The following is a 57,671-nucleotide window of genomic DNA, read 5'->3' on the forward strand; positions in this document are numbered from 1 at the left end:
AATATTAAAAATGAGGAAAGTTTATATTCTAAGTTAAGAGCTCCATTTATTTTATATAAAGAAAAAATTAATTATGAAAGAATAGGTAAAAGTACATATAACAAAAAAGTTTATAAAATCAAAAATGCATTACAAAAACAACTGGACGATAGCTACGAAGTTTATGTTGGATTTCTTAAGGATAAATATTATATTGAGGAGTCAATATTTAAAATTGTTAACGATGGGTACAATAAAATTATAATAGTTCCTATTGTTTTATCGGAGAATCTTGATTTTTATAATTTGCAAAAGAGAGTTGAAGGTTTGAAGCTTTTTAATCTTAATATTCAAATAAAATATTCAGAACCACTATGGAATAGTGAAAAGATAGTGGAAAGCTATAAAACTAAGATAAGAAAACAGATAGATTTAGACAATTTAGTTGATACAGGGGTAATTTTGATTGGAGAAGGTTTAGAAAGTAGTGAAGACTTACGAATTGTAAATGCAATAAAACAAGACCTTATGTTTAGAAAAAAAATTAAGAACTACCTTACAAAAGAAGTTGGTTTAGATGACAGTAAAGTGCGGCTGTGTTGGTATGATAATATGGAGCCAGATTATTTAGAAGAAATTAAGAGTTTACTAGAGTATGGAGTGGGAAATATTATATGTGTGTATACTAATCCAGGTGCAACAGATATTAGCAATAATGTTATTGCTGTGAATATAAAGAATAGAATTGAGTTACCAGAAAAAGTGAAAATTAAAGTTATAGATGGATTTGTTTATGATACTAATTTAATTTACGAGTTAAAGAAAAAGATAGAATTTATTAACTTACAAAAGTGGGACTAGCGTTTTTGTATAAAAAAATTAAATGTTAGGATAATAAAACTAAAAACACACAGGAGGTTATTATAGTGAGCATATCTAGTATGTTAGAAAAGCTTGAGGAGGGTTTATACTTAAATGTTATACATACTAATAAATTTAAAACTAATTTAGTAAATGTATATATTTTAAGACCCCTTAATAGAGAAGAAGTTACAAAAAATGCTTTAATTCCGCTAATCTTGAGAAGAGGTACTAAAGAGTATAAAACATCATTAGACATTCAAAAGAGATTAGAAGAATTATATGGTTCAAATTTAAGTATAAACGTAAATAAAAAAGGCGAAAGGCAAATTATTAGATTTACTATTGAAGGGCCAGATAGTGACATTGTAGCTTCAGATAATCTACTAAAAGACCAATTAAAGATGTTATATAACATTATTACTAATCCTTTATTAGAAAAAGAGCTATTTTCAGTGAAGTATGTTGAACAAGAAAAGAAAAATTTAAAGAAAAAAATTGAGGGTAGGGTTAATAATAAAAAACAATATGCGTTAGATAGATGTATTGAAGAAATGTGTAAAAATGAAAATTATAGATTATATAAATATGGATATACTGAAGACATTGAAAAAATTACTAATAGTGATTTATATAAACATTATAAAGAAATTTTAAAGACTAGTCCAATTTTTATAAGTGTTGTAGGAAATGTAATGAAAGAAGATATCGTTGAGCAAATAAAAAATATTTTTAAATTTAGAAGAGATAATATAATAGAAATACCTAGAGAAGATGTAATAAAAGCAGTAGTTGAAGTTAATAAAGTATTTGATGAGATGGATGTAAATCAAGGAAAGTTAACTTTGGGATACAGGACAAATGTACCATACGAAGATGAGCTTTATGAATCTCTTTTATTAGCTAGTAATATACTTGGCGGTGGTCCTAATTCAAAATTATTTGAAAATGTAAGAGAAAAAGAAAGTTTAGCATATTATGTTTATTCTAAATCATATAAATTTAAGTCTATAATGCTTATAGCCTCGGGAATTGAGTTTCAAAATTATGATAAAGCTTTAGACATAATTAGAAAGCAAGTCGAAGATATGAAAAAAGGTAAATTTGAGCAAGGACATATAGAAAACTCTAAAAGTTCTTTAATTACTGCAATAAAATCTATGACTGATAACAATTTCTCTTTAGCAGAATTCTATTTAAGTCAGTTTATAACTAATGACAATAGAAGTATTAACCAAATAATAAATAATTTAAAGGTAATAAGTAAAGATAATGTTGTTGAAGCGGCTAAGAAACTGAGCTTAGATACTATTTATTTTCTAAAGAAAAAGTAAAGGATACAAGGAGGAGTTTAATTGAAATATGATATCATAAGAAACGAAAAACTTAATGAAGAAGTATATTTTAAAGAGTTAAATAACGGATTAAAGGTTTTTTTTATTCCTAAAAAAGAATATGTAAAAAAGTATGCTATTTTTACAACTAAATATGGCTCAAATGATAATAAATTTATCCCTATTGGAGAAAATCAAGTGATTGAAGTACCTGAGGGTATTGCACATTTTCTAGAGCATAAATTATTTGAAGAACCAGAAGGCAATATATTTAGTGAGTTTTCAAAATTAGGTTCATATGTAAATGCTTTTACTAATTTTAATCAAACTTCTTATCTTTTTCATTGTACTGACAAATTTTATAAAAACTTAGAGTTACTTGTAAAGTTTGTTCAAACGCCATATTTTACCAATGAAAATGTTGAAAAAGAAAAGGGGATAATTGAGCAGGAAATCAGAATGTATGATGACTCACCTCAATGGAAAGTTTTTTCAAATTGTTTGAGAGGGATGTATAACACTCATCCAGTTAGAATAGATATAGCTGGAACTGTAGATTCTATCAACAGAATAGATAAAGATACTTTGTATAAATGTTACAATACTTTTTATCATCCTAGTAATATGATTTTAGTTATGGTAGGTAATATTGATTATGAAAAGTCATTAGGAATCATTAGTGATGCTTTAAGAAGGGATTTAAAAGAATTTAGTGGAGAAATTAAGAGGGTTTATACAAAAGAAGAAGTAAGTATTAATCAAAGGATAGTAGAAGAAAAATTAACTGTATCAACACCACTTTTTAATCTAGGGTTTAAAGATATTGATGTTGGTTATTATGGAGATAAGCTATTAAAGAAAGAAATTGTAACAAATATTTTACTAGAAATGTTATTTGGTAATAGCTCAGAGTTTTATCAAAGTTTATATGAAGAGGGATTAATTAATAGTTCCTTTGGCACTCAATATGTTGGATATAAAGACTATGGACATTCAATATTAGGAGGTGAATCTGAAGAACCCAATAAAGTAATGGAAAGGGTATTGGAATATATTAAGAGATTAGATAAACAAGGATTAAATAACAATGATTTTAATAGAATAAAGAAAAAAATGATTGGTTACCATATGATAGATTTAAACTCTATAGAATATATAGCTAATAAATTTACCTCATACTATTTAGTTAATACATTTTTAACCAAATACATGGACATTCTAGAAGGCATAAAGTATGATGATATTATCGAAAGATTTAATGACCATTTTACAGAAAGTAATTATACACTTTCAATAGTTAAATCTAAGTAAATTTATTGACTTAATTATGTAGAAAAAATATAATGTTTTTGTATGGTATAGCTACTAGTTTTTAGTAGCTTAATTTTTTAAAAGGAGGATTACTATGAATCCAGTTGCTTTCGAAATATTTGGAATATCTATAAGATGGTATGGAATTCTTATATCTACTGGACTATTATTAGGAACAATACTAGCCTTAAGGGAATCACGTAGAATAGGATTTAATGAAGATGATTTAATAGATATGTTGCTATTTGCTGTTCCGGCAGCTATAATAGGGGCTAGAGCCTACTATGTTATATTTAACTGGGAATATTATAAAGGTGATATAGGTAAAATTATAAACATTAGAGGTGGAGGACTTGCTATACATGGGGGGATAATTGCTGCTGTAATAGTTGCAGTTGTATTTTGTCGTGTTAAGAATTTAAGTTTTTGGCAAGTGGCAGATATAGCAGCACCAAGTATAATTTTAGGGCAAGCCATTGGAAGGTGGGGAAATTTTATTAATCAAGAAGCTTATGGAACTCCTACTGATTTACCATGGGCAATTATAGTTAATGGACAGAAAGTACATCCAACATTTTTATACGAATCTCTTTGGAATTTGGGTGTATTTATATTTCTTGTTTGGTACAGGAAGAATAGGGCTAAGGTTAAAGGAGAAGTATTCTTATTGTATTTAGCATTATATTCATTTGCTAGATTCTTCATTGAAGGTTTAAGGATAGATAGTTTAATGCTAGGCCCAATAAGGGTAGCACAATTAGTTAGTATAATTTTAATAATTATCTCTATGTCTATTTTTTTCATACGTCGAAAGAAGCATATTTAAGAGATTTATAGCATATTAATACAAAATACATAGTAAATAAAAGAATTTTGGAGAAAAAACTTTGATAATATATTATAATTGACACTAGGTCTAAAAAATGGATAATATTAGCGTTGACATTATGGTAAAACATGTAATAAAATGTAATCACTCTCAAAAAAATGGAGTTGATGCAATATGGCTGTAAAGGAAAAAACAGTAGTTTTAGATGAAAAAATTGTCTTATTAAAGGACAAGCTCAATAAAAGTATAGAGAATCAAAGTAATTATGATAAAATTTATAAGCTGAGTACAGAATTAGATGAATTAATAGTATCATATTATCGACAAAAGTATCCGGTGAATGAAAAAACATCATAAAAGTGTAATAAAAGTATAGAAAAAATAGAGCAACCAGATTTGGTTGCTCTATTATATTTTTTGTTAAAAACATAAACATAACTACAATATTAAACATATTTCATAGGTCTTACGAACTAACTAAAAAAATATTTTATTTTTTTATCATATATAGAAGGAATTAAATAATTAGTATAGAAGTAAATAGTGTGGTTAAAAGTGGAGGGAAGTGGGGGATATACCCCTGAAAGTGGAGTGGAGTATATGTTTATTGGAGAATACCAGCATTCAATAGATAAAAAGGGAAGAGTAATTATTCCATCAAAATTCAGAGAAGATTTAGGAGAAACTTTTATTATAACAAAAGGTCTGGATAATTGTCTTTTTGTTTATCCCTTAGAGGAATGGAAGATACTCGAAGAAAAGTTAAAATCTCTTCCTTTAACAAGAAGAGATGCAAGGGCTTTTGTTAGATTTTTCTTTGCTGGTGCTACAGAAGGTTCTTTAGATAAGCAGGGGAGAGTTTTAATACCTGGCAATTTAAGAGAGCATAGCAGATTGAAAAGTGAAGCAGTGATTATAGGAGTTTCTAATAGAGTTGAGATATGGAGTAAAGACGAATGGAATAAATATAATAAAAATGATGACTTAAGTTATGAAAGTATAGCTGAGAAAATGGCTGAGTTAGGGATATAAAATTAATAATAATATATATAGATTTTAAGTAAATAGCAAACATTATAGTATATACATAGCAAAAGATATATAAAGGTTGAGGTGAGAAATATGAAGTTTGAGCATGTTTCAGTATTGTTAAATGAAGCTATAAAAGGACTTAATATAAAAGAAGATGGTACATATGTGGACGGAACTCTTGGAGGTGCTGGACACTCTAAGGAAATTGTAAAAAGATTAACCACAGGAAGGTTAATTGGGGTCGACCAGGATATTAATGCTATAAAAAAAGCAAAGGAAGAATTAAAAGATTATAAAGAAAAAGTAACCATAGTGCATAATAATTTTAGAAATATAAAAGATGTATTAAATGAAGTTGGAATAGATAAAGTGGATGGAGTGCTTTTGGACTTAGGTGTATCATCACATCAGTTAGATGTTGCTGAGAGAGGTTTTTCATATAAACACGATGCACCACTGGATATGCGAATGGATACAACACAAAGCTTAAAAGCATGGAATATAGTTAACGAGTATGATGAAGAACAGCTATATAGAATAATAAAGGAGTATGGAGAAGAGAAATGGGCAAGTAGAATAGCTAAATTTATCATTGAAGAAAGAAAAATCAATCAAATAAATACAACAGGTGAGCTAGTAGAAGTGATAAAGAAAGCAATTCCTAAAGGAGCTAGAAAAGGTGGTTCACACCCTGCAAAACGGACTTTTCAAGCTATTAGGATAGAGGTGAATAAAGAACTAGATATACTAGAAGATACCATCAAAGATATATGCGATGTATTAAATCCAAATGGAAGAGTTTGTATAATAACATTTCATTCATTAGAAGATAGAATTGTCAAGAGGACATTTAAAGAACTAAATAAGGATTGTATATGTCCACCAGATTTACCAGTTTGTCAATGTAACAAAAAAAGAGAACTTAAAATTATTACTAGAAAGCCGATTATTCCAAGTGAAGAAGAGATTGAAAAAAATCCGAGGTCGAGAAGTGCAAAATTAAGAGTTGGAGAGAAAGTTTAAAGTTCTAAAATATAAAAGGGGTGAATAAATTTGTTAGTAGCGAAAAAAGAAGTTAAGGAAGTAACATATTTAAAACATAGAAGAGAAAATACGAAGATAAGGAAGAAAAAAAGTGTGAGATTAAAATTAATCGCTACTGCATTATTAGTAATGTGTTTAGCTCTTACTGTACTTTATAGATATGCTAAAATTACACATGCTGAAATAGAAATTAGACAGTTAGATAAACAAATTACTGACTTAAAAAAAGAAAAACAAGCTTTAGCGTTAGAACTTGAAAAGATAAAAGAGTCAGAGTGGATAGAAAAACAAGCCAAAGAAAGATTAGGGATGGTATATCCGAGTAGAGAACAAACTGTGTTTGTAAGTGTAAAAAATAGTAGTGAAAATAAAGTAGTAGCAAGCAATGAAAAAGATAGCAAACACTTATTTTTCTTAAATGCATTTGGTAATATATTTGATAAAATGATTAGATTTATTGAATAATAATTAGGGGGATTAGAAATGGCATCACCTACTATCAAGACTAAAAAAAGATTGATAGTGATGTTGTTTGCGGTTTCTTTTGCAATATTTGCGTTGATAGCTCGACTGGGTTATATTCAGATAGTTCAAGGTGAAGAATTAAAGAAAGAAGCATTAGAACAGTGGGCGAGAGATATTACTATTAACGCAAAAAGAGGAATCATTTATGACAGAAAAGGTAAAAAACTCGCAGTTAGTGTTAACACTGATACTGTAGTTTGTACACCAGCAGATGTGAAAGAGCCGAAAAGAACAGCAAATATACTGTCAGAAATATTAGATATGGATAAAGATGAAGTTTATAAAAAGATAACTAAGAGAGTTAACTACATCATTTTGAAAAGATGGATAGATAAAGATAAATCGGAAAAATTAAGAGAAGCGGACTTAAACGGTATAAAAATAATAGATGATACAAAAAGATATTATCCTTTTGGAAACTTTGCATCATATATTTTAGGATTTACCGATGTAGACCAGGTAGGATTATATGGAGTAGAAAGAACCTATAATAAATATTTGACAGGTGTTCCTGGAAGATTAGTTATGACTACAGATGCTGTAGGAAGACAGCTACCTTACGGATATGAAAAATTTTATGAACCTGAAGATGGAGTTAGTTTAGTATTAACTTTAGATGAAACTATTCAACATTTTGCAGAAAAGGCAGCTTTAGAAGCTCTAGTAAAAAACAAAGCTAAAAAAGTGTCGATTATAATAATGGAGCCAAATACTGGGGAAATATTAGCTATGGCTCAAAAACCTGATTTTGACCCTAACGAGCCTAGAGTGCCGTTAGACGGAGAAAAAAAAGAAGAATGGAATAACTTACCTATAACTGAAAAGCAGAAGAAATGGTATGATATGTGGAGAAATTTTGCGGTTAATGATAGTTATGAGCCAGGGTCAACGTTTAAAATTATCACTGCTGCAGCAGGACTTGAAGAAAATATTGTAACACCAGAAAGTGAATTCTATTGTAACGGTTATATTACAGATATACCAGGGGCTAAGTTAAAGTGCTGGAGATACTATAATCCTCATGGCCACGAAACATTTGTGGAAGGTGTTCAGAACTCTTGTAACGTGGTCTTCGTTACGGTAGGCAGAAGATTAGGCGCTGAAACAATGTACAGATATATAAAGGCTTTTGGCTTTGGAGAGAAGACAGGAATAGATTTAACGGGTGAACAATCAGGTTTAGTTCGTAGACCTGATAACATGAAGGAAGTAGAGTTAGCAACAATATCATATGGTCAAGGTATTTCCGTTACACCTATACAATTAGTTACTGCGATTTCAGCAGTGGCTAATGGTGGTAAGCTTATGCAACCTATGATTGTAAAGAAATTAGTAGATGTAGAAGGAAAAGTTGTACATAAATTTGAGCCGGAAGTAAAGAAGAGAGTTATATCAGAAGAAACTTCAGAAACACTACTAAAAATACTTGAAACTGTTGTTTCGGAAGGAACAGGTAAAAATGCTTATGTACCTGGATATCGAGTTGGGGGAAAAACTGGTACTGCCCAAAAGGTAATTGATGGTAGATATGCAAGTGGGAAATATATTGCTTCATTTGTAGCAATTGCACCAGTAAATGACCCTAAAATTACAGCTTTGGTTGTAATTGATGAACCTAGTAATGGAGCTTATTATGGTGGTGTAATTGCTGCTCCGGTAGCAGGTCAGGTAATTGAAGAAACTCTTAAGTATTTAGATGTAGAGCGACAATTTACAGAAAAAGAAATATCAGAGTCAAAAGAAATTATGGTTACAGTACCTGACGTTACAAATAAAACTATAAGTGAAGCAAGTAGAACGTTAATATCAGCAGGTCTTGACCATAACACTGAAATACCTAATGTAAGTAGAAAAGCTATTGTTATAGACCAGTTTCCATTACCTAATACAAAAGTTAAAAAAGGTTCTATGATAACATTATACGTTCAGTCAAAACGGAAAGAAAACAATAAAGTTGTAGTTCCTAGTTTAACAGGTAAATCTATGGATGAAGTTACAAAATTATTAAATGAATTGAATTTAGATTATAAATTCAAAGGAAATGGAAAGGTTATTAATCAAAATCCAAAACCGGGAGCAGAAGTTGATTATAATTCGGTTATAGAAGTAGAATTTGGTAGTCGAAAGCAGTAAAAATGGGCAACTTCAAGCAAATCATCCATTGTTTGGAAGTTGCCTTTTAAATACACTACTAAAGATTATAAAAATATGTTATTATCTAATAGGTACTTTGGTAACTATAGAATAGATTTGAGAGGAGTAGCTTATATGGTATTAAAAGACCTAATTAGAAAATTAGAACTAATAGATGTTATAGGAGACTTAACTAAAGATATAACTGATATTACTTATGATTCAAGGGAAGTAGTGAATGGAAGTCTATTTGTAGCGATAGTTGGATTTAAAACTGATGGGCACAAATACATAAATGATGCAATTGAAAAAGGTGCTAAGGCTGTAATAGTTGAAAGGGATGTTCAATTAGATAAAAATATAACTGTGATTAAAGTAAATAACAGCAGAAAAGCTCTAGCGAAAGTTTCATCTACTTTTTACGACAGACCCTCTTCGAAAATCAATGTTATAGGGGTAACTGGTACAAACGGAAAAACAAGTGTTACTTATTTAATTAAATCTATATTTGATGCTTGTAAAAGAAAAACAGGAATTATAGGTACTATAGGAAGTGTTATTGAAAATAAAGTGACTAGCACTAATAATACTACACCTGAATCATTAGATTTACAAAGTATTCTAAACGATATGGTGAATACTGGGCTAGATACTTGCATTATGGAAGTTTCTTCGCATTCACTAGAATTAGATAGAGTAGCCTTTTGTGATTTTAATGTTGGTATATTTACTAATTTATCTGTGGACCATTTAGATTTTCATAAAAGTATAGAAAACTACTTAAATGCTAAAGCTAAATTATTCTATAAAACTAAGAATTTTAATATTATAAATATAGATGATAAATATGGTAAAAAAATATCTAGTAAAATTAGAAAGTTAGATGTACCATTATTAACTTATGGAACTGATAGTAATGCTGATATAATTGCTGATAATATAGTATATTCAGCTGAAGGGGTAAGTTTTGAATTAATTACTCCTAAGGGAGAGATAGATATAAAAATGAATATACCTGGTTTATTTAGTGTATATAATGGGTTAGCAGCTGCTGCATGTGGTTATGCTTATAATATAGAGTTAGAAAATATTAAAGAAGGTTTAGAATCAGTTAAAGGAGTGAAGGGTAGGTTTGAGGTAGTACCAACAGATAAAGACTTTACTGTAATTATAGACTATGCACATACACCGGATGGGTTAGAAAAAGTTATGGAAACTATATCTCAGTTTGCAAAAGGAAGAAAAATAATAGTATTTGGAGCAGGTGGAGATAGACCAAGAACAAGAAGACCGCTAATGGGAGAGGTAGCTGCTAAATACAGTGATTTAAGTATTGTTACATCTGATAATCCTAGAACAGAAGAACCTAATAAGATTATAGAAGATATTATTGAGGGTATTGAACGATTAGATGGCAAATATGTAGCTATTACAGATAGAAAAGAAGCAATTAGATATGCTTTAAAAAATAGTCAACCGAATGATGTTATTTTATTAGCTGGAAAAGGACATGAAATGTATCAAATAATAGGAAATAAAAGGATACCATTTAATGAAAAAGAAATAGTATTAGAAATATTAAAAGAAATAAATTAATAAAGTTTACTAAAGAACAAAATAGAAAAAGGAGAGAAAAAAGATATGATAGACTATAAAGACATAATACGTGTGATTTTTATTTCACTTACAATTACATTAATACTAGGTCCTATCATTATACCAATGTTGAAAAGACTTAAAGTTGGACAAAGTGTAAGAGAAGAAGGTCCTAAGACTCATCTTAAGAAAAGTGGTACTCCTACTATGGGAGGTATTATGATAATAGCAGCTTTATTAATTACTTCTTTAACATCGGGTATTGTAAATGAAAAAATGTATGTATTACTTTTAGCCACTTTAGGCTTTGGTCTTATCGGGTTTATAGATGATTTCATTAAGGTTGTTCTTAAAAGGTCATTAGGTTTAAGAGCATACCAAAAGTTAATAGGACAAATATTATTAGCTGTGATTTTAGCTATATATCATTCTAATACTTCACCTATAGGAACAAAAGTCATTGTACCATTTTTAAAGACTACAATAGATTTAGGTCCGTTATATGTACCGTTTATAGCTTTTGTAGTAGTTGGTACTGTAAATAGTGTTAATCTGACAGATGGTGTCGATGGATTAGCTGCAGGTGTTACTTTAATAGTATTAGCATTTTTTAGTTTGATAGCAATAAATCAGGGACTATATAACGAAGAATTATATAGTATTGCTATTTTTTGTGCTGCATTAGCAGGAGCATGTTTAGGTTTCTTGAGACATAATGCCCATCCGGCTAAAGTATTTATGGGCGATACTGGTTCATTAGCTTTAGGAGGAGCAGTATCAGCAGTTGCTATTTTACTTAATCTACCATTAATTATTCCGATTGTTGGAGGTATATATTTCGCTGAAGCTTTGTCTGTGATTATACAAGTAACATCATATAAACTTACTGGAAAAAGAGTATTTAGAATGAGTCCATTACACCATCACTTTGAAGTTGGTGGATGGAAGGAAACAAAAGTTGTTGCAGTATTTTGGTTAGTGACAGTTATTTTGTGTTTGATTGGTTTATATAGTTTGAAGTAGGAAAATTGTAAAGTAGGTGATTAATATGGAATTAGAAAATAAAAATGTTTTAGTTCTAGGACTAGGAGTAAGTGGAGTATCTACAACTAAAGCATTAGTTAAACTAGGAGCAAATGTCATTGTAAATGATTCCAAAACAGAAGAAGACTTAAAAAGCAATTTAAAGGAATTAGAAGGTTTAGATGTTGTTTATAAACTAGGGAATAATGACATAAAGTTAGGTAACATAGATTTGATTGTAAAAAGTCCAGGGGTGCCTTTGACAGTGCCATTATTACATAAGGCTAACGAATTAGGAATAGAAGTAATAACAGATATAGAATTAGCTTATAGAATAGCTAAAAACCCTTTTGTAGCTATAACAGGAACAAATGGTAAAACTACCACTACAACTTTGATAGGTGAGCTTTTTAAAAACTGTGGAAAGAATTGTAAAGTAGCAGGCAATATCGGAGTTGGATTACTTTGGGAAGTTGTTAATTGTGAAGATAAAGATATATTTGTTATTGAAACAAGTAGCTTTCAGTTAGAAAGCACTAAATATTTCAAACCTAAAGTTAGTGTGATTATAAATATTACTCCTGACCATCTAAAATGGCATAAATCCTTTGAAAACTATATTAATGCTAAGAAAAAAATATTCAAAAAACAAGGGAATGCAGATTTTACTGTATTAAATTATGACGATGGAATACTTAGAAATTTAGAAAAAGAAATAAAGTCTAACGTAATATATTTCAGTCAGAAAAAAAAGCTAGATAAAGGTGTGTATATTGATGGAGACTATATAGTAATCGATGATGGGGAAGTAAGTAAAAAGGTTATAAAATATAAAGATATAAAAATTCCAGGAAAACATAATGTAGAAAATTCACTTGCTGCAGTATGTGTTGGTTGGTTAATGGGTGTTCCGATTGAATGTATAAAAGAAACACTTTATACATTTGAAGGAGTAGAGCACAGACTAGAGTTTGTTGAAGAAATAGATGGCATAAAATTTTATAACGATTCTAAAGGAACTAATCCAGATGCTTCAATTAGAGCAATAGAGGCAATTAACAAGCCAATTATATTAATTGCAGGAGGTTTAGATAAAGGTAGTGAGTTTGATGAGTTTATTAAAAGCTTCAATGGTAAAGTTAAAGCGTTGATTTTATTAGGTGAAACAGCCGAAAAAATAAAAGGAACTGCAATAAGACATGGGTTCAATAATATATATATAGTAGATAATATGAGAAAAGCTGTAAATAAGGCGTTTGATATAAGTGAAAAAGGAGATAATGTAGTTTTATCCCCCGCATGTGCTAGTTGGGATATGTATAATAGCTATGAAGAAAGGGGGAAAGACTTCAAAAGCGAAGTCGAAAAATTGAGGGGGCATTAGAATGTCTAAAAGGAGAGCCAGTGATTTTTCTTTAATGATAGCCACAATTTTACTTGTTTTTATAGGTATTATTATGGTATTTAGTTCTAGTTATCCAGAAGCGTATTATAAAATGAATGATGGATATTATTTTTTAAAGAAACAGTTATTGTTTGGGATTATTGGTTTAATTACAATGTTTTTTTTCATGAATTTTAGTTATTGGAGATTTAAAAAATTGTCTAAGATTATCTTTTTAGCTTGCATTGCACTGTCATTTTTAATTTTTACTCCTTTAGGAGTAGAAATAAATGGAGCTAAAAGATGGATTAATTTAGGCTTTACTACTTTTCAGCCTTCTGAAGCTATGAAACTAGGTTCTATTATTTATTTAACTTCTTTTTTAGCTCGAAAAAAAGAAAAAATAAAAAGTTTTAAAAAAGGTTTATTACCTTCACTTGTTATAATAGGGATTTCTTGTGGTGCTATTGTTATACAGAAGGACTTAAGTACAAGTGCTACATTAGGACTAAGTTTAATGGCTATTTTGTTTATAGCAGGGATGAGAAAACTACATATAGCTATTATGGGTATACTAGGTACAGCAGGTGTAGCATTTGCAATTTATTTAGAGCCATTTAGGCTTAAGCGAATTATAGCTTTTTTAGACCCGTTTAAATACATAGATACGATAGGTTGGCAAGTGGTACAATCATTGTATGCATTAGGTTCAGGTGGAGTTTTTGGATTAGGACTGGGGAAAAGTCGACAAAAGTTTTTCTATATTCCTGAACCGTATAATGACTTTATTTTCGCTATTATAGGAGAGGAATTAGGGTTTATTGGATGTGTTACAGTTATAATTCTATTTTTGATAGTTATATGGAGAGGTATTAGAATAGCAATAAATATAGATGATTTGTTCGGTTGTTTGTTAGCGGCAGGTATAGTATCCCTTATTACAGTTCAAGCAATTATACATATTGCAGTTGTTACATCTTCTATGCCTCCAACGGGGATTCCATTACCTTTTGTAAGTTATGGAGGTACTTCTTTATTAGTGTTTATGTCTGCGGTTGGAATCTTACTAAATATATCAAGACATACTGATTTGGATAGGAGTTGAGAATAATGAGATTTTTAATATCAGGAGGAGGAACTGGAGGTCATATATATCCAGCTCTTGCTATTGCAAAAAAGATAAAACAGAAGTACAAAAATGCTGAAATATTATATGTAGGTACTGAAAAAGGACTAGAAAGGGAATTAGTTCCAAAGGAAGGATTTAAATTTAAAACAATAAGAGTGAAAGGTTTTAGAAGAAAACTTTCAGTTGATACCCTTAAATCAACTAAAGAATTATTTTTAGGTCTTAATGATGCACGGAAAATTATAAAAGATTTTTCTCCTGATATAGTAATAGGTACGGGGGGCTATGTATGTGGTCCTGTGGTTTTGATTGCATCACTTAAGAATATACCAACTTTAATACATGAACAAAATGCTTTTCCAGGTGTAACTAACAGAATACTATCTAGATTTGTTAATAAAATTGCAGGTAGCTTTGAAGAATCAAAAAAATATTTTAAGTATCCAGATAAAGTAATAATAACTGGTAATCCAGTAAGAGATGATGTGATAACAACAACTAAAGAAGACGCCTATAAATCATTAAGTATAGATAAAAGTAAACCTTTCATTTACTCAGTAGGTGGAAGTGGCGGACAAAAAAAATTAAATGAAGCAATGCTAGATGTAATAGAAAAGAATATGGATAGTAAAGATGTTCAAATATTACATGTAACAGGAAAAAGGTTTTATGAAAACTTTATGAAAGAGTTAAAAAATAGAGGGATTGATTTATCTGATAGCAATATAAGAGTTGTATCTTACTTCTTTGAAGCACCTAAGGCACTTGCTGCTGCAGATTTAGTAATAACTAGTTCTGGAGCAATTTCTATAGCAGAAGTTACAGCAGTTGGTGTTCCAACAATATTGATACCAAAAAGTTATACAGCGGAAAATCATCAGGAATATAATGCTAGAGCTCTTGAAAATAAAGGTGCTAGTGTAGTTATACTAGAAAGAGAACTGAATGGACATAAGTTAAATGAAACTATAAACAACTTAATAAGAGATAAAAATAAATTATCACACATGGCTGTAAGAAGTAAAGAATTAGGAGTAACTGATTCTACTGATAGGATATTACAGATAATAAAAGAGTTAATAGTTGTTAAGAAATAGAATTAATATGATTAAATTATTTTTTTAGTAATTAGACTCAGAAAACTGAAAGTAACACCTCTTGAGAATATGCATAAAATAATTATATATTCAAATTATCACAACGTTTATGAGCATATTCTGGAGGTGTAGAAATGAGTAAATATATAATAAAGGGTGGCAATAGATTAGTTGGTGAAGTTTTTGTAGATGGAGCTAAAAATGCAGTGCTACCTATTTTAGCAAGTACAGTTATATTAGATAATGTATCTACAATGTTTAATGTTCCAAATTTAAGAGATGTTGAAATGATGATAAAGATATTAAGGTCTATTGGCTGTAAGGCTAAAAGGATAGATAATATGGTTACTGTTGATTCTAGAGCACTAAATAAAATCGATGTTCCTGAAGATTTAGTTAGACAAATGCGTTCATCGATAATACTTATGGGTGCTATGTTATCAAGATGTGGAGAAGTGACAATTAGTTATCCAGGTGGTTGTGAGATTGGTCCTAGGCCTATTGATTTACATTTAAAAGCCTTAAAAGAAATGGGAGTAAGCATAGAAGAAGCACATGGCTTTATACACTGTAAAGCAGAGGAACTTAAAGGTTGCGAGATACAGTTAGATTACCCAAGCGTAGGAGCAACTGAGAACATAATATTAGCAGCAGTGAGAGCTAAAGGTACAACAATAATTAGAAATGCTGCTAGGGAGCCAGAGTTACAGGACCTACAGAAGTTTTTGAATGCTGCAGGGTGCAAAGTATATGGAGCAGGAACTAGTGTAGTTAGAGTAGAGGGAATTGAAAATACTAAAAGTTTATCTACTGTTGAACATACTGTAATACCAGACAGAATAGTAGCAGGTACTTATATGGTAGCTTCAGCTATTACTGGAGGCGAAGTAATTTTAAAGAATATAGAAGTGGAGCATATTCAATCTATTATTGCGATATTAAGAGAAGCGGGATGTATGGTTTATAGTAACTGTACAACTTTAAAGATTATTGGACCGAAAAACATACTTCCACTAGAATCAGTAAGAACATTGCCTTATCCAGGTTTTCCAACAGATATGCAAGCACAGGTTATGGCTATGCTTACTTTAGCAAAAGGGACTAGTGTAATATGTGAAACAATTTTTGAAAATAGATTTAAGCATGTTGAAGAGTTAGTTAGAATGGGAGCCAATATAAAAACAATAGGGAAAGTTGCTGTCGTAAAAGGAGTTAAAGAACTTACTGGTGCAAACGTTAGTGCAAAGGATTTAAGAGGTGGAGCAAGCTTAGTTCTTGCAGGACTAGCAGCTAAAGGTGTTACTAAAGTAAATAATATATACCATATAGAAAGAGGATATGATGATTTTCACAAAAAACTAGCAAGCTTAGGAGCTGACATAAAGAAAGAATAAGCAGCTTTTAGCTGCTATTATTAAATGGACAAGCACTAATGGAGGTAAGATATAATGAAAAGAAATAGGGGTATAGATAGAAAGATTAGAAAAAAGAAGAATGGTTTAATGTTTATAATGATGATTTTAACTATTTCAATTTTTTTGATATTATTTACTAAAACAGTTTTTTTTCAAGTGTCTAAAATTGAAGTTATAGGCAATAATGTATTAAATAAAGAAAAAGTAATTTTAGCTTCAGGAATAATGGAAAATGAAAATATATTTAAAATTAATGTTAAACAAGCTGAGAAAAATTTATTATTGCATCCATATATTAAGAAAGTTGATATTTATAGAAAAATACCAAATAGAATTTTAATAAATATAGAAGAAAGGAAAGAAATAATTACAATTCCGTGTGTCAGCTCATATATATATTTAGATGAAGAAGGTATCGTTTTAGACATATTAGCTGAGAAGAAAGATACCACATTAGTAAAAGTTAGAGGATTAAAGGTAAAGAATATAACTAAAGGAGAAAAAATTATTTTAGAAGAAAACCAAAATATAAATGGTATAATAGAACTTGTAAAAAAGTGTGAAGATGTAGACATGATAGAAATGATTGATTACGTAACAATGAATGATGAGTCTATATTAGTAATTGCTTTAAAAACGGGTACGAAAGTTGCGCTTAATGCTCAAGATAATGTAAAATATAAATTAGAATTTACCAAAGAAATATTAAAAAAGAGAGAAGAAGAAAACTTAGAACTAAAAGGTATGATAGATTTTACTAAGGGCGATAATCCTATATTTAGACAAGATACCATGTAGGGGGATTAAAATGGATAATTTGAAAAGTAAAGTATCAATTATGTTTATATGTATAATTTTAGGAATAGTACTTGCTGTGCAATTTAAAACAATAAATAAAGCAACAGATAATGTTATTCCTAGCCAGAGAGCACAACAGTTGGCCATTGAACTAAAGGCCCATAAAGATGAAAAAGATAAATTACTGAAAGAACTACAGAGTCTAGAAGCAAGATTAAAAGAATATGAAAAAAATGCATCAGAAGAAAGTGTATATGTTAAAAGATTATCTCAGGATATAATGAAGTATAAAATATTAGCTGGATATGAAGATGTTCACGGTCCAGGTGTAGTAATAATAATTGATGATCCTCCTATGGATGTTCAATATGGAGATACAACTAGCAACCTAGTATATAGATATGATATGTTATTAGAAATTGTAAGTAGTTTAAATGCAGCTGGAGCAGAAGCTATCTCTATAAACGACCAACGATATACAAACTTCACTGAAATAATTCCAGTAGGTAATCATATAAACATTAATGGTGTTCCCTTTGTGCCACCTTTTGTGATTAAAGCAATTGGACATATGCAAACATTAGAATCAGCACTTAATTTTCCAGGTGGTATAATATGGAGAATGAAAAAGCTAGACTTCGATGTTCAAATAAAGACAGAGAAGGACATAGAAATACCAAGATATACAAAAAATAAAGAATTTAAATATGCAAAACCATTTAAAGGTTTATCTAATTAGCCCTTAGGAGGGTTAGTATGCAAAAAAAAATTATGAACCAAATGATAATATTTTTTTTGTCTGGAATTCTTGGCTATTTTTTAATAACTAATATGTTACATAATACTCAGCAATATTCGTTGGTATCGATTAATTCTATACAAATGATGAAAAATTCAATACAAAATAATCGACAAGAGATACAGGATTTAAGAGAAATGATAGAACAAAAGAAAAAAGAATTAGATAATTATAAAAATGCCGTTAAAGAAAAAGGAAGTATTAGTACCGTTTTAGAACAAGAATTAGAACAGCTAAAAATGCTTTCAGGAACAACAGATGTTCATGGTCCTGGAATTATGATTAGATTAGATGATAATCATGATGGCTACAAAGAAGGTGAAGACCTTAATTTATATATTGTACATGATTTAGATGTGGTTTTAATTGTGAATGATTTAATAGCTGCGGGTGCAGAAGCAATAAGTATTAATGGTAAAAGACTAACTGCTGATTCAGGAATAATATGTGGAGGTAACGTAATAAAAATAAATGATGAAGAAATAGGAGCACCCTTTATAATAAAAGCAATTGGTGACCCGAAGCTTTTATCAGCTGCAGTTAATGCACCTAATACTTATGGATGGGAATTAAAAGAGTTTTTTGGTATTAAGCTCGAGACAATACAGAGTGATGATATTCCCATACCTAGGTATTTTAAGAAACCAGAATTTGAGTATGTAAAACCAATAAATAAAGAAGGTGAATAAATGCTAGTAGCAATCATAGGACTGTTAATAGGTGGTATCATTGGATTCATTTTACCGATAACATATAATCCAAGTTATTCCTTATATATATCAGTAGGTATCTTAGCTTGTTTGGATTCAGTTTTTGGTGGTATCAGAGCTAATTTAGAGAATAAGTTTAATGCTAAGATTTTTATATCAGGTTTTTTTGGAAATGCTATATTAGCAGCTTTTTTGGCTTATGTAGGTGACCGTTTAGGGGTACCACTTTACTATGCTGCTATTTTTGCGTTTGGTAGCAGATTATTCCAAAATTTTGCTATTATTAGAAGGTTTTATTTTAATAAATAGCATAAGTGAAAGAGTAATATATTTATAAGCTCGTATATTAATTTGTATGTTCTGGTTTAATTAAAGGGGGGGGAATATGACAGACTTTTTTACTTCTATAGATTTAGGAACATCTAAAGTCTGTGCAATCATTGCTGGAAAGGATAAAAATGGACAAGTCCAAATAATAGGAATGGGAAAGAGTGACTGTAATGGTATAAAAAAAGGTGTAGTTGTTGATATAGAATCTACTACTAAAGGGGTAATTAATGCAGTTGAACAAGCTGAAAATATGGCTGATGTAACGGTAACAGAAGCCTATATAAATATCCCAGGAGGCTATTCTAGAATTGTTAGTAATAAAGGAATGATAGCTGTTTCTGGTGATGATAATGAAATATCCCTTGAGGATATTGAAAGAGTTATAACTTCAGCTACAATCATATCAGTCCCCCAAGACCAGAGAATAATAGATGTGATACCAAATCAATATATAGTAGATGGTTATGATGAAATTAAAGACCCAACAGGTATGGTTGGAACAAGATTAGAAGTGGAAGCAGATATCGTTACTGCTTCGGTTACTACTACACAAAATCTTATTAAAAGCATTAATAAAGCAGGTATAGACGTAGTAGGTATATTTATGGAGCCTTTAGCTACAGCTAATTCTGTTTTGACGGATGATGAGAAAGAATTAGGTGTATTATTAATAGATATTGGTGCAGGAACTAGCGATATATCTATATTTAAAAAAAATCGTTTGATATATTCAAATATACTTTTAGTAGGAGGAAATCATATCACTAACGATTTATCAATTGGGCTTAGAATACCATTTAAACAAAGTGAAGAGATAAAGAGGAGGTATGGAGCAGTAGAGTATACAGAAGATAATAATGATAATGTAATAGAAATTAATCCAATTGGACTAAACAAAGAGATAAAGGTTTCTAAATATCAATTATCAGAAATAATAGAAGCACGAGTAGGTGAAGTTTTTGAGCTTATTGACAAAGAATTACATAAAAATAAATTAAAAAAGCAACTGTTAGCAGGTGCAGTTATTACTGGAGGTGGAGTTAGTTATTTAAAGGGTATCGAGAAATTGGCTGGTTTAAGATTAGGATTACCAGTAAGAATTGGTAAGCCAAATGAATTAGTGGCTAATGAACCAATTTATTCTACTGCAGTTGGTATTATTAATTATGTTTATAAGAGGAAATTTAAATATTATATAGAATATAGTAATACTGAAGCTATAAAATCAAATTATAGGTCAAAAACAAAAAACAACAACAAACTTACATCTTTAGTAAAAAAAGTCTGGAAAGAATACTTTTAATAAACGTAATACATAAGGGGGTAATAACGTGTTTGAATTTGATGTAGATGTAGAACAATTTGCAAGAATAAAAGTTATAGGTGTTGGTGGCGGCGGAAATAACGCTGTTAATAGAATGATAGAAGCTGATGTTAAAGGAATTGAATATATTGCTATTAATACTGATAAACAGGCTTTAGCATATTCAAAAGCAGAATATAAGATACAAATAGGAGAAAAATTGACAAAAGGATTAGGTGCGGGAGCTAATCCTGAAATAGGAAAAAAAGCTGCAGAAGAAAGTAGAAATGATATTCTTGAAATTTTAAAAGGTGCTGATATGGTATTCATAACAGCTGGTATGGGTGGAGGCACAGGTACAGGTGCAGCTCCAGTTGTGGCTGAAATAGCTAAAGAGATGGGAATATTAACTGTAGGTGTTGTAACTAAACCATTTATGTTTGAAGGAAGAAGAAGGATGATTCATGCTGAAAAAGGAGTACAAGATTTAAAAAGTAGAGTTGATACTCTAGTTACAATACCTAATGATAGATTATTACAGGTGGTTGAAAAGAAAACTTCAATCATGGATGCATTTAAAGTTGCTGACGATGTTTTAAGACAAGGTATACAAGGTATATCTGATCTTATAGCTGTACCAGCTTTAATAAATCTAGACTTTGCCGATGTAAAAACTATAATGACAGAAAAAGGACTCGCTCACATGGGAATAGGTAGAGCAAGTGGAGAAAGTAGAGCTACTGAAGCAGCTAAACAAGCTATACAAAGTCCTTTATTAGAAACATCTATAGAAGGTGCTAAAGGAGTATTATTAAATATTACAGGAGGTCCAAACTTAGGATTATTTGAAGTTAATGAGGCAGCTGACCTTATTAGAGAATCAGTTGACCCAGATGCAAATATAATTTTTGGAGCTGGAATTGATGAAAATCTTAAAGATGATATAAAAATTACCGTAATTGCTACAGGATTTAGTGAAAATAATGTTAAGGAAGAAAAGAAAGTAGATGGCAAAGAGAATAGAAAGCAAAATCTAAATACAGATAAAAAGGATAATGATGAATTTGAGATTGATGACGATTTAGATATACCAACATTTTTAAGACAAAGAAACAGATAAAAATCCCTTTTTCCTCTTTTGAGGAAAAGGGATTTTTTTCGACTTCAGCTTATGACATTTTTTTAATACAACTTATTATATAATAGACATAAAAATAAGGACAACTGAATATGAGTTAAGTAGGGGGAAATGTATAATAAGGAGAGTTACGAAGTGTATGTCTATGCTGAATATCTCATATTAGAGAACTTAGTCATAAATTATATAATACTATATTTAACGAAGTACTTTACTAAAACAGAGACCAGCAAGTTAAAACTTTTTATTGCTTCATTGATAGGTGCATTATATACACTGGTAGTTTTTTATCCTTCGTTAATGTTTATGACTAGATTTACAATTAAAGCTTCTGTTTCAGTATTGATAATTATAATTGCCTTTACACCTTATAAGCTGAGAAAATTTATTAAACTAATTGCAACTTTTTATGTTGTTTCTTTTGTATTTGCTGGTGCCGCATTGGCATTATTTTATTTAACTAAAGGAGATGTAGTAACAGGGAGAGGGATATTCTATATTAAAGAATTTCCTATTAGGCTATTGACTATAGCTATTGTTATGTCATGGATATTATTTAAAACAACATGGGGGTATATACAAGGTACATTTAGTAAAGATAAAGTATTTGTTCCTATAACAATAAAGTTAAACGATAAAAAAGTAGCATTAACTGCTTTAATTGATACAGGTAATTCATTAAAAGACCCAATTACTGAAGTTCCAGTTATTATAGTACAGTTTTCAGCTATAAAGAGTTTATTACCTAAAGAGATACAGAATGTTTTTACAACATATAAGGAAAATAGTTTAGAAACAATTTCAGCAGTTATGTTACAGACAAAGGCAGAAGTAAACTTCAGACTTATACCATTTAAGTCAATAGGAAAGGATAATGGGATGTTAGTAGGATTTAAGCCAGATAATGTTGTAATAGATGATGAAAATGAGCAAAAAGTAATCTCAGATATAATAGTTGGAATATATAACAATAAACTATCTACTGATGAAAAATATATGGCACTTTTACATCCAGAAATTCTGAATTAATTAGGAGGTGGTAATTTGGGATATATATATACTAAACTAAAATTTAAATTTAGACTATGGCTTATTAAAATATTCAGTAAATTTAATATATTAGAAGATAAGGACATTTATTATATCGGTGGAAGTGAAATATTACCCCCTCCCTTAACTCCTGAGGAAGAAGCTTATTTAGTTTCAAAGTTAAAAGAAGAAGATAATGAACATGTTAAATCAAAACTTATTGAAAGAAATTTAAGACTAGTAGTATATATAGCTAGAAAATTTGAAAATACAGGTGTAGGGGTTGAAGATTTAATTTCTATTGGTACTATAGGGCTAATAAAAGCTGTGAATACTTTTAAACCGGATAAAAAAATAAAGTTAGCAACATATGCGTCTAAATGTATAGAAAACGAAATTTTGATGTATTTAAGGCGTAATAGTAAAACTAAATCTGAGATTTCCTTTGATGAGCCTTTAAATATTGACTGGGATGGTAATGAATTATTATTATCCGACATATTAGGAACTGAAGGAGACATTATATTTAAATACTTAGAAGAAGAGGTAGATAGAGAATTGTTAAACCAATCAATTCAGAAGCTTTCAAATAGAGAGAAAAAGATAATGGAACTAAGGTTTGGTCTAAGGCAGGGAGAAGAAGGAAAAACTCAAAAAGAAGTTGCGGACTTATTAGGAATATCACAGTCTTATATATCAAGACTGGAAAAAAGGATTATAAAACGATTAAAAAAAGATATAAGTAGAATGATTTAAAGGGCACCTTTGTGTGTCCTTTTTTATGTAATAAATTACCAAATGAAAACTTAAAGAATTACTTTAAGTTGTGAATAAAAATGTATAAAAAGGCAATAATTTTAGTTGAAAAGGGGCAAAACATCAAGAAAGGAATGAAGATAATAAATGCATATAAACAAAGTTGAAATTTGTGGAGTAAATACATCTGAATTACCTGTATTGACAAATAAAGAAATGAAAAAGCTATTCAAACGTATACATGCAGGTGATTTATCAGCTAGAGAAGAGTTTATAAGAGGCAACTTAAGATTAGTTCTTAGTGTTATTCAAAGGTTTAACAAAAGAGGAGAACCTGTTGATGATTTGTTCCAAGTTGGATGTATTGGTTTAATTAAAGCTATTGATAATTTTGATTTATCTCAGAATGTAAAGTTTTCTACTTATGCTGTACCTATGATTATAGGTGAAATAAGAAGATATTTACGAGATAACAATTCTATAAGGGTAAGTAGATCTCTAAGAGATATTGCATATAAAGCATTACAAGTAAGGGACCAATTAATTAATAAAAATTCAAAAGAACCAACAATATCAGAAATTGCAAAAGAGTTAAATTTACCTAAAGAAGAAGTAGTTTTTGCACTGGATGCTATACAGGACCCAATATCTTTATTTGAGCCTATTTATCATGATAGTGGTGATGCTATATATGTAATGGACCAAGTAAGTGATGAGAAAAGCGAAGATGAAACTTGGCTTGAAGGAATAGCATTAAGAGAAGGGTTAAGAAAATTAAGTAGTAGAGAAAAACTCATTTTAAATCTAAGATTCTATGAAGGAAAGACACAAATGGAAGTAGCTGATGAAATAGGAATTTCACAGGCTCAGGTATCAAGACTAGAGAAAGCAGCTTTAAGGCATATGAAAAAACTTATTTAAAATAAAATTAAAGGGGGACATTTCCATTATGCTCACTAAAAGGTAAATAAAATGAATTAGTAGTAATAAAATAAGACAAGTGCATATACAATTATAATAGATAAAATTATTATAAGAAGGTGAGATAATGGTTAGTACATCTGATTTAGTAAAAACATCGGACTTAAAAGAAAAAGAGGTTATAAATATTAAGGATGGTACTAGATTAGGTATGATAGTGGATATAGATGTGGATCTTAATGAAGGAAAAATAAATGCAATAATTTTACCTAGTCTTGAGAAAGGATTTAGAATATTTAATAAAAATGATGATATAGTAATAAAATGGGATAATATAATTAAAATTGGTTCAGATGTAATATTGGTAGATTTGAATTTACAAGGTTATAATCCACCTAATAAAACAGAAGACGATTAATTAGTAAAATTTTTTTATTGGACAACGTTAAAAAAATATAATATAATGAACCTGAACTTATAAATTTAGTAATGAAGGTGATAGTAGATGAAATGTCCTTTTTGTGACTATTATGAAACAAAAGTTGTTGATTCGAGACCTACAGATGAAGGACAGGCTATTAGAAGGAGAAGGGAATGTATAAGCTGTAAGAAGCGTTTTACAACTTATGAGAAAATTGAAGAAATCCCACTTGTTGTTGTTAAAAAAGATGGCACAAGACAGCCTTATAATAGAAGCAAATTATTAAATGGGATTATAAGAGCTTGTGAAAAGAGACCAGTGTCTATTAATACAATGGAAAAAGTAGTTAATGATATAGAAAAAGTATTGTACAATTTAATGGAAAAAGAAGTGACAACAAAAGACATTGGAGAAATGGTTATGAATAAGCTTAAGAATATTGATGAAGTAGCTTATGTTAGATTTGCGTCAGTTTATAGACAGTTTAAGGATATAAACACTTTTATGGACGAATTAAAGAAATTACTGGATGAAAAGTAAATATATAATGTTCTTACATTAAACAGTAAGACTCACTATAAATCCTCAATATAAACAAGGTATTATAATTTTTATTATTTGAATTAGTATTAATTTATTGATAGAGGATTTGGTTGAGTCCTTTTTTATTGTATAGGAAGGAATGAGATTTTATGAATACCGATAAAGGATTCGTATTAAAAGAAGTAAATGGAATCAAATATTACTCAATACCAAGGTTTGAAAAAACAGGTCTAGTTAAACATATGTTTACAACTCGATTTGGGGGAGTTAGTCCAGGTCCATACGAAAGTTTAAATTTAGGTATAAATACAGGAGATGATAATGAAAATATAACAGAGAATTTTAATAGGATTATAAAATTAATGGATAGTACTATAGATGATATAGTAGTATCTAATCAGCTACACACTACTAATATAGAAATTATTGAAGGTAATGAAGAATATAATGGAATAGATAATAGAAAATTAATGAAACAAGGTATTGATGGATTAATAACAAATAAAAGAGATATCACACTTTTTACTTTTTATGCTGACTGCGTACCATTATTCTATCTAGATATTAAGAAAAAAGTTATAGGATTAGCTCATGCTGGATGGAGAGGGACTGTAAATAAGATTGCTAGTAAGATGGTTGATTTAATGACCAAGAAATATAATTGTGCTCCTAAAGATATACTTGTGGGGATTGGACCTTCAATAGGCCCTTGCTGTTATGTAGTAGGAGACGATGTGTATAAAAAATTTAACAAAAACTTTACAAACCTTAATAATTTGATGAAACCAAGCGGTGAAGGTAAATGGTATCTTAATCTATGGGAAGCAAATAAACAAGCTTTGCAGGAGATAGGTATTTTAGATAGAAATATAATTGTAAGTGAAATATGCACTAGCTGCCATACAGAATTACTGTTTTCCTTTAGAAAAGAATTAGGAGAGACGGGAAGGATGGCTGCAATAATAAAGCTTAACTAAAATAAGGAGGTTCTTTAAATGAAATACGCAAAAATACTTGTTGTAGACGACGAAGAGCATATTGTTGAGCTTATTAATTTTAATCTAGAGAAGCATGGTTATAAAGTAGTAACTGCTTTTAATGGTAAAGATGCATTTAAAAAAGTAAAAGAAGAAAGTCCTGATTTGATTGTTTTAGATTTAATGTTACCAGAGATAGATGGTATAGATGTATGTAAAATGCTTAAGAAAGATTCCGATACAGAAAAAATACCAATAATTATGCTGACAGCGAGAAGCGAAGAAACTGATAAAGTATTAGGACTTGAGCTTGGGGCAGATGATTATGTTACAAAACCGTTTAGCGTTAAGGAGCTAATTGCTAGAATAAAAGCTGTATTAAGAAGAAGTAGCGATGCAAATAAAAAAGAACAACCAGTTATAAAAATTGGTGATATAGTTATCGATACAGAAAAGCATGAGGTAACTAAAAAAGACCAAGTGTTAGAATTAACTCTTAAGGAGTTTGAAGTATTAAAGTTATTAGCTAGTAATAGAGGAAAAGTTTTATCAAGAGACTTTTTACTTGATGAGGTTTGGGGATATGATTATTATGGAGAAACTAGAACAGTTGATGTTCATATACGACATTTAAGAAGAAAAATTGAAGACAATGACAAAGATCCAAAATATATAGAAACTATAAGAGGTGTAGGATATAAAATGAGGTAGAGGGGTATATATGAGAAAGAAAATTTTGATAAGTTTTGTAATATTAATATTAATAGCAATCTTTACAACAGGTATATTAACACTAAGTTTACTAAAATCTAATTATCTGCATAATGTAGAGGATAAGTTAATTACAAATGCTAAACTTATAACCAATTTTCTGGAACAACAGCATAATATTAACAATGCACAGTTGAGTAGTATAGTAAATGAGTTTTCTAATGAGATTAACACGAGGATTACACTAATAGATAAAGATGGAAATGTGATTTTTGATTCTGATGCTGATGAAGAAACATTAGATAACCATGGAAATAGACCTGAGATAAAGGAAGCGTTTAAAGGATATATTGGTACTAGTAAAAGATATAGTAAAACTCTTGGGCATGATATGCTATATGTAGCGCTTCCATTCAGTAAATCTGAAAATAAAATAAAGGTTATACGTTTATCAGTGGAGCTAAAAGATATCAATGACTTTAATAGTTCATTGGTAAAATATTTTTCAATATCTGCTATACTTGGAATTTTGGTTGCTTTCTTTTTAGGAATTAAATATATGAAGAGTATAACAGACCCAATAATTGAGCTTACTGAAGCTACAAAAAAGATTTCACAAGGCGAATATGGAAAAAAGGTATACTTCACCAATGATGATGAGATTGGAATATTATATAATAATTTTAACATAATGAGTCAAAAGCTAGAGGAAACTATAAACGAGCTACAAGATAATAATACAAAGATGGAATCAATCTTAACAAGTATGGTAAATGGAGTAATTGCATTAGATAACAGTAAAAACATTATGTTTATTAATCCACGCGCAGAGAAATTATTTGGTGTCAAAGAAGAGGATGTTAAAGGTAAACATATTTTAGAGGTTGTAAGGATTAATGAGCTAGATAATTTAATTCATAACTTACTAAAAGAGAATATAGTATCTAAAAGTGAGATAGAAATATTTGAACCAAAGCATAGGATATTAAATATTTATTCAAATCCTATTACATTAGAAAATGACCCAACTAGAGTAATAGGGGTTGTTATAATAATTCAGGATATAACTGAGATGAGAAAATTAGAAAGAATGAGGAAAGATTTTGTGGCGAATGTTTCCCATGAATTAAAGACTCCATTAACGTCTATTAAAGGATTTGTTGAAACATTAAAAGACGGTGCTGGAGAAGATAGAGAGATAAGAGAGAAATTTTTAGATATAATCGAGATAGAGGTAGGAAGATTGAGTTCACTTATTCAAGATATATTATTATTATCAGAAATAGAAAATAAGAAAAATATACAAGTTAAAGAGTTAATTAATGTAAATAAATCTATAGATGAAGTAATTCAAGTGATGAATGAAATAGCTAAGAAAAAAGATATAGAAATTATAAACAAAGTAGAGAATAAATTACCACATATATATGGTAATAATGGTTGGTTTAAGCAGATGCTGATAAATCTAATAGATAATGGAATTAAGTATACACCAAAACAAGGTAAAGTTATTGTTGAAGTATATAATAATATACAAAATTTAGTAGTGAAGATTAAAGATACAGGCATAGGTATTGAAGAAAAACATTTGGACAGGCTATTTGAAAGATTTTATAGAGTAGATAAAGCAAGGTCTAGGCAGGTAGGTGGAACTGGTCTGGGACTAGCAATAGTAAAACATATAGTATTATCTTTTAATGGGACTATAGAAGTAAAGAGTGAAATAAATAAAGGTACAGAATTTATAATTAAAATCCCAATAGAAGATATAGAGCATGAAGGATAAAATGTTAAAAAATATTTACTATTCTTTAACTTTATTTTAATCATTTATTAACAGGTATTAGTTACAATATACTTGAATAGAAGCTGAGTTCCTACACAAATTAATAAATCTTCCCATTTCTTATTATTAGGAATCTGGTACAAACAGGTTCCTTTTTTGTTTGTTTTTTGTGCATCTACTTCATTTCAACTATTCAACTATAGATTGTATAATCAAGTAAAATATTAGCGTTTTATGTCATTTAGCTTCAAATTTTTCATTTCATTGTTTATATCATTTATAGTCGTTTAATTTTATATTTCCAATTTTTAAAACAGTAGCAAACATCTAATACCAATAGCCAGCTTTTTAGTGGCATTTTAATATACGAATAAGTTTCTACAATAAGGGCATTATAATTATTGTACAATAATAGAGTTTTATTAAATATGTTTCATTGAAAAGAAAAAATGAATTCATGATATTAGCTTGCTTATACTAGCAGAGATAAGGTAGGTGACAACTGTGTTTGATTATGGGTATATAATTATTCCATCTATAGCTCTTGGGGTGTTATCAAGACTTTCGATGTTGAGGGTTGACTATAAACAATATCCAAGTTATCCTCAAGGAGTTTTTTCACATATTACATTAGGTATTATAGCAGCAAGTTTAGGGTCAGTAGCTATTCCAGCTTTAGCAGAAAAAGAATTTGCAGCAGTAACTTTTTTATCTTTAGCTGCTCAACAATTCAGAGAGGTTAGAAATTTAGAAAGACAAAGTTTAGATAATATAGAACCTACGGAACTTGTTTCTAGAGGTACAGCTTATATTGAAGATATAGCTAAAGCTTTTGAAGCAAGGAATTATGTAACAATGTTAACTTCTTTAGTCGTTAGCTTAGTGATTTTTGGATTAGACAAATTTGGAATACCTACTACATATTCAGTTTCAACAGGTATAATTGCAGGTTTGACTTCAATCGTATATTTAAATAAACAGATATCAAGACAAAAGGTTGGAAACATAGCAGATGTTAAACCAGCTAAAATTAGTTTTCAGGGGCCTTTATTAACAGTAAATGACGTTATTATAATGAATGTGGGACTTAAAGCTTCTAGAGAAATATATTTAAAAAATGGCATTGCAGTAGAAATAATCCCTAAAGATGAAAATGCAATAGCCACTCTTTCTAATTTAGGGCAAAGGCAAGCTATACAGCATAATGCTGCTGTTTTATTAGGAATTAGAAAAGATATAGATGAACCTGATTTTACACCATTAGCACGTAGAGACCCACATACAGGAAATATTGTAATGGCTATAGTAACCATGGAACCCGACGTAGAATGTTTAGTAGATGCTGTTAAAAGAACTATAGTTTTAGAAAGTGCAAAAAGAAAGCCTTTAGAATCTCAAGCTGGAGAAAAAGCTGCTGATTAAGGAGTGATACTGTGGATATAGGAATAAAGGAATCCATTATAGCAATAGTTACTATTGATAGAAATGTAGTTTCTTCAGATGGAGCACCTGTTTTTTATGCTAAAGATGTGGAAGAGCAAGAACGAATAGCCTTATTGCTTTCAAAAATAACACTTGGCATGATACATGATCTAGAGAACGGGTGCTATGTTATTATAAGACACTAATAAGTTAAAACTTTTTCTAAAAGCAGCTAGGCTGCTTTTTTTCATTTAACAGTTAACAGATAATTAAGTCTTGATTTATTTATATGTAAATGGTAGTATTACTAAAGTATGATGTAAAATATGATTTATTATGATATAATATTATAACCAGATACTAACATCACATTATAGTAAAGGGCGGTAATATGGAACTTAGAAATATAAACCAAGGAAATAATATTATTAAAGAAGTATTACAAAATAGTATTGCAGAAGAGTTAGGAATAGAAAAAGGGGATATATTATTAGCAATCAATGGTCAAGAAATAAAGGATATAATTGATTATAAATTCTTAATATCTGATGAATATGTAGAGGTCACTATTGAAAAGCAAAATGGTGAAGTATGGGATTTAGAGATTGAGAAAGGGTTTGATGAAGAACTAGGTATAGTTTTTACTAATCCATTAATAGATAAAGCAAAAAGTTGTAGAAATAAATGCATATTTTGCTTTATTGACCAACTACCTGAAGGGATGAGAAAAACATTATATTTTAAAGATGATGATTCAAGATTATCTTTTTTACAAGGTAATTTTATTACTCTTACTAATATGAGTGATGATGAAATTGATAGAATAATAAAGTATAGATTAAGTCCTATAAACATATCTGTTCATACTACAGACCCTGAACTAAGAATAAAAATGCTTAACAATAAAAATGCAGGTAAAATATTTGATATTTTACAAAGATTTAATGATGCATCTATTGAAATGAATTGTCAGATTGTATTAGTCCCTGGAATTAATGATGGTGAAAATTTAGATAGAACTCTTAAAGATTTATCTAAGTTATATCCAAATGTTGCAAGTGTTGCGGTAGTCCCTGTTGGTGTTACACAATATAGAGATGGGTTATTTGAATTAGATACTTATAATAAACAATCATCCAAATTATTATTAGAAAAAATCAAAGATTATCAGCAATATTATATTAAGAAATTTGGATCAAGATTTGTATATGCAGCAGATGAGTTCTATGTATTGGCTGATGAAGATATACCGGCTTATGAAAATTATGAAGGTTTTCCACAATTGGAAAATGGAGTTGGACTTATGAGATTATTTTGGAATCAAATAGAACAAGCAATTGATTCTATTGACGATAAAATAAGTGTTAATAAAGAATATGTAATAGCAACTGGGACTTTAGCTTATGATTTTATGGTAAGTGTTTCTCAGGCTTTAATTAGTAAATTTGAAGGACTAAAGTTAAAAGTGGTGCCTATTAAGAATAAATTTTTTGGTGAAAAAATTACTGTATCAGGGCTTGTTACTGGTAGAGATTTGTTAAATCAGTTAAAAGGAATAGAAATTAAAGACGGGGTCATAATACCTAAATGTATGTTAAAAAGTGATGAGGATATCTTCTTGGATGATGTAACTGTAAAGGAATTAGAAAAGAAATTAAATACAAAAATAATAATATCTGAAGTTGATGGAAAGTCGTTTGTTGATATTTTCAAGTAAAGGGTGAGGTGAATCATATGGGAAGACCTGTAGTAGCAATAGTTGGAAGACCGAATGTTGGTAAATCCACATTATTTAATAGAATAGCAGGAAAAAGGATAGCTATTGTAGAAGATAAACCAGGAGTGACAAGGGATAGAATTTATGCTGAAGGTGAATGGCTAAATAAATATTTTACACTTATAGATACAGGTGGTATAGAACCGGAAAGTAAAGATATAATACTATCACAAATGAGAAGACAGGCTGAAATAGCCATAGAAACAGCTGACGTGATACTATTTTTGGTTGATGGTATTCAAGGATTAACTCCTACAGATAGAGAAGTAGCGGAAATGCTGAGAAAATCTAAAAATGAAGTTGTTTTAGTATGCAACAAAATAGATTATAATGCATTAAATGAGTCTATATATGAATTTTATGAGCTAGGGCTAGGAGAACCTATACCTATATCAGCATCTCAAGGATTAGGTATAGGGGATTTGTTAGATGTGGTTGTTGAGAAGTTTCCAAGTGAAAAAGATACAGAATACGATGATGATGTAATTAAGGTCGCAGTAATAGGAAAACCAAATGCAGGAAAGTCATCTCTTGTAAATAGGATTTTAGGCGAAGATAGGGTTATAGTAAGTGATATACCAGGAACTACTAGAGATGCTATAGATACTAGATTTGAGGTGAATGGAGATAAATTTGTTTTTATAGACACAGCAGGTTTAAGAAAGAAAAAGAAAATATATGAAAATGTAGAAAGATATAGTGCAATCAGGACATTAACCGCAATAGAAAGAGCAGATGTGTGTTTAATTATGATTGATGCTACAGAAGGGGTAACAGAACAGGATAAAAAGATAGCTGGATTTGCACATAATAATGGAAAAGCTTCTATAATTATAATAAATAAATGGGATTTAATAGATAAAGATGATAGAACATATTTAAAATTTAAAAATGAAGTAAAAACTAAGTTAGCATTTATGGACTATGCACCGATATTATACATTTCAGCATTAACAGGTCAAAGAGTTAATAGAGCACTAGATTTAATTAAGCAAGCGTCAATGAACCATAGTATGAGAATAAGAACTGGCACATTAAATGATATAATAGGAGAAGCAGTACTAATGAATCAGCCACCTTCAGATAAGGGAAGAAGATTAAAAATCTATTATGCAACTCAAGTAGGCGTAAAGCCACCGAAGTTTGTAATCTTTGTAAATGATGAAGAATTAATGCATTTTTCGTATGCGAGATATCTAGAGAACCAAATTAGAAATACTTTTGAGTTTAAGGGTACGCCAATACAGTTTGAATTTAGGCAAAAGGGGGACTAATGGTGTTAGATGTTGTTTTAGTAGTTGTTATAGGCTATTTACTGGGAAATATAGCTACATCATATTTTTTAGGAAAAATATTTGAAAACAAAGATATTAGAAATTATGGTAGTGGGAATGCTGGAGCTACTAATGCCTTAAGAGTATTCGGTGTTAAGATTGCTGCTACTACTTTTATATGCGATGCTTTAAAAGGGGTATTAGCTGTATTAATTGGAAGATGGATTCTAGGAGACAACGGAGAGTTAATAGCAGGCTTATTTGTAATCATAGGACATAACTGGCCAATATTTCTAAAATTTAAAGGTGGTAAAGGAATAGCTTCTACTATTGGAGTAATGTTAACAGTAAATTATATTGTTGCATTAATAACCATACTTATAGGACTTATTATAGTAATTAAAACTAAATATGTTTCTTTAGGATCTGTAACAGCTATGGCACTATTGCCTATTATAGGAGTTTTAGTTGTTAGACCTTTTGAGTTAAAGTTGTTTTTATTTACGTTAGTATTGTCTATTATGGCTATATATAGACACAAATCTAACATAAAAAGGCTTCTTAATGGTACAGAAAATAAAATTGGACAAAAAGCTTAAAAGTATAGGAGGGTAATATGAGTTATAAAATAAGTATTCTTGGTGGTGGAAGCTGGGGAACAGCATTGGCTATCTTACTAGGAAAGAAAGGCTATAATATTGATTTATGGACTAGGGATAAAGAGCAGTGTGAACACATGAATACTGCTAGGGAAAATACAAAATATTTACCAGGGATTGTTATTCCAAACAATGTTAATATAGTAAACGATATAGAGAAGGCTATTTATAAAAACGATATAATTGTTCTAGCAATACCATCTCATGCTGTAAGGTCTGCTGTAGAATTAATAAAAAACAATGTAAATGAAGGACAAGTCATTGTAAATGTAGCTAAAGGCATTGAAACAGATAGTCTACATAGAATATCGGAAATTGTAAGTGAAGTAATACCTAATAGCAAATACGCAGTATTATCTGGCCCATCCCATGCTGAAGAAGTTGCGAGGGATATGCCTACTACTATAGTAGCAGCTTCTAATGATATAGAAACGGCTAAATATGTACAAGACATTTTTATGACTCCTAAGTTTAGGGTATATACTAATCCTGATGTGATAGGTGTTGAATTAGGTGGTTCTTTAAAGAATGTAATAGCTTTAGGTGCGGGTATATCTGATGGTTTAGGATATGGAGATAATACTAAGGCTGCACTTATGAATAGAGGTATTATTGAGATAGCAAGACTTGGAGAAAAAATGGGGGCTAATAAAATGACCTTTGCTGGTTTGTCAGGAATAGGAGACTTGATAGTTACTTGTACTAGTAAACATAGTAGAAATAGAAGAGCAGGGATTTTAATAGGCAAAGGTATGAAGGTAGAAGAAGCGATTGATTCTGTAGGAATGGTTGTAGAAGGTATCAAAACAACAGAAGCAGCTTATAAACTATCTAAAAAATATGATGTAAAAATGCCTATTACAGAAGAGCTATATGGAGTACTATATGACGGAAAAGATGTAAAAAAATCAGTTATTAACCTTATGCTTAGAGATAAGAAACATGAAATGGAAGATATAATTAATAGTGGTGATGATATACAATAGTTAGATGATAAAACTCCGAGCACAGTAAATGTGCTTGGAGTTTTCTTTTAAGGCAAAAAGTATAATTCATAATTTACTTAAATACCTTGTACTCAAAATGCAGTAAATCTGTATTTTTTTTTATTGCATGTCATAATATTGAGAAATCCTCATATATATATACTGTTAAGAGTATGTGTTGATAAAATGTATGCAACATTATCCATAATTATATAAAGGAGGATAGATGTATGGATAAATTTAATATATATAAAGATATAGCAGAAAGAACCGATGGCGATATATACGTAGGAGTAGTAGGTCCTGTTAGGACTGGAAAATCAACTTTTATTAAAAGATTTATGGAATTACTAGTGCTGCCTAATATCGATAATACTTTTAGAAAAGAAAGAACTAATGATGAATTACCACAAAGTGGTGCAGGAAAGACCATAATGACAACTGAACCTAAATTTGTACCGGGTGAAGCAGTAGAACTTACTTTGGATGAAAATATAAAGTTTAAAGTAAAAATGGTAGATTGCGTAGGATATTTAGTTAAAGGTGCTTTAGGACATGAAGAAGGAAATATGCCAAGAATGGTAACTACTCCATGGTATGAGAAAGAAATACCTTTTGAAGAAGCAGCAGAAATAGGAACAAGAAAGGTAATAACAGAGCATTCTACTATAGGAGTTGTAATTACTACTGATGGTTCAATTACAGACATTGACAGACCAAACTATATTAAGGCAGAAGAGAGAGTAGTAAATGAGTTAAAAGAAATAGAAAAGCCATTTGTAATATTACTTAATTCTAAACATCCAAACTTAGATAGTACTATAGCACTGAGAGAGAGTTTAGAAGAAAAATACAACGTTCCAGTTATAGCAGTTGACTGCTTAAATATGACTATAGAAGATGTTAATAGAGTTATGGAAAAAGTATTGCTAGAATTCCCAATCAAAGAAATAAACATAAACCTTCCAGGTTGGGTAGAAGGATTAAATAAAAAGCATTGGATAAGAGAGAACATACTAAATTCAGTTAAAGATATTATTAGTAGTTTACAAAGACTTAGTGAAGTTAAAAGTAATGTAAATAGATTTAATGAATTAGATATTGTTGAAGATGTTGAACTGTCTGAGATAGAATTAGGAGAAGGCGTTGCTAATATTTCTATGAATATTGACTACAGCTTATTTTATAAAGCAATAAGTGAAGTTACAGGATATGAAATAAATGGGGAGCATCAGATATTGGGATTAGTAAATAAATTGGCTGATGCAAAAAGGGAATATGATAAGATTGAAAAAGCATTAGTAGCAGCTAAAGAACAAGGATATGGTTTAGTAGCACCAAGTATAGAAGAACTAGAATTGTTAGAGCCAGAAATATTCAAACAAGGTAATAGATTTGGAGTTAAGCTTAAAGCTAATGCCCCTTCACTACACTTAATTAAAGCAAATTTAACAACAGAGGTTTCTCCAATAATAGGAACTGAAAAGCAAAGTGAAGAATTAGTAAAATATTTATTAGATGAATTTGAAAATGACCCTTCAAAAATATGGGAATCCAATATGTTTGGAAAATCATTACATGACCTTGTAAAAGAACAATTCCAAAGCAAACTAAATATGATGCCAGAAGATGCAAGAGCTAAATTACAAAGAACATTAGAAAGAATCATTAATGAAGGTAGTGGGGGGTTAATCTGTATAATTATTTAGAAAGGTAACTCAATAAATAAAGGCCACCGTAAAAACGGTGGCCTTTATTATGGTCGGGATGACTGGATTTGAACCAGCGACACCAAGTCCCCCAGACTTGTGCGCTACCAAACTGCGCCACATCCCGATAGCATTATAATTATACAAGAAATTCAACTGTATGTAAAGAAGTTATTACTTATTCTAAATAAAAGTAAATGTAACAAAAAGTGTTATATTATTATATTTTATTATGAAAAAAGTTATGAAAGAAAATTATCTATAAAACAAAAAATTTAAACTTATTAAAATCAAATTTAAATTGTACATCAAATCATACTTATGTTATATTAAATAAGTTAAAAACAGTTTCTACTATGTATGTTTATAATATGATTTCAAATAGTTCTATTTTGTTTTGTATTTTCTACAATTAATAATTATGTTATACTTGTTTTAAAGTTTTAATTAGAAAGAGTGATAGAATGTTTTTATTATATATTCAAGCGTTTGTAATTATGTTGTTTTTGGTAAGTGTTTTTGGTTATGTGTTAGTAGTGTTAAAAGAAAAATTATATCTAAAGAGAAATATTATATTAATAGATAAAAAATCAGTTAAGAAAGAATATATAGATGAAGTAGATTTAAAAGAGTTTATTGTTGGAGGGATACATGTAAGGGCTGGAGATGAAGTTAAAGTAATATTATCAAGTAACGAGAGTATGGAAGGAATAATTATTGGAGCTAATAAAAAAGATGACCTAATTCTTATGGTTACCCATAAAGATGAAATTAGAAAATTTAGAGTTAGTAGAATAAAAAAATTTAAGATAATAAGTAAGTACGGTAAATTTTTCAAATAATTAAGAAGCTTCGAATTTAATTCGGAGTTTCATATATTTTAAGAATAAATTGTACAGTTAACGTTAAAATTTATAAAATAAAAATAAGAAAAGTGAACTAATTAGCATAAGTATGAAGGAAATTAAAAAGATTTGAAGAAATATATAATAGTTCTTATGATTATTTGGTGGTGATAGCTTGCCGACTGAAAAGAGAAAAATAAAGAGAAAACGTAAAAGAGTAATGAGGTTGTTATTGGTATTTTCTGTAGTTATGTATATTCTTCTAAGAATGACAACCTCCATTATTGGCTCTAACATTGAGACAGTTATAGTAGAAAATGGCGTAATTAGTGTAACTGAAAAAACTAAAGGTATTATTATAAAAGATGAAAAAGTCTACAGAGCATTGGGATACGGTAATGTTAACTACTTTAAAGAAGCAGGTGATAAAGTAGCTGTAGGTACCAAAATTGCGGAAATATCAACTACTAACAGATATAATGAATTAAAGGAAGAATTAAGAAACATAGATGAAAGATTAAAAATATATCAAAGTGAAAATAAAATAGAAGAAATATTCAAGGATGATATAGGGAAAGTTGATTATTACATTAAACAACTAGAAAATGAAATTAGTGAGTGTATAATAAATGGAGAGTATAGTAGAGTTCAAGAACTAAAAAATAAGTTGAATTTCAGAATAGAAATGAAAAAAAGTATAACTGAGCCAAAGGGGGTAGTTGGTGAGAGTATAGAAAGATTAAAAAAGAAGAAAAAAAATATTGTTAAAGAATTAGAAAATTTAAAAAATACCTATTATGCTGACTCTTCAGGTGTTTTAAGTTTATCAATAGATGGATTGGAAGAAATCTATTCATCAAATAAAATTTCTAAACTAACCCCAGATGACTTTAGAATATTAGAAAGAAAGATTATAAATTTGAATAACGGTCAAAAGGTTAATCACGGACATCCAATATTTAAAATATCGAACAACTATAAATGGTATATTATTGCAAAAATGAATAAAGAAAGTTTAGATTCTTTAGAAGAAGGTAAAACTGTATATATAAAGGTGGATGATGAAGAAAAAGCTTATGAAGCTAAAGTTTACAAGATTAATACTGTTGATAAAGAAAGTTTGATTATATTTAAATTTGAAAATTATTTTTACAAGTTTATTGATAAGAGATATGTTGATATTGAAATTATAAAAACAAAACATGAGGGTCTAAAAATACCAAAGACATCAATTGTAGACAAAAACGGGATTAAAGGAGTTTATATTAAGGATATCAGTAATATAGTAAAATTTAGGCCAATACAAATAATAGGAACTGATGATAAATACGCTATCGTTAGTGAAGGAGAAAAAATTAACTTAGGTGGAAGAGGAAAAATAGAGATTAAAGTTAATGGAGTTAAAGAAAAGAAATATACGATATATTTATTTGATAAAATTATAGTAAATGGTTCGCGTGTTAAAGAAGGACAAATTATTAATTAAGGGAGGGGTGAAATTTGAGCATTAAAGAAAATATAGAAAATATAAAAAAACGTATAAAGGAAGCAGCAGAAAGGTCAGGTAGAAATGAAGAGGATATAGTGTTGATAGGAGTAACTAAGACAGTTGATACAGATATAATGAAAGAAGCTATTAAGTTTGGTATAGATAATATTGGCGAAAATAGAGTACAGGAAATGAAAAAAAAGTATGAAGATATTAGTGAAAACTTAAATTGGCATATGATAGGTCATCTTCAGTCAAATAAGGTGAAATATATAATTGATAAAGTTAGTTTAATTCATTCACTAGATAGAATGTCATTAGCGAAGGAATTAGAAAAAAGGGCTGAGCAGCATAACATAACAGTTAATTCTTTGATTCAAGTAAATATAGCAGAAGAAGAAAGTAAATTTGGCTTAAAAGGTGAAGAGGTAATTCCTTTCATAGAAAACATTTTAAAATTTGAAAGAATTAACATAAAAGGTTTAATGACTATAGCACCATTTGATGAGAATCCTGAAAATGTTAGATATGTTTTCAGACAGCTAAAAGGGTTGGCAAAAGACATAGAAGCAAAGGGATATTCTAAAATAGAAATGAAGTATCTATCTATGGGTATGACGAATGATTTTGAAGTAGCTATAGAAGAAGGTTCTAATATGGTAAGGATAGGTACTGGTATTTTTGGTAAAAGAACTTATTAGGAGGAGATAATATGACAAATAAAATTATAGATAAAGTTAAAAACTTTATGGGACTTGATGAATTTGATGAGGAACCGATTGATGAAATGGATGAAATGAATTATATTGAGGAATATGATAGATTAGAATTACCACCTGCTAAGAAATTATATAAAGGAAATAAAATAGTTAATATACATACAAATTCACAAATGAAACTTATGGTGTTTGAACCAAGAAGATATGAAGATGCTCCTAGGATAGTTGATGAATTAAAAAATAGAAAACCTGTTGTTATTAATTTAGAATATTTAAATGGAGAGTCAAGAAGACAAGTTTTTGAGTTTTTAAGTGGTGCTGTGTATACTTTAGAGGGGAATATGAAAAAAGTATCTAGAGATATTTTTATACTAGCGCCTAGTAATATAGATATAGATGGAGAGTTAAAGGAAGAAATAAGGACAAAAGGATTTTTTTCCTGGCAGAAATAACATAAGAGGTGAGTTTAATGACATTATTTAAAATAGCTTTTGATAAATTTATCGATGTAATAGAAATATTAATAATCATTAGAATTTTTGCAGACTTAATCATTAGGGACTATTCTAACCCTATAGTAAATCTTCTTCATCAAGTTACTGAACCAATCTTAGAACCAATAAGAGAGTTAATTAGAAAAACGGGTCTAAATACAGGTATGATAGATTTCTCTCCATTATTTGCATTCTTATTACTTAATCTAGTAAGAAGAATAGTATTTTACCTGTAATAATTAGTTGGTGATTTAATTATGTTACTTGATAAAGAAAAGTACTTAGAACACATAAAAGATAATGAACAAATCTTTGAGATGAGAAAAGTATTAGACAAAGTGGAACAAGTAATGAGTTATCACAGCATAGAATACACAGATTTTTTAAATCCATATCAATGCAGATTGGCTAGATCTTTCTTAAATAGATTTCACGATATTGAATACTATGAAGATGGCGGATATAATAGTGCTGAAAGAAAAACTATAATTATTTATCCATTTTATTTAGATAGAATGTCTGTTGAAGCTCCATTAGCAGCTGTTAAAATTGAAAATAAGTCAAAATTTAACAACATAAACCATAGGGATTACTTAGGTGCTATTATGTCTTTAGGTATAAAGCGAGAGAAAATAGGTGATATAGTTATACATGATAATTATACACAAGTGGTATTACATAAAGACATTTTAGAATATGTAATATTAAATCTAAATAAAATAGGAAATGAGCCTGTAAGGGTTAATGAAATAAGCATTAATGATGTAATAAAGGGCAAAGAAGAGTACAAAGAGATATTTAGTACTGTTGCTTCTCTTAGGTTGGATAGTTTGGTTAGCAGTGCAGTTAATGTATCGAGAAAGATTAGTCAAAATTACATAAAATTAGGAAAAGTAAAAGTGAATTGGCAGCCTATACAACAATTATCTTATGAAGTGAAAGAAGGAGATGTTTTTTCAATAAGAGGTTATGGTAGATATAAACTAGAAAGTATTTTAGGTAATTCAAAAAAAGACAGATTAAAGTTAATAATACGAAAATATATATAATGGAGGGTTATTATGATTACACCATTAGATATACAAAATAGAGAGTTTAGAAAAGGTGTTCGTGGATACAAAGAATCAGAGGTTGACAGTTTCCTTGATGAAGTAATGATAGATTATGAAAAACTTTATAAGGAAAATTCCGAGTTAAAGGATAAAATAACAATGCTCAATGAGCAATTAGAGCAATATGATAAAATGGAAGAAACATTGCAAAATACCTTAGTAGTTGCTCAAAGTACTGCAGAAGAGGTTAAGGCAAACGCAAGAAAAGAAGCTGAATTGATTATAAAAGAAGCAGAAGAAAAGGCTAGACAAATAATTAATGAAGCTCATAAAGAAGTAGAAAATATCCAAGTAAAATATGAGAATCTAAAAGCAGATATGGAAGTTTTCAGGACAAGGTTTAAAACTTTATTAGAATCTCAATTACAAACATTGGATAATTATTATAAGAATAAAGAATAAAGATATTGATTATCTAAGATACTTCGTCCCTTTTGGGATGAAGTTTTATTTTTAATAAAAAACATGTGAGCTTGACAGTAGTTTTAGAAATTATATAATAGAAAGGTAATCAAATACTAATATAGATATTTAATATATAATTATTAACTGCAGATTTGATATTAAAAATTTATGTATAGTATAAATATGATGAGAATAATATGAGATTACAAAGATGGAGGTTTAGATATGAATAAAATAGGTATTATTGGAGCTATGGATGAGGAAATAGAGATTATAAAAGATAAAATGACAATTGATAAAATTCAGCAAGTAGCTGGAATGGAATTTTACTTAGGTAAATTAGAAGATAGAGAAGTTGTGCTAGTAAGATGTGGAATAGGAAAAGTAAATGCGGCAGTGTGTACGCAGATTTTAATTTCTAAATTTAGTGTTAGTATGGTAATTAATACAGGTGTTGCAGGGGCTATTTATGATGAACTTAATATAGGAGATATAGTTATTTCTAAAGATGTTATACAGCATGATTTTGATGCTACTGCCTTTGGATATAAGTTAGGTGAAATACCTAGATTAGATGAATATATATTTAAGGGAGATGAAAGACTAATAGAGATAACAAAGCAAGTTACAAAAGAACAGCTTAAAGGTCATAAAGCGTTTGTTGGAAGAATATTATCAGGTGATGTTTTTGTAGCGAGTGCAGAAAAGAAAGATAGTTTATGGAAGAATTTCGAAGGATATTGTGCAGAAATGGAAGGTGCAGCAATAGGACATACTTGTTATCTTAATAATATACCCTTTGTAATTTTAAGAGCTATGTCGGATAAGGCTGATGGTTCTGCACATGTTAATTTCAATGAATTTGTACACAAAGCCGCAAGAAATTCTGCTAATATTGTACAAGAAATAGTGAAGTTAATATAGTACGGGGGAATTAATATGGACATAAAAAAAGTAGGAAAAATAAATAATAGCAAAAAAGTTATTGACATAGGAGATAATATAAAGATAGGTGGAGATAATTTTGTTATTATAGCCGGACCTTGTGCTGTAGAAAATGAAGAACAAGTCAATAAGACTGCTGAATATTTAAATAAATTAGGAGTTAAAATTTTAAGAGGTGGGGCATTTAAACCAAGAACTTCTCCTTACTCATTTCAAGGGTTAGGATTTAAAGGTCTTAAGCTTTTAAAAAATGCTGCTAAAAGTTATAATATGAAAGTAATTTCAGAGATAATGGATCCAAGAGATATAGAAAATGCGTATGAATATGTAGATATATTTCAAATAGGCTCAAGAAATATGCAAAATTTTAGCTTATTAAAAGAAATAGGGAAAGTAGATAAACCTGTTTTACTTAAAAGAGGAATGGCTGCTACAGTTGAGGAATGGTTAATGGCTGCTGAGTATATTGCCTTAGAAGGTAACGAAAATATAATCTTATGTGAAAGAGGTATACGTACATTCGAAAATTATACACGTAATACTTTAGATTTAACAGCCGTACCTATTATAAAAGATTTAAGTTGTTTACCTATTATTGTAGACCCAAGCCATGGTACAGGTAGAAGAAATTTGGTTATTCCAATGTCTAGAGCGGCAGTAGCTGTAGGCGCTGATGGTTTAATAATAGAGGTACATCCAAATCCAAGTGAGGCTTTATCTGATGGTGAACAATCTCTAGATTTTGTAGAAATAAAAAAATTAATTCACGAGATTAACAGTATTAAAACATGTATTAATAAATTCGAATGACAAACTAAGACGTAATGAAAGTAACCACATTTACATAATTACATATAATATATTGAGGGAATAGTAAAAATGGAGTGGTTACTATGGTAGATGTGAAAACAAGAAATCATACAGACTATTTGTTGTTCTTCTTTTTGTTATTAACAGAAATATGGGGAGGAAAGTATAATAAGAACAGTTTATTGTTTTTCTATTTATTTTTAGCTTTTTACACATAAAGGTAAGTAATTATAATGCTTTAGTCTAGACAAAATATTATTCTAGGCTAAAGTTTTTTTTATAACACATAGGAAATTATAATCAAATTAAATTTGTGGATAAAATATAATTTCCGTTATGTGTTTCAAAAAAGTCAACCTTGAGAATCTTCCATTTTAATGGAAGACTTTTTTATTTTTAAAGTTTTATAAAAGGTGGCGAACTTGCTTTTAAATAGTAAAAATTACATAATCAACTTAAGTATTAATATTTTATTTAAGGGTAAATTATTGAAAGGGGAATATTTTATGAAAAATGATAAAGAAAATCTTGAAAAGAGAATTGAAGATATTGCTTTAGGACTAGAAAAAGCTAAAATTGCAGAGTATGTTGATATTATGAACAATAAATGGAGATTGTTATATATAAACTTTATAGGTGGATTGGCTAGAGGGTTTGGAACAGCTATAGGATTTACAATATTAGGAGCATTTGTTATATATATACTACAAAGGATTATTGCATGGAATTTACCTTTAATAGGCGATTTTATAAGTGAAATAGTAAAAATAGTCCAAGAAAATTTATAGGAGGAAATTTATGGATGCAAATAAGCTACAATATTTTAAAAAGAAGTTATTGGATGAAAAGAATAATATTATTAATACGATAAATAGAATGAATGAAAATGAGCCTAATGACTCATTACAAGAATATACAAATGAATTATCTGTTTATGATAATCATCCAGCAGATTTAGGTACAGAAACATTTATGATGGAGCAAAATATGAATCTTAAAGATGTAGAAAAGTTAAGATTAAGGGAGATAGAAGATTCTTTATCTAAAATAGAAGAGGGAATCTATGGAAAATGTGATATATGTGGTAAAGAAATAAAAGAAGAAAGATTAGAAATAATACCAGAGGCAAAGATTTGTATGGAATGTGCTAATGATAAGATTCCAATAGATGACTTAATGGGATATAGGCCTAAAGAAGAAGAAAATCTAAAATTCCCCTTTGGAAGAACTTATAAGGATTTATCTATGGAAGAAACAGAATTTGATGGAGAAGACAGCTATCAATCCGTTGCTAGATTTAATGAAGTGCCAGGAGACCCTTCTTTTACAACGGGTGATAACCAAGGAGTTTTTGATGATAAGGACCCAGGTGTGGTTGAGGATGTTGAAGAAATTTCACAAGATTATTATAAAGGACAGTTGCAAGGAATGAATAGAGATGATATTCCAGATGAACAGAAGAAAAAGTCATAATGTTTATGAGTGTTAAGGTTAGGTAATTAATTATACCTGACCTTATTTGTTATTACTACATATTGAAAGAATGTTGAGTGTTTATAAACAACATTGAAATTACTTTTTAAAGTTCGACAAGTAAATACATAGTAGAATATAATAGTGAATAAAAATTTTTTATAAACTGATAATTATAATATTGATGTTGTAATATGTTTTATAATCATTTAAAATAAATGTATAATACTTGATGACAGGAGGGTTTTATGTTATACATAGTTACATTACTAATTTTAATCACAGATCAGCTTACTAAATATTATGCAGACAAATTACTTAAAGGTAATGCTCCTTATGTAATTATTAATGGTTTTCTTCAGTTCAATTATGTAGAGAATGTTGGTGCAGCTTTTGGTATACTTAAGAATAAGCAATTATTTTTTATTATCTTAACATTTATTGTACTTATTGGTATGGTATTATTTATGATAAAAAATAAAAGATTAAATATATATATGAGATGGGGATTAGTATTAATAATTGCAGGTGCTATAGGAAATCTTATTGACAGAATAAGATTAGGATATGTTATTGACTTTATAGATGTAAAATTCGGAAGTTTTTATGATTATCCTGTTTTTAATATAGCAGATTGTGCTATTGTTATTGGAACAATTTTAGTATCATATTTAGTATTATTCGATAAATATGAAACAACTGGAAGTGAGTGGTAAAATGGAGATAAAGGATGTAGTAGAAATTATAGTACAGCAACAGAATAATGTTAGATTAGATACATTTTTAGCTCAAGAATTAAATAAAGTCTCAAGGTCTTTTATACAAAAATTGATAAAAAAGAATTTAGTAGAAGTTAATGATAAAAAGGTGAAACCAAAGTATAAAGTTTGTGAAGGAGATAAAATAGTAGTAAAGTTACCAGCGCCTAAAAAATTAGAGGTTAAACCTGAAGATATTCCTATAAATATTGTATATGAAGACAATGATGTGGCTGTTGTAAATAAACCTCAAGGCATGGTAGTCCATCCAGCACCTGGTAATTATTCTGGTACACTAGTTAATGCTTTGTTATATTACTTAGAGAATTTATCATCAATTAATGGGGTTATAAGACCTGGGATAGTTCATAGAATAGATAAAGATACATCTGGACTATTAATGATAGCTAAGAATGATAACGCGCATATTAAATTATCTGAGCAACTTAAGGAGCATAATATAACTAGAATATATTATACGTTAGTAAAGGGAAATATTACTGAAGATAAAGGAACTATTAATGCACCTATAGGTAGACATCCTGTAGAGAGAAAAAGGATGGCTGTTACCGATAAAAACAGTAAAGATGCTATAACTCACTTTCAAGTACTTGAAAGATTTATTGATTATACATTGTTAAAAGTAAAATTGGAGACTGGTCGCACTCATCAAATTAGAGTACATATGTCTTATATAAATCATCCGGTAGTTGGAGACCCTGTATACGGCAGTAAGAATAATAAGTTTAATTTAAACGGTCAGCTTTTACATGCTAAGGTAATAGGATTTAAACATCCAAGGACAGGTGAATATATGGAATTTGACTCAGAACTTCCTGAGCATTTTGTTAAAGTTTTAAATGTATTAAGAAATCAAAAAAAATCTAGACAATAATATGATAATATGGTATCATCATACTAAATGAATATTATTGATCCTTTAAATTGACCCAGAGAGGTTGGTAAGGATTAAGGCAAAACTTTTAATAATGTTTTAGTATATTAATATTGTATATAAAGATTAAAATGCCTTCTTATCAACCGATAAGAAGGCATTTTTTAATATAAGAAAGTTATTTAAATACATTATTCTTAGAATAGTTTAACCCTATAGCGAATAGCTAATAGCTAAAAAGCGACAAAGTCGCTTTTATATAAAGACATCTTAAGGGGAGGTGAAAACTTTGAAGACAAAAGCGAAAATAATGGATGAAAAATCTATTAATAGAGCTATTACAAGGATAGCCCATGAAATTATTGAGAAAAATAAGGGTGTAGAGGATTTAGTACTTGTAGGAATAAAAACTAGAGGAATACCTCTAGCAAATAGATTAGGTAACAAAATAAATGAGATAGAGGGAAAAGAAATTCCTGTTCTAACTTTAGATATAACACTATATAGAGATGATTTAACTGAAGTGGATGACCAACCTGTTGTTGATGCAGATAAGTTTGAATATGATATAACAAATAAGATAGTAGTACTAGTTGATGACGTATTGTATACTGGAAGAACAGTAAGAGCAGCATTAGATGCATTAGTTGATAAAGGAAGACCTAAAAAAGTACAATTAGCAACTTTAGTTGATAGAGGTCATAGGGAACTTCCAATAAGAGCTGATTTTGTTGGTAAGAATGTGCCAACTTCAAAAAGTGAAATAGTAAGTGTTATGTTAGAGGAAACTGATGAAGAAAATAAAGTTTTAATAAAAGAAATAAAATAGCAACCTTTTAATCCAGTCCTGTGAGGCTGGAAAAGGGAGAGAAATCTCCCTCCTAAAAAAATAAAGGAGGTATTTTAATGTCTGAAAAAACTATAAATATTAAGGAAACTAACACAAAAAAAAGTAAAGTTAAGGAAATGACTAGGAGAGGAATATTGGGTATTCAACACGTTGTAGCTATGTTTGGTGCTACTGTATTGGTACCAATATTAACGGGATTAAATCCAGCTGTAGCATTATTTACAGCAGGCTTTGGTACTCTTTTATTTCATTTTGTAACTAAAAAGAAAGTACCAGTATTTTTAGGTTCAAGTTTTGCATTCATACCTGTAATAAATGCAGTTGCTAACCAGTATGGTGACATAAGATTTGCACAAGGTGGTATATTAGTAGCAGGCGCATTATATATAGTATTATCTTTATTAGTAAGAATATTTGGAGTAGATAGAATTAAAAGTTTCTTTCCACCTGTAGTAACAGGTCCAATGATTATAGTAATAGGTTTAATTTTAAGTCCAGTAGCAATTGAGATGGCATCGCAAAACTGGCTAGTAGCTTTAGTTGTAGTAGCAACTGTGATTTTAACTTCTGTATTTGGTAAAGGGCTATTCAAAGTAATTCCAATTTTATGTGGTGTTGTAGTAGGATATGCATTTTCAGCAGTACTTGGAATTATAGATTATACTCCAATAGTTGAAGCTAAACTATTTAGCATTCCCGAATTTACATTCCCGAAGTTTAGTTTTGGAGCAATAGCAATGATAGCTCCTATAGTATTAGCTGTGTTTATGGAGCATATTGGTGATATTACAACAAATGGAGCTGTAGTAGGTAAAAACTTCATTGAGGACCCAGGACTTCATAGAACCTTATTAGGAGACGGATTGGCTACTATGTTTGCTGGCTTTGTTGGTGGACCAGCAAATACAACTTATGGTGAAAATACTAGTGTTCTAGCTGTAACTAAAGTTTATGACCCTAGTATATTAAGATTAGCTGCTATGATAGCTTTAGGCTTGAGTTTTGTAGGTAAATTAGGAGCAATATTAACAACTATACCTGTTCCAGTAATGGGCGGTGTGAGCTTAATTCTATTTGGAATGATAGCTAGTGTTGGTATTAGAACAATAACGAATGCTGAGGTAGATTTTTCTAGTAACAGAAACCTTATAGTTGCATCATTAATTTTGGTAGCTGGTATAGGTACTGAGTTTGTAAAAGTAAAACAACAGTTAGGAGCTTTCGATGGTGTTATTGGTATCCAAATTACCAATAATATTCAAATAATAGGATTAAGTCTTGCTGCAATTATAGGAATTATAGTAAATAAATTATTACCTGAAAGTGTTTAATTTAAAAAGGAGTAGTATAAATTGTTTATACTACTCCTTTTTTTAAAATAAAAAAATCTTCCATAATTTTAATTTGAATATGATTTCTTATGTTTTATAAGGAAGTTAAGTTAACTCATTTATTAAAATTTAGCAAAATACTAACTTAAAAGTATGGGAAAAATATTTAGAGTATGACAGTATAAGTAGGAATTAGCAGAAGTAATAATTTAGAAAGTATCTAAGCTAAAAGCGAATAGCAAAAGGTGACTTTAATTGCGTTTATGAAAATTAATATATAAGGTGGGTGCTTATGGGAATTTTAATTAAAAATGGTTATGTTATAGATATAGAAGAAAACTCGGTAAAAAAGAGAGACGTATTAATTGAGGGTGAATTAATAAAAAAGATAGAAGAAAACATAAACTTTAAGGAGCATGAAATTATTGATGCAACAGGATTGTATATATTACCAGGTTTAGTAGATATGCATGCTCATTTTAGAGAGCCTGGATATGAGTATAAAGAAACTATAAAAACGGGTTCGTTAGCAGCAGCCTCTGGAGGTTATACAACTGTATTTATTATGCCTAATACTAAACCTTGTATTGATAATGTACAGAATCTTATAAGATTAAAAAATATTATTGATAGAGATAGTATTATAAATGTATATCCAATTGGAGCTGTATCAATAGGACAAAAAGGCAAAAAGTTAACTGATATTAAAGAATTATATAAAAATGGAGTTTATGGTATATCTGATGATGGTCAACCGATTATGAGTGAAGTGTTAATGGAAGAAGCAATGAAAAAGGCAAATAAAATTGGCATACCCATTATGACCCACAGTGAAGATAAAGAAATAGTGGGTAATGGGTGTATAAACAAAGGAAAAGTTTCAAAAGAGTTAGGTATTTCAGGAATTTCTAGAGATGCTGAAAATGAAATGATTAAAAGGGATTTAAAACTAGCTAAACGCCTAAATCTTAAATTACATGTGTGTCATGTTAGTACAAAAGAAGCTATAAATATGATAAGAGAAGCTAAAAAACAAGGTGTACATGTGACTTGCGAAGTTACACCCCATCATTTTTCGATAACAGAAGATGTGATAAGGGATAAAGGAACTATAGGGAAAGTCAATCCTCCATTAAGAACTAAAGAAGATATAGTAGAGATTATAAAAGGTCTAAAAGACGGAACTATAGATGCTATTGCTACTGACCACGCTCCTCATTCTAAAGAAGACAAAGAATTAGATATACAAAAGGCTCCCTTTGGAATATCGGGAATAGAAATAGCATTTTCTTTAGCTGTAACCTATCTAATAAAAAAAGAACACTTGGATATAGTAGATATAGTAAAATTGATGAGTTATAATCCAAGCAAAATAATGAGGATTGATAAAGGAATGATTAAAGAAGGAAGTATAGCAGATATAGCTATAGTAGATTTAAATAATCAATATGTAGTAACTGAAAGTAATATGTATTCTAAAGGTAAAAATACACCTTTTTTAGGTACAAAATTAAGTGGTACTGTTAATTATACAATAGCATCAGGTAATATTGTTTACAGGAGGTAATATTATGTTTATAGACCAATTGATTAAAAAGATTAAAGAAAAGAAAAATCCAAGTGTAGTTGGACTAGATCCAAGAATTGAATTTGTACCTCAGTTTATAAAAGATAAGTACACAGAAATGTATAAAACTGAAAACAAGAGTGCAGCATATGCTATGTTAGAATATAATAAATTTATTATAGATGCAATAAAAGATATTGTACCTTGCGTTAAACCTCAGATTGCATTTTATGAAGCATATGGAATTGAAGGGCTTGAAGTTTTCAAAGAAACTGTTAAATATGCAAAAGAAAATGGTCTATTAGTATTAGCTGATGTAAAAAGGGGAGACATTGGTTCTACAGCTAAAGCTTATGCACAAGCATATCTTGGAGGATGTTTTATAGAAGTAGATAGTATTACAGTCAATCCATATCTAGGTGAAGATTCAATTACACCATTTACAGAATATTGTGATTTAAATAAAGGAATCTTTATCTTAGCTAAAACTTCAAATAAGTCATCGGAGGATTTGCAAGATTTGATAAGTGAGGATAAAAGAATTTATGAAATAGTAGCAGAGCATATTAAAAAGTGGGGAGAAAAATATATAGGGGATAATGGATATAGTAGTGTTGGTGCAGTAATAGGGGCTACTTATCCTGAAGTAATGAAAAGGTTAAGAGAAGTAATGAAAAACGCTTACTTTTTAGTTCCTGGATATGGAGCACAGGGAGGAACTGCTTTGGATGTGGTACATTCATTTAATGAAGATGGACTAGGAGCTATTATTAATTCTTCAAGGGGAATAATAGCTGCTCATTTAAAGGACAAATATAAAGATAAATACAAAGATGAAGAATTTTACTTAGCTATAAGGCAAGCTGCTATTGAAATGAGAGATGATATTAATAATGCTTTAGAAAAAAATAATAAACTGTACTACTAGGAGTGGTCAAATGAAGTTTATAGAAAAGTGCATAGTAAAACAAAATAAAAAAATAGTAGAAAACATTTATATGATGGAGTTAGAAAGTAGTAATATAGTTACAAAAAGTAAACCAGGTCAATTTATTCAAATAAAGGTAAATGCACAAAATGACCCGTTATTAAGAAGACCAATAAGTATAAATGAAATAAAAGAAGATAATCGAATAGTAATATACTACAAGGTAGTAGGTAAAGGGACTGATATTTTAAGCAAGATTAGAGAGGAAGATACTATTAGTTTGGTTGGCCCTTTAGGAAACGGATTTGATACAAATATTAATAACTTAAATGTAGCAGTAATAGGTGGGGGGATAGGAATTGCCCCTTTGTACGAACTTACTAAAGATATAAGTAAAAATAATACTGTGGAAGCTTTTTTAGGTTTTTATAACTATACTTATCTAACAGATAAATTCAACAAATATAGTAAAGAAGTTTATGTTTCAACAGTAACAGGAGCAGAAGGCTATAAAGGTTTAGTTACAGATTTATTTGAAAAAAGATTAAATAAACAAAAGTTTGATTTAATATTTGCATGTGGTCCTAAAACAATGCTAAAAAAGATAAGTGATATAGCTAAGAAAAGTAATATAAAATGTCAAGTTTCATTAGAAGAAAGAATGGCATGTGGTTTTGGAGCTTGTTTGGGATGTTCCATTGAAATGACTGATGGCAGTATTAAGAAAGTATGTACAGACGGTCCTGTATTTTGGAGTGATGAGGTGAAGTTTGATGAATAGAAAAGCAGATTTATCACTAAAAATTGGAAAGCTATACTTAGATAATCCAATTATGACTGGGTCTGGAACCTTTGGATTTGGTAGAGAGTATGAAGATTTTATTGATATTTCAAAACTTGGAGCTGTAGTGGTAAAAGGATTAACATTAGAACCTAGAAAAGGCAATAAACGACCTAGAATAGCTGAAACACCTAGTGGAATGCTCAATAGTATTGGATTAGAGAACCCAGGGGTTAAACATTTTATTCAAGAAGAACTACCGTATCTAAAGAAAAAAGGAGTAAAAGTAATAGCAAATATCGCAGGAAACACAATTGAAGAATATTGCAAGATGGCAAAAATACTTAATAAAACTGAATGTGACGCTATTGAGATGAACATATCTTGCCCTAATGTAAAAAAAGGTGGGGTTGCATTTGGAACCGATAAAGATATTGTATATAAGATAACTAGTGAGGTTAGAAAGTGTTATGATAAAACTTTAATAGTAAAATTATCACCAAATGTAACTAACATAAAGGAGATAGCGATTAATGCTGAAAAAGGTGGTGCTGATAGCATTAGCTTGATTAATACATTACTAGGAATGGCAATTGACATTAATACAAGAAGGCCTAAACTTAAGAATAACGTAGGTGGATTATCAGGACCAGCGATTAAACCAATTGCATTAAGAATGGTTTGGCAAGTAAGTCAAGTAGTAAACATACCAATAATAGGAATGGGTGGAATAACAAGTTTAGAAGATATAATTGAGTTCATGTTAGCAGGGGCAAATGCAGTAGCTATAGGTACAGGAAACTTCATTAATCCTGCAATAACTATCGAACTAATAGAAGAACTTGAAAGCTATTTAATTAACAACGAAATTAACAGTATTAACGAATTAGTAGGAAAAATAAGAACCTATTAAAGGAGGAATTTAGTATGAAGAGAGAAGAAATTTTAGATATATTTAAGAAAACAGGTGTATTATTAAAGGGTCATTTTCTATTAACTTCGGGAAAACACTCAGCACAATATTTGCAGTGTGCCAAATTATTTCAATATCCTGAATATTCAGAAATGGTTGTTGAAGAATTAGTTAGTAAGTTTGAAAATCAAGATATTGATTTAGTAGCTTCACCAGCAATTGGAGGAATAATTTTAGGATATGAAACTGCAAAGCAATTAAAGGTAAAAAATATTTTCCTTGAAAGAGAAGAAGGGAAAATGACATTAAGAAGGGGATTTGAAATTAAAAAAGGAGATAAAGTTTTAGTTGTTGAGGACGTTGTTACAACTGGTGGTTCGGTTAAAGAAGTTATTGATTTGATAAAGGAAAAAGGAGGAGAAGTAGTAGGGGTTGGAAGTATAGTTAACAGAAGTAAAGGTGTAACTAAGTTTGAAGAAGAATTAAAATCTGTTATAAAATTTGATATCGAAACATATGAGCCAGATAATTGCCCATTATGTGATGAAAATTTACCAGTTATTAAACCAGGAAGTAGAAAAATAAAATAAACATGGGGGTTTTATGCAGTTTTATATTTTAATGTTTTTACAAAGAATAGCAAACCCAACATTAGATAAGCTTTTTATATTTATAACTAACTTAGGCAGTGAAACATTTTATATTTTGGTTATAAGCTATATATTTTGGTGCATAGATAAAAGATTAGGATTGAAAATGTTCATACTTATTACCTTATCGGCACAAATTAATATGTTACTTAAGGGATTTTTTCAAGTCAAACGTCCGATATACTATGATAAAATTAATTCACTATATATAGAGTCAGCACCAGGATATTCATTTCCAAGTGGACATACTCAAGGATCAGCTACCTTTTGGTATTATTCTATGAACAAAATTAAGAATGGAATAGTAAAAGTTTTAGGATGGTTTGTAATTATTTTAGTAGCTTTTTCTAGATTATATCTTAGAGTACATTGGCCTATTGATGCTATAGGAGGATTTGTAATAGGAATAGCTTTTGTGTATGTATTTGAAAATTTAGAACAGAGGATAGCAGCTATTAAATTTAATTATATAACTACTTTCATTATAGCTTTAGTTTTACCAAATACTATATTAATGTTTTTAGTTACAGAAACAGTTGTTAAATTTACGGGTTTAATTACAGGAGCATTATTAGGGTACTTTATTGAAAATAAGTTCATAGATTTTAAAGAAAAGAATCAATTTTTCAACCAAATTATAAAGTATATTATTGGGATTTGTGTTTTATTTGCAGTTAAAGAAATTGTTAAAATAGTGTTTCCTCAGATATTAGCATTTCATTATATTAGATATCTTTTAGTAGGTATATGGACTACTTTGTTAGCACCTTATATCTTTGTTAAGTTAAATCTAGCGTAATGTATAAAGGAAGGTAGAGAATTACTCCTCTACCTTCTTTAGTGTATTTATTTCTTCACTTTTAGGTGTTACATATATAGTACTATTGTTATCATATATAACCATTCCTGGTTTAGCACCATTAGGTTTACGTACATTTTTTCTTTCGGTATAATCCACAGGAACATTACTTGACATATTACCTTTACTGTAAAATGCTGCTATTAATGCAGCTTCTTTTATTGTTTGTTCTGGTATTTCTTTTCCTTTAGATTTGATAATCACATGGGAACCTGGTATATCTTTTGTGTGAAGCCAAATATCTTCTTTATCTGCAAACTTTAATGTCAAGTAATCATTTTGCTTATTATTTTTACCGACATATATATCAAAACCGTCTGTTGAAATGAAATGTCTTGGTTTTGAGGCTATAATTTTTTTAGACTTATTCTTTTTTTTCTTTTTTAAATATCCTTCATTTATTAGCTCTTCTTTTATTTCTTCTAATTCATCAACATCAGAACAGTTTTCAATGCTAACTAGTACGTTTTCTAAATACTCTATTTCTTCAGTAGTTTTTTCGATTTGTTTAGAAACTTCTTCATAGGCATTTTTTAATTTATTGTATTTCTTATAATATTTCTGAGCATTCTGAGAAGGACTTAGTCTTGGGTCTAATTTTATTTTTATTTTCTCCATGTCTGAGCTATAGAAGTTTTCTACTTCAATACACTCCATTTTATCGGTTATTCTATAGATGTTAGCTGTAAGTAAGTCTCCATAAATTTTATATTTTTCTCTTTTTTCTGCTTGATGCAACTCTTGCTTTTGCTTACCTAATTTTTTTTGATTTCTATCTAGTTTTAAATTTATCATTTTCTTTAATTCAGTAGATTTTTGATTTAGTCTTTGTTTTTTATCTCTTACTGTGTAAAAGAACTCAAGAGTTTCGCTAATAGAGTCAAAATAAATATTTTTTAAATTACTATATTGAGTGATAGGGACTGCTGAAAAAGCAGTTAATTTATTATAATTTTCATCTATTACTATGTTTGGTGTATATTTATTACTATTAATATCAAGCATTATACTTGAAAAACTATTGTAAAGATTATTTGTTGATTCACTGTCAAGTTCATCAATTACAGTACTATTATCGATGTCAGCCTTATTACATATTTCTCTTCCGATTAATGGACTTAGACCTAAAAATGTTTTATATAAGAACTTATATATTGGTGTACCACCATTTGAACTATCTAATTTTTCTTTGAATGTATTTTTGGTTGCGTCCAAAGGATTTACTTTATCCTGAGAAGGTGGTAGCTCATAATTAAAACCAGGTAATACTTGCCTTACACTGCTTATATCATTACCGATTCTTTTTATAGCATCTATAACTGTTTTTGATTTTTTATCTACAAAGATTATATTACTGTGTCTACCCATTATTTCGATTATGAGTTGTTTAGTAGCAATATTACCTAGTTCATCTAAATTTTCCACTTCTATAATTAGGATTCTTTCCATTGAAATTTGTTTTACTCCTATTATTTTACCACCTTGTAAATGCTTCCTTAGTAGCATACAAAACATAGGAGGAGTTTGAGGGTTAGGCTTTGTAGAATTAACTAAATGAACTCTAGGATTATTGTTATTAGCTGACATTAATAGTTTCATATTAGAACCATAATTTCTAATATTTAATAAAACTTCATCTTTTTCTGGTTGATATACTTTATCTATTTTTCCATTTAAGATTTTATTTTTTAATTCATAAGAAATTGCTCTTACAACTATACCATCTAGTGACATCTTGATTCCTCCAAATATAGGCTTTTATTTTAAAGTATAACATCTTCTAAAAAAAATATAAAGAATTTGTTAAAGTTTAATATAGAACAAACTAGATATATAAATTTTAGTAGTATTTTATTAACCTTAATAAAATGATATAATAAAAATCATGAATATTAAGGTTTAAAAATATCATAACAATGATAAAATTGTAGTATAAACAATATATTTTTAGGAGGTCAAGAATGATAGACTTTTATAAGTATCAAGGTCTAGGAAATGACTTTATTGTTTTTGATGGTATAAAAAATCAATTACCAAATGTAAATGAACTTGCAAAAAAAGTATGTAATAGAAATTTTGGCATAGGAGCTGATGGAATATTAGTAATTGAAAACTCTCAAAAAGCAGCTATAAAAATGAGAATTATTAATGCTGATGGTTCTGAAGCAAAGATGTGTGGCAATGGAATAAGATGTTTTTCAAAGCATGTATATGAAAAAAAATTAGTTAGTTCTGAGTCATTTAATGTAGAGACATTGGCAGGAATTATTGAAGTAGAAGTTAGTAAAAGTGATAACAACAAAGTAAAAGAAGTACGAGCAAACATCGGAAAACCTATATATGGAAATGGATTGTTACCACAGCTAGATAATGAAAGAATTTTTAAAAGTGAAATAGAAATAGAAGGAAAAACGTATCTTGTGTATACTTTATTTGTAGGATGTGTACATACAATAGTATTTGTTGAAGATTTTAATCACATTGATATAGATTTACTTGGACCGGCTATAGAAAATCATTATATTTTTCCAGCGAAGACAAATGTTGATTTTTGTAAGATAATAGACCATAATAATATACGGGTAAAAACATGGGAAATAGGTGTAGGGCAAACTTTAGCCTGTGGTACAGGAGCAGCTAGTGCTGCAGTTGTATGTCACCAAGAACATAATACTAATAAAACAGTAAATGTACATTTAGATGGAGGAGAAGTTAAAATACAATTGAAAGATGGCTTAGTTTATATGACTGGACCTGCTGAGTTTATATGCTCGGGTAAATATAATTTTCAGGGATAAAATTAAGGCGAATTGACATAAGTGTAATTTATGGTAAAATTGATTATAATAATTAGGAAGGATGTGTATTATGATACGCAGTATGACAGGTTTTGGAAAGGGTGAAAGTAAAGATAGTGTAAGGCATTTTACTGTAGAAGTAAGGTCTGTTAATAATAGATATAATGATATTATAATTAGAATGCCTAAACATTTGAAATATATTGAAGACAGAATAAAAAAGTTGATAAAAACTAAAGTTTCTAGAGGAAGAGTTGAAGTTTATATCAATTTAGAGTATATTGGTGATAGTGATGTAACAGTAAAGG

Annotated in this window: 61 protein-coding genes and 1 tRNA gene (1 of these 62 running past the window's edge); 60 read left to right on the top strand and 2 right to left on the bottom strand. The window is 29.3% G+C overall.

Annotated elements, in window-relative coordinates:
• From L21TH_RS02935 to spoIVA, 36 genes are all read left to right on the top strand, one after another.
• Window positions 1–840: CbiX/SirB N-terminal domain-containing protein (locus L21TH_RS02935; RefSeq protein WP_034429161.1), on the top strand; the 840-nt coding region annotated here is incomplete at its 5' end.
• Between the two features lie 65 nt (window positions 841–905).
• Window positions 906–2,174, top strand: a complete 1,269-nt coding sequence (gene yfmF / locus L21TH_RS02940) for an EF-P 5-aminopentanol modification-associated protein YfmF (protein WP_006308812.1) — start codon at window positions 906–908, stop codon at window positions 2,172–2,174.
• Window positions 2,175–2,195: 21 nt separating this feature from the next.
• Complete coding sequence (yfmH, locus tag L21TH_RS02945) at window positions 2,196–3,485, top strand: EF-P 5-aminopentanol modification-associated protein YfmH (protein ID WP_006308814.1); 1,290 nt, start codon at window positions 2,196–2,198, stop codon at window positions 3,483–3,485.
• A gap of 94 nt (window positions 3,486–3,579) precedes the next feature.
• Window positions 3,580–4,311, top strand: coding sequence for a prolipoprotein diacylglyceryl transferase (gene lgt / locus L21TH_RS02950; RefSeq protein ID WP_006308816.1), 732 nt, complete (start codon window positions 3,580–3,582; stop codon window positions 4,309–4,311).
• 177 nt (window positions 4,312–4,488) lie between these two features.
• Window positions 4,489–4,671 carry an aspartyl-phosphate phosphatase Spo0E family protein gene (locus L21TH_RS02955; protein WP_006308817.1) on the top strand — a complete coding sequence of 61 codons (183 nt, stop codon included), beginning with the start codon at window positions 4,489–4,491 and terminating at the stop codon, window positions 4,669–4,671.
• 243 nt (window positions 4,672–4,914) lie between these two features.
• A complete protein-coding gene (gene mraZ, locus L21TH_RS02960) occupies window positions 4,915–5,346 on the top strand; it encodes a division/cell wall cluster transcriptional repressor MraZ (protein WP_034429172.1) in 432 nt (143 codons plus the stop codon).
• Window positions 5,347–5,436: 90 nt separating this feature from the next.
• Window positions 5,437–6,369: a 16S rRNA (cytosine(1402)-N(4))-methyltransferase RsmH gene (gene rsmH, locus L21TH_RS02965; RefSeq protein WP_006308821.1), complete on the top strand. Its 933-nt coding sequence runs from the start codon at window positions 5,437–5,439 to the stop codon at window positions 6,367–6,369.
• A gap of 30 nt (window positions 6,370–6,399) precedes the next feature.
• Window positions 6,400–6,855, top strand: coding sequence for a cell division protein FtsL (ftsL, locus tag L21TH_RS02970; RefSeq protein ID WP_006308823.1), 456 nt, complete (start codon window positions 6,400–6,402; stop codon window positions 6,853–6,855).
• A gap of 18 nt (window positions 6,856–6,873) precedes the next feature.
• Complete coding sequence (locus L21TH_RS02975) at window positions 6,874–9,048, top strand: stage V sporulation protein D (protein WP_006308825.1); 2,175 nt, start codon at window positions 6,874–6,876, stop codon at window positions 9,046–9,048.
• A gap of 135 nt (window positions 9,049–9,183) precedes the next feature.
• On the top strand, window positions 9,184–10,644 hold the full coding sequence (locus tag L21TH_RS02980) for a UDP-N-acetylmuramoyl-L-alanyl-D-glutamate--2,6-diaminopimelate ligase (RefSeq protein ID WP_006308827.1): 1,461 nt from the start codon (window positions 9,184–9,186) through the stop codon (window positions 10,642–10,644).
• Between the two features lie 45 nt (window positions 10,645–10,689).
• On the top strand, window positions 10,690–11,667 hold the full coding sequence (mraY, locus tag L21TH_RS02985) for a phospho-N-acetylmuramoyl-pentapeptide-transferase (protein ID WP_006308830.1): 978 nt from the start codon (window positions 10,690–10,692) through the stop codon (window positions 11,665–11,667).
• Between the two features lie 25 nt (window positions 11,668–11,692).
• The gene (gene murD / locus L21TH_RS02990) at window positions 11,693–13,051 is read left to right on the top strand and encodes a UDP-N-acetylmuramoyl-L-alanine--D-glutamate ligase (RefSeq protein WP_006308832.1); all 1,359 of its coding nucleotides are present in this window, start codon (window positions 11,693–11,695) and stop codon (window positions 13,049–13,051) included.
• Window position 13,052: 1 nt separating this feature from the next.
• On the top strand, window positions 13,053–14,156 hold the full coding sequence (gene spoVE / locus L21TH_RS02995) for a stage V sporulation protein E (RefSeq protein WP_006308835.1): 1,104 nt from the start codon (window positions 13,053–13,055) through the stop codon (window positions 14,154–14,156).
• Between the two features lie 5 nt (window positions 14,157–14,161).
• Window positions 14,162–15,277, top strand: a complete 1,116-nt coding sequence (gene murG, locus L21TH_RS03000; RefSeq protein ID WP_006308837.1) for an undecaprenyldiphospho-muramoylpentapeptide beta-N-acetylglucosaminyltransferase — start codon at window positions 14,162–14,164, stop codon at window positions 15,275–15,277.
• 134 nt (window positions 15,278–15,411) lie between these two features.
• Window positions 15,412–16,671, top strand: a complete 1,260-nt coding sequence (gene murA / locus L21TH_RS03005; RefSeq protein ID WP_006308839.1) for a UDP-N-acetylglucosamine 1-carboxyvinyltransferase — start codon at window positions 15,412–15,414, stop codon at window positions 16,669–16,671.
• A gap of 54 nt (window positions 16,672–16,725) precedes the next feature.
• The gene (locus tag L21TH_RS03010) at window positions 16,726–17,490 is read left to right on the top strand and encodes a cell division protein FtsQ/DivIB (protein WP_006308840.1); all 765 of its coding nucleotides are present in this window, start codon (window positions 16,726–16,728) and stop codon (window positions 17,488–17,490) included.
• Between the two features lie 10 nt (window positions 17,491–17,500).
• Window positions 17,501–18,229, top strand: coding sequence for a DUF881 domain-containing protein (locus L21TH_RS03015; protein ID WP_006308841.1), 729 nt, complete (start codon window positions 17,501–17,503; stop codon window positions 18,227–18,229).
• Window positions 18,230–18,246: 17 nt separating this feature from the next.
• On the top strand, window positions 18,247–18,978 hold the full coding sequence (locus tag L21TH_RS03020) for a DUF881 domain-containing protein (RefSeq protein WP_006308842.1): 732 nt from the start codon (window positions 18,247–18,249) through the stop codon (window positions 18,976–18,978).
• Window positions 18,979–19,308 carry a small basic family protein gene (locus L21TH_RS03025; protein ID WP_006308843.1) on the top strand — a complete coding sequence of 110 codons (330 nt, stop codon included), beginning with the start codon at window positions 18,979–18,981 and terminating at the stop codon, window positions 19,306–19,308. It begins immediately after the preceding gene.
• A gap of 76 nt (window positions 19,309–19,384) precedes the next feature.
• Window positions 19,385–20,632: a cell division protein FtsA gene (gene ftsA / locus L21TH_RS03030; protein ID WP_006308844.1), complete on the top strand. Its 1,248-nt coding sequence runs from the start codon at window positions 19,385–19,387 to the stop codon at window positions 20,630–20,632.
• A gap of 28 nt (window positions 20,633–20,660) precedes the next feature.
• The gene (gene ftsZ / locus L21TH_RS03035) at window positions 20,661–21,752 is read left to right on the top strand and encodes a cell division protein FtsZ (RefSeq protein WP_006308846.1); all 1,092 of its coding nucleotides are present in this window, start codon (window positions 20,661–20,663) and stop codon (window positions 21,750–21,752) included.
• Window positions 21,753–21,881: 129 nt separating this feature from the next.
• Window positions 21,882–22,799 carry a sigma-E processing peptidase SpoIIGA gene (spoIIGA, locus tag L21TH_RS03040; RefSeq protein WP_081627905.1) on the top strand — a complete coding sequence of 306 codons (918 nt, stop codon included), beginning with the start codon at window positions 21,882–21,884 and terminating at the stop codon, window positions 22,797–22,799.
• Window positions 22,800–22,814: 15 nt separating this feature from the next.
• Window positions 22,815–23,555 (top strand): RNA polymerase sporulation sigma factor SigE, encoded by a 741-nt coding sequence (gene sigE, locus L21TH_RS03045; protein ID WP_006308849.1) that lies wholly within the window; start codon window positions 22,815–22,817, stop codon window positions 23,553–23,555.
• Between the two features lie 147 nt (window positions 23,556–23,702).
• Window positions 23,703–24,476, top strand: a complete 774-nt coding sequence (gene sigG / locus L21TH_RS03050) for an RNA polymerase sporulation sigma factor SigG (protein WP_006308850.1) — start codon at window positions 23,703–23,705, stop codon at window positions 24,474–24,476.
• 127 nt (window positions 24,477–24,603) lie between these two features.
• The gene (locus L21TH_RS03055) at window positions 24,604–24,894 is read left to right on the top strand and encodes a YlmC/YmxH family sporulation protein (RefSeq protein WP_006308851.1); all 291 of its coding nucleotides are present in this window, start codon (window positions 24,604–24,606) and stop codon (window positions 24,892–24,894) included.
• A gap of 87 nt (window positions 24,895–24,981) precedes the next feature.
• On the top strand, window positions 24,982–25,437 hold the full coding sequence (nrdR, locus tag L21TH_RS03060; RefSeq protein ID WP_006308852.1) for a transcriptional regulator NrdR: 456 nt from the start codon (window positions 24,982–24,984) through the stop codon (window positions 25,435–25,437).
• A 152-nt stretch (window positions 25,438–25,589) separates the two neighbouring features.
• Window positions 25,590–26,417 carry a peptidoglycan editing factor PgeF gene (gene pgeF, locus L21TH_RS03065; RefSeq protein WP_006308854.1) on the top strand — a complete coding sequence of 276 codons (828 nt, stop codon included), beginning with the start codon at window positions 25,590–25,592 and terminating at the stop codon, window positions 26,415–26,417.
• 18 nt (window positions 26,418–26,435) lie between these two features.
• Window positions 26,436–27,128: a response regulator gene (locus tag L21TH_RS03070; protein WP_006308855.1), complete on the top strand. Its 693-nt coding sequence runs from the start codon at window positions 26,436–26,438 to the stop codon at window positions 27,126–27,128.
• 10 nt (window positions 27,129–27,138) lie between these two features.
• Window positions 27,139–28,914 (top strand): two-component system histidine kinase PnpS, encoded by a 1,776-nt coding sequence (gene pnpS, locus L21TH_RS03075; protein WP_006308856.1) that lies wholly within the window; start codon window positions 27,139–27,141, stop codon window positions 28,912–28,914.
• 504 nt (window positions 28,915–29,418) lie between these two features.
• Window positions 29,419–30,336, top strand: coding sequence for a YIEGIA family protein (locus L21TH_RS03080; protein ID WP_006308857.1), 918 nt, complete (start codon window positions 29,419–29,421; stop codon window positions 30,334–30,336).
• An 11-nt stretch (window positions 30,337–30,347) separates the two neighbouring features.
• Window positions 30,348–30,542, top strand: a complete 195-nt coding sequence (locus L21TH_RS03085) for a capping complex subunit for YIEGIA (protein ID WP_006308858.1) — start codon at window positions 30,348–30,350, stop codon at window positions 30,540–30,542.
• A 185-nt stretch (window positions 30,543–30,727) separates the two neighbouring features.
• Window positions 30,728–32,053 (top strand): DUF512 domain-containing protein, encoded by a 1,326-nt coding sequence (locus tag L21TH_RS03090; protein ID WP_006308859.1) that lies wholly within the window; start codon window positions 30,728–30,730, stop codon window positions 32,051–32,053.
• 17 nt (window positions 32,054–32,070) lie between these two features.
• Window positions 32,071–33,387, top strand: coding sequence for a ribosome biogenesis GTPase Der (gene der, locus L21TH_RS03095; RefSeq protein WP_006308861.1), 1,317 nt, complete (start codon window positions 32,071–32,073; stop codon window positions 33,385–33,387).
• A complete protein-coding gene (gene plsY, locus L21TH_RS03100; protein WP_006308863.1) occupies window positions 33,387–33,986 on the top strand; it encodes a glycerol-3-phosphate 1-O-acyltransferase PlsY in 600 nt (199 codons plus the stop codon). The genes der and plsY overlap by 1 nt, the downstream gene beginning before the upstream one ends.
• A gap of 17 nt (window positions 33,987–34,003) precedes the next feature.
• A complete protein-coding gene (locus tag L21TH_RS03105; RefSeq protein WP_006308875.1) occupies window positions 34,004–35,032 on the top strand; it encodes an NAD(P)H-dependent glycerol-3-phosphate dehydrogenase in 1,029 nt (342 codons plus the stop codon).
• A gap of 230 nt (window positions 35,033–35,262) precedes the next feature.
• Window positions 35,263–36,741 (top strand): stage IV sporulation protein A, encoded by a 1,479-nt coding sequence (spoIVA, locus tag L21TH_RS03110; RefSeq protein ID WP_006308876.1) that lies wholly within the window; start codon window positions 35,263–35,265, stop codon window positions 36,739–36,741.
• 50 nt (window positions 36,742–36,791) lie between these two features.
• On the opposite strand, the gene L21TH_RS03115 is transcribed toward spoIVA, so the two are convergent.
• A tRNA-Pro gene (locus tag L21TH_RS03115) sits at window positions 36,792–36,868 on the bottom strand.
• Between the two features lie 337 nt (window positions 36,869–37,205).
• Between L21TH_RS03115 and L21TH_RS03120 the strand changes: the two genes are divergently transcribed.
• The 22 genes from L21TH_RS03120 (at window position 37,206) to L21TH_RS03220 (ending at window position 54,505) form a co-directional block, all read left to right on the top strand.
• Window positions 37,206–37,583 (top strand): hypothetical protein, encoded by a 378-nt coding sequence (locus L21TH_RS03120; protein WP_006308877.1) that lies wholly within the window; start codon window positions 37,206–37,208, stop codon window positions 37,581–37,583.
• A 178-nt stretch (window positions 37,584–37,761) separates the two neighbouring features.
• Window positions 37,762–39,072 carry a biotin/lipoyl attachment domain-containing protein gene (locus tag L21TH_RS03125; RefSeq protein ID WP_006308878.1) on the top strand — a complete coding sequence of 437 codons (1,311 nt, stop codon included), beginning with the start codon at window positions 37,762–37,764 and terminating at the stop codon, window positions 39,070–39,072.
• Between the two features lie 14 nt (window positions 39,073–39,086).
• On the top strand, window positions 39,087–39,776 hold the full coding sequence (locus L21TH_RS03130) for a YggS family pyridoxal phosphate-dependent enzyme (RefSeq protein WP_006308879.1): 690 nt from the start codon (window positions 39,087–39,089) through the stop codon (window positions 39,774–39,776).
• 11 nt (window positions 39,777–39,787) lie between these two features.
• The gene (locus L21TH_RS03135) at window positions 39,788–40,246 is read left to right on the top strand and encodes a cell division protein SepF (RefSeq protein ID WP_006308880.1); all 459 of its coding nucleotides are present in this window, start codon (window positions 39,788–39,790) and stop codon (window positions 40,244–40,246) included.
• A gap of 17 nt (window positions 40,247–40,263) precedes the next feature.
• Window positions 40,264–40,524 (top strand): YggT family protein, encoded by a 261-nt coding sequence (locus L21TH_RS03140; protein ID WP_006308881.1) that lies wholly within the window; start codon window positions 40,264–40,266, stop codon window positions 40,522–40,524.
• A gap of 21 nt (window positions 40,525–40,545) precedes the next feature.
• On the top strand, window positions 40,546–41,337 hold the full coding sequence (locus L21TH_RS03145; RefSeq protein ID WP_006308882.1) for a YlmH family RNA-binding protein: 792 nt from the start codon (window positions 40,546–40,548) through the stop codon (window positions 41,335–41,337).
• Between the two features lie 12 nt (window positions 41,338–41,349).
• Window positions 41,350–41,802, top strand: coding sequence for a DivIVA domain-containing protein (locus L21TH_RS03150; RefSeq protein ID WP_006308883.1), 453 nt, complete (start codon window positions 41,350–41,352; stop codon window positions 41,800–41,802).
• 228 nt (window positions 41,803–42,030) lie between these two features.
• Window positions 42,031–42,729: a 5'-methylthioadenosine/adenosylhomocysteine nucleosidase gene (locus tag L21TH_RS03155; RefSeq protein WP_006308884.1), complete on the top strand. Its 699-nt coding sequence runs from the start codon at window positions 42,031–42,033 to the stop codon at window positions 42,727–42,729.
• 15 nt (window positions 42,730–42,744) lie between these two features.
• Complete coding sequence (gene aroF / locus L21TH_RS03160) at window positions 42,745–43,560, top strand: 3-deoxy-7-phosphoheptulonate synthase (protein WP_006308885.1); 816 nt, start codon at window positions 42,745–42,747, stop codon at window positions 43,558–43,560.
• 83 nt (window positions 43,561–43,643) lie between these two features.
• Window positions 43,644–43,778 (top strand): hypothetical protein, encoded by a 135-nt coding sequence (locus tag L21TH_RS15050; protein ID WP_278244285.1) that lies wholly within the window; start codon window positions 43,644–43,646, stop codon window positions 43,776–43,778.
• 288 nt (window positions 43,779–44,066) lie between these two features.
• Complete coding sequence (locus tag L21TH_RS03165; RefSeq protein ID WP_006308886.1) at window positions 44,067–44,348, top strand: DUF5665 domain-containing protein; 282 nt, start codon at window positions 44,067–44,069, stop codon at window positions 44,346–44,348.
• A gap of 10 nt (window positions 44,349–44,358) precedes the next feature.
• The gene (locus tag L21TH_RS03170; RefSeq protein WP_006308887.1) at window positions 44,359–45,033 is read left to right on the top strand and encodes a TraR/DksA C4-type zinc finger protein; all 675 of its coding nucleotides are present in this window, start codon (window positions 44,359–44,361) and stop codon (window positions 45,031–45,033) included.
• A gap of 248 nt (window positions 45,034–45,281) precedes the next feature.
• Complete coding sequence (gene lspA / locus L21TH_RS03175) at window positions 45,282–45,749, top strand: signal peptidase II (protein WP_006308888.1); 468 nt, start codon at window positions 45,282–45,284, stop codon at window positions 45,747–45,749.
• A complete protein-coding gene (locus tag L21TH_RS03180; RefSeq protein ID WP_278244286.1) occupies window positions 45,724–46,686 on the top strand; it encodes an RluA family pseudouridine synthase in 963 nt (320 codons plus the stop codon). Before lspA ends, L21TH_RS03180 begins: the two co-directional genes overlap by 26 nt.
• A 280-nt stretch (window positions 46,687–46,966) precedes the next feature.
• Window positions 46,967–47,515 (top strand): bifunctional pyr operon transcriptional regulator/uracil phosphoribosyltransferase PyrR, encoded by a 549-nt coding sequence (pyrR, locus tag L21TH_RS03185; RefSeq protein WP_278244287.1) that lies wholly within the window; start codon window positions 46,967–46,969, stop codon window positions 47,513–47,515.
• A 77-nt stretch (window positions 47,516–47,592) separates the two neighbouring features.
• A complete protein-coding gene (locus tag L21TH_RS03190) occupies window positions 47,593–48,867 on the top strand; it encodes a uracil-xanthine permease family protein (protein ID WP_006308892.1) in 1,275 nt (424 codons plus the stop codon).
• 292 nt (window positions 48,868–49,159) lie between these two features.
• Window positions 49,160–50,434, top strand: coding sequence for a dihydroorotase (locus L21TH_RS03195; RefSeq protein WP_006308893.1), 1,275 nt, complete (start codon window positions 49,160–49,162; stop codon window positions 50,432–50,434).
• A 4-nt stretch (window positions 50,435–50,438) separates the two neighbouring features.
• Window positions 50,439–51,362, top strand: a complete 924-nt coding sequence (gene pyrF / locus L21TH_RS03200; protein ID WP_006308894.1) for an orotidine-5'-phosphate decarboxylase — start codon at window positions 50,439–50,441, stop codon at window positions 51,360–51,362.
• A gap of 10 nt (window positions 51,363–51,372) precedes the next feature.
• On the top strand, window positions 51,373–52,143 hold the full coding sequence (locus tag L21TH_RS03205; protein WP_006308895.1) for a dihydroorotate dehydrogenase electron transfer subunit: 771 nt from the start codon (window positions 51,373–51,375) through the stop codon (window positions 52,141–52,143).
• Window positions 52,136–53,056, top strand: coding sequence for a dihydroorotate dehydrogenase (locus tag L21TH_RS03210; RefSeq protein WP_006308896.1), 921 nt, complete (start codon window positions 52,136–52,138; stop codon window positions 53,054–53,056). Before L21TH_RS03205 ends, L21TH_RS03210 begins: the two co-directional genes overlap by 8 nt.
• Before the next feature lie 14 nt (window positions 53,057–53,070).
• Complete coding sequence (gene pyrE / locus L21TH_RS03215; RefSeq protein ID WP_006308897.1) at window positions 53,071–53,646, top strand: orotate phosphoribosyltransferase; 576 nt, start codon at window positions 53,071–53,073, stop codon at window positions 53,644–53,646.
• A 13-nt stretch (window positions 53,647–53,659) separates the two neighbouring features.
• Window positions 53,660–54,505 (top strand): phosphatase PAP2 family protein, encoded by an 846-nt coding sequence (locus tag L21TH_RS03220; RefSeq protein WP_006308898.1) that lies wholly within the window; start codon window positions 53,660–53,662, stop codon window positions 54,503–54,505.
• A gap of 21 nt (window positions 54,506–54,526) precedes the next feature.
• Here L21TH_RS03220 and L21TH_RS03225 read toward each other — a convergent pair whose 3' ends face one another.
• Window positions 54,527–56,299 (bottom strand): Rqc2 family fibronectin-binding protein, encoded by a 1,773-nt coding sequence (locus tag L21TH_RS03225; RefSeq protein WP_006308899.1) that lies wholly within the window; start codon window positions 56,297–56,299, stop codon window positions 54,527–54,529.
• 227 nt (window positions 56,300–56,526) lie between these two features.
• Here L21TH_RS03225 and dapF point away from each other — a divergent pair, with 227 nt between their 5' ends.
• Window positions 56,527–57,363 (top strand): diaminopimelate epimerase, encoded by an 837-nt coding sequence (gene dapF, locus L21TH_RS03230; RefSeq protein WP_006308900.1) that lies wholly within the window; start codon window positions 56,527–56,529, stop codon window positions 57,361–57,363.
• A 70-nt stretch (window positions 57,364–57,433) separates the two neighbouring features.
• Window positions 57,434–57,671: the start of a YicC/YloC family endoribonuclease gene (locus L21TH_RS03235; RefSeq protein WP_006308902.1), read on the top strand. The gene runs 644 nt beyond the window's last position; the window shows 238 of its 882 coding nt (coding positions 1–238); it begins with the start codon at window positions 57,434–57,436; the stop codon falls past the right edge of the window.

This window comes from Caldisalinibacter kiritimatiensis (assembly GCF_000387765.1).
Classification (GTDB): Bacteria; Bacillota; Clostridia; order Tissierellales; family Caldisalinibacteraceae; genus Caldisalinibacter; species Caldisalinibacter kiritimatiensis.

Bases quoted from the DNA above. Each gene is read 5' to 3' on its own strand.
- L21TH_RS03140 (WP_006308881.1), top strand. From the start codon at position 40,264: ATGACATTATTTAAAATAGCTTTTGATAAATTTATCGATGTAATAGAA.
- L21TH_RS03010 (WP_006308840.1), top strand. From the start codon at position 16,726: ATGAAAAGAAATAGGGGTATAGATAGAAAGATTAGAAAAAAGAAGAAT.
- L21TH_RS03220 (WP_006308898.1), top strand. From the start codon at position 53,660: ATGCAGTTTTATATTTTAATGTTTTTACAAAGAATAGCAAACCCAACA.
- mraY (WP_006308830.1), top strand. From the start codon at position 10,690: ATGATAGACTATAAAGACATAATACGTGTGATTTTTATTTCACTTACA.
- L21TH_RS03090 (WP_006308859.1), top strand. From the start codon at position 30,728: ATGGAACTTAGAAATATAAACCAAGGAAATAATATTATTAAAGAAGTA.
- L21TH_RS03020 (WP_006308842.1), top strand. From the start codon at position 18,247: ATGCAAAAAAAAATTATGAACCAAATGATAATATTTTTTTTGTCTGGA.
- pnpS (WP_006308856.1), top strand. From the start codon at position 27,139: ATGAGAAAGAAAATTTTGATAAGTTTTGTAATATTAATATTAATAGCA.
- L21TH_RS03210 (WP_006308896.1), top strand. From the start codon at position 52,136: ATGAATAGAAAAGCAGATTTATCACTAAAAATTGGAAAGCTATACTTA.
- spoIIGA (WP_081627905.1), top strand. From the start codon at position 21,882: ATGTATAATAAGGAGAGTTACGAAGTGTATGTCTATGCTGAATATCTC.
- L21TH_RS03150 (WP_006308883.1), top strand. From the start codon at position 41,350: ATGATTACACCATTAGATATACAAAATAGAGAGTTTAGAAAAGGTGTT.
- rsmH (WP_006308821.1), top strand. From the start codon at position 5,437: ATGAAGTTTGAGCATGTTTCAGTATTGTTAAATGAAGCTATAAAAGGA.
- aroF (WP_006308885.1), top strand. From the start codon at position 42,745: ATGGACATAAAAAAAGTAGGAAAAATAAATAATAGCAAAAAAGTTATT.
- pyrF (WP_006308894.1), top strand. From the start codon at position 50,439: ATGTTTATAGACCAATTGATTAAAAAGATTAAAGAAAAGAAAAATCCA.
- der (WP_006308861.1), top strand. From the start codon at position 32,071: ATGGGAAGACCTGTAGTAGCAATAGTTGGAAGACCGAATGTTGGTAAA.
- L21TH_RS03120 (WP_006308877.1), top strand. From the start codon at position 37,206: ATGTTTTTATTATATATTCAAGCGTTTGTAATTATGTTGTTTTTGGTA.
- spoVE (WP_006308835.1), top strand. From the start codon at position 13,053: ATGTCTAAAAGGAGAGCCAGTGATTTTTCTTTAATGATAGCCACAATT.
- L21TH_RS03225 (WP_006308899.1), bottom strand. From the start codon at position 56,299: ATGTCACTAGATGGTATAGTTGTAAGAGCAATTTCTTATGAATTAAAA.
- L21TH_RS03155 (WP_006308884.1), top strand. From the start codon at position 42,031: ATGAATAAAATAGGTATTATTGGAGCTATGGATGAGGAAATAGAGATT.
- L21TH_RS03170 (WP_006308887.1), top strand. From the start codon at position 44,359: ATGGATGCAAATAAGCTACAATATTTTAAAAAGAAGTTATTGGATGAA.
- L21TH_RS03145 (WP_006308882.1), top strand. From the start codon at position 40,546: ATGTTACTTGATAAAGAAAAGTACTTAGAACACATAAAAGATAATGAA.
- L21TH_RS03180 (WP_278244286.1), top strand. From the start codon at position 45,724: ATGAAACAACTGGAAGTGAGTGGTAAAATGGAGATAAAGGATGTAGTA.
- L21TH_RS03015 (WP_006308841.1), top strand. From the start codon at position 17,501: ATGGATAATTTGAAAAGTAAAGTATCAATTATGTTTATATGTATAATT.
- L21TH_RS03055 (WP_006308851.1), top strand. From the start codon at position 24,604: ATGGTTAGTACATCTGATTTAGTAAAAACATCGGACTTAAAAGAAAAA.
- pgeF (WP_006308854.1), top strand. From the start codon at position 25,590: ATGAATACCGATAAAGGATTCGTATTAAAAGAAGTAAATGGAATCAAA.
- L21TH_RS03105 (WP_006308875.1), top strand. From the start codon at position 34,004: ATGAGTTATAAAATAAGTATTCTTGGTGGTGGAAGCTGGGGAACAGCA.
- dapF (WP_006308900.1), top strand. From the start codon at position 56,527: ATGATAGACTTTTATAAGTATCAAGGTCTAGGAAATGACTTTATTGTT.
- spoIVA (WP_006308876.1), top strand. From the start codon at position 35,263: ATGGATAAATTTAATATATATAAAGATATAGCAGAAAGAACCGATGGC.
- mraZ (WP_034429172.1), top strand. From the start codon at position 4,915: ATGTTTATTGGAGAATACCAGCATTCAATAGATAAAAAGGGAAGAGTA.
- L21TH_RS03190 (WP_006308892.1), top strand. From the start codon at position 47,593: ATGTCTGAAAAAACTATAAATATTAAGGAAACTAACACAAAAAAAAGT.
- L21TH_RS03070 (WP_006308855.1), top strand. From the start codon at position 26,436: ATGAAATACGCAAAAATACTTGTTGTAGACGACGAAGAGCATATTGTT.
- L21TH_RS03195 (WP_006308893.1), top strand. From the start codon at position 49,160: ATGGGAATTTTAATTAAAAATGGTTATGTTATAGATATAGAAGAAAAC.
- L21TH_RS15050 (WP_278244285.1), top strand. From the start codon at position 43,644: ATGGTAGATGTGAAAACAAGAAATCATACAGACTATTTGTTGTTCTTC.
- L21TH_RS03135 (WP_006308880.1), top strand. From the start codon at position 39,788: ATGACAAATAAAATTATAGATAAAGTTAAAAACTTTATGGGACTTGAT.
- pyrE (WP_006308897.1), top strand. From the start codon at position 53,071: ATGAAGAGAGAAGAAATTTTAGATATATTTAAGAAAACAGGTGTATTA.
- L21TH_RS02975 (WP_006308825.1), top strand. From the start codon at position 6,874: ATGGCATCACCTACTATCAAGACTAAAAAAAGATTGATAGTGATGTTG.
- murD (WP_006308832.1), top strand. From the start codon at position 11,693: ATGGAATTAGAAAATAAAAATGTTTTAGTTCTAGGACTAGGAGTAAGT.
- murG (WP_006308837.1), top strand. From the start codon at position 14,162: ATGAGATTTTTAATATCAGGAGGAGGAACTGGAGGTCATATATATCCA.
- L21TH_RS03205 (WP_006308895.1), top strand. From the start codon at position 51,373: ATGAAGTTTATAGAAAAGTGCATAGTAAAACAAAATAAAAAAATAGTA.
- nrdR (WP_006308852.1), top strand. From the start codon at position 24,982: ATGAAATGTCCTTTTTGTGACTATTATGAAACAAAAGTTGTTGATTCG.
- sigG (WP_006308850.1), top strand. From the start codon at position 23,703: ATGCATATAAACAAAGTTGAAATTTGTGGAGTAAATACATCTGAATTA.
- L21TH_RS02955 (WP_006308817.1), top strand. From the start codon at position 4,489: ATGGCTGTAAAGGAAAAAACAGTAGTTTTAGATGAAAAAATTGTCTTA.
- ftsA (WP_006308844.1), top strand. From the start codon at position 19,385: ATGACAGACTTTTTTACTTCTATAGATTTAGGAACATCTAAAGTCTGT.
- L21TH_RS03165 (WP_006308886.1), top strand. From the start codon at position 44,067: ATGAAAAATGATAAAGAAAATCTTGAAAAGAGAATTGAAGATATTGCT.
- lgt (WP_006308816.1), top strand. From the start codon at position 3,580: ATGAATCCAGTTGCTTTCGAAATATTTGGAATATCTATAAGATGGTAT.
- L21TH_RS03025 (WP_006308843.1), top strand. From the start codon at position 18,979: ATGCTAGTAGCAATCATAGGACTGTTAATAGGTGGTATCATTGGATTC.
- murA (WP_006308839.1), top strand. From the start codon at position 15,412: ATGAGTAAATATATAATAAAGGGTGGCAATAGATTAGTTGGTGAAGTT.
- L21TH_RS02980 (WP_006308827.1), top strand. From the start codon at position 9,184: ATGGTATTAAAAGACCTAATTAGAAAATTAGAACTAATAGATGTTATA.
- lspA (WP_006308888.1), top strand. From the start codon at position 45,282: ATGTTATACATAGTTACATTACTAATTTTAATCACAGATCAGCTTACT.
- plsY (WP_006308863.1), top strand. From the start codon at position 33,387: ATGGTGTTAGATGTTGTTTTAGTAGTTGTTATAGGCTATTTACTGGGA.